Below are 57,671 nucleotides of genomic sequence, written 5' to 3'. Positions count from 1 at the left end.
GGTTGAGCCGGGCGGTGGACCGGGTGGCCGCGTACGACGACCTGCTCACCTCGATCGTCCAGTCCCGGCTGGCGCAGCTCGCCGTGGAGCAGAACAACGACATGCGCAAGATCGCGGCGTGGGCGGCCATCGCGGCCACCCAGACCGGCATCGCCGGCGTGTACGGGATGAACTTCTCGCACATGCCGGAGCTGGGCTGGCGCTACGGCTACGCCGGCGCGCTCACCCTGATGGCGGTGGCCGCCCTCGCCCTGTACCGCCTGTTCCGCCGCTCGGGCTGGCTGTGACCAGGGCCAAGGGACCGATCATCAACTGTCACTGCGACCGGCCGCCGGTCCGCCGGCGGTGGCGGGCGGCTAACCTCGCGCGGTGATGTGGCAGCGGTACGTGGCGATCGGCGACAGCACCACCGAGGGGCTCGACGACCCGGACGGCGCTGGCGGCTACCGGGGCTGGGCCGACCGGTTCGCCCTGGCGGTGGCCCGCTCCCAGGGCGGCCTGGAGTACGCGAACCTGGCGATCCGTGGCCGGACCACCGCGCGGATCCGCGCCGAGCAGCTCCAGCCCGCCCTCGACCTGGCCCCCGACCTGGCCACCGTGGTCGCCGGCATGAACGACGTGCTGCGCCCCTCCTTCGACGCCGACCAGGTCGCCGAGGATGTCGCGGCGATGCAGCGGGCACTGGTCGGGCAGGGCGCCACCGTGCTGACGTTCACGATGCCCGATCCGGCGCCGGTGATGCCGCTGGCCCGGCCACTGCGGGGTCGGATGCTGGCACTCAACGAGGCGCTGCGGGCGGCCACCGCGCGGACCGGGGCCACTCTGCTCGACCTGGGAGCCCACCCGGTCTCCTCCGATCCCCGGCTGTGGAGCGACGACCGGCTGCACGCCAACAGCGCCGGGCACGAGCGGATCGCCGCCGCCCTGGCGCACACGGCGGGCCTGCCCGGGTTCGACGACTCCTGGACGCGGCCGCTGCCGCCGACGCCACGGCGTCGCCGGGGCGAGGTGTTCGGCGCCGAGCTGGCCTGGACCCGACGGCACCTGCTGCCCTGGCTGGCCCGACACCTGCGCGGCCAGTCGTCGGGCGACGACCGGGTCGCGAAGCGGCCGGTGCCGCTGCCGGTGCAGGTGGACTAGCTTGATCTTCAACCGTCGGAGGGTTCAGATCGGCCCTGGCTGGCCATGGGCGCAAGCCCGGTGGGCCCCGGTCTGACACCAACGACCTACCGGCTACCTCGCCGGCTGCTGCGCATGGCACGGGTCACGGTGACGGGCCGTCCGTCCGGTGCGCGGCCACCGGCCAGCTGCGCGTACCCGGTCGAGCCCAGGGGCACCAGCGCGACCCGGCCGGCGGAGTCCGCGTGGATGCCCCAGCCGTACCGCTTGCCGAGGTCGCTCGCACGCAGGCACGGCTGACCCTTGGCGAAGAACTCCTCCCTCGCGGCCGCACGCTCGGCCTCTGGTATCCCACGCCGGTCGGCCCAGACAGTGAAGACCACGTCGTCCGACGTGTAGCGGTAGGGCGCTTCGGCGATCATCCGGAACGTGAGTTCCGCGATACCGGGCGTGGTCCGCGCCGGCGGAACGGCGGCGCTCGACGCCGTGCTGTCCTCCGCGACCTGGATGAAGGTGTCCACGTAGTTGGTGCTGTGCATGGACGCCATCCTCTCCGCAATGGCACGGAGGGTCTTGGAGAAATGCGACACGGGCTGTCAGCCTGGCGCCCTGACGAACACGCCGCGGCCGGTCGGGCAGACCGACCGGTCGGGTGTCCTGCACCCGAAGAACCTCGCGCACCACACACCCCAGCTCCGGTCGGTGCCCGGGCCCGTCAGGTGATGCGGCAGGATGGCGGCGTGGGCAAGGGTGCGGGGCGCCGGCGGGCGGACGCGACGACGGGACGGGCCTGCCCGTGCGGCTCCGGTCAGGCGTACGCCGACTGCTGCGCGCCGGTGCACGGCGGTGTGGCGCAGGCGCCGACCGCCGAGGCGCTGATGCGCTCCCGGTTCAGCGCCTTCGCCCTCGGCGAGACCGGCCACCTGCTGCGCAGCTGGCACTCCTCGACCCGGCCGGCCCGGCTGGAGCTGGACCCGGGGCAGCGGTGGACCCGGCTGGAGATCGTCGAGACCGACCGGGGCGGCCTGCTCGACACCGCCGGCACCGTCACCTTCCACGCCCACTACCGGGAGGCTGGGCGCCCGGGCACGCTGACCGAACGCAGCCGGTTCGTACGCGAGGACGGCCGGTGGGCCTACCTCGACGGCGAACAGCCCTGACCGCCGCCCCGACGGCCGGTTCGGTCGTAGGATGACGGTGGCGTAGTCCTGCACCGCACCGTCGTACGAGCGGGCCCGTGGTCTGCGGAGGCCCGGTCGGCGGCGCGGCGGCGGCTTCTCCGCTGGAATCGGACGGAGACCACGGATGACCATGACGTTCATCAATCTTCCGGTGCGTGACCTGACCACCGCCGCCGAGTTCTACCGGGCGCTCGGCTTCACCAGCGAGCAGGCCGAGCTGGACGGGGACAGCCTGGCGCTCACCATCTCCGACAGCACCCGGCTGATGTTGCACCTCCGCTCGGCCTTCGAGGAGTACACCGGGGTCGCCGTGACGGACACGGAGAGCAACCGGGAGGTCATCGTGGGGCTGACGGCGGAGAGCCGGGAGCAGGTCGACGAGCTGGTCGACCGGGCAGCGGTGGCGGGCGGGGAGTCACTCGGGCCGGGGACCACCAACGGCCGGCTGTACATGCGCGGCTTCCGGGACCTGGACGGCCACCAGTGGTCGTTCCTGCACATGCACGGTTGAGCCCGGGGTCCGGCGGCGGTCGGTGCGACCGCCGCCGGGCTCGTACCGCACTCCCCTGGTCACCTCGGGCCGCGGGCGCCGACCGCCGCGACGCCGCCGCGTGCGCCCGCGCGACGCCGGCGGCGGGCCACCAGCACCAGCGCCACGACGAGGTACGGCCCGGCCGCCACCGCGAACGCCACCGCGTTGCCGGCCGCCGTGTCGACGAGGCCGTAGCCGATGTAGGTCACGATGATCAGCACGTCGGTGGCCATCCCGGCGAGCGACGTGACCGTGGCGCGACTGCTCCCGGTGATCCGCGCCTGGAGCCGCGCGTCGGCCAGCACGGTGGCCAGTTGTGCGGCCCCGAACGCCACCGCGAGCAGCACGAACCCGGCCGGGTGCGCGATGAGCGCTCCCCCGGCCAGCGCACCGGCGACGACGAACAGCAGGGCGGCATAGCCGAGCCCGCTCAGCCGCTCCCCCGCCGGGGCGAGCAGCCCGCCCGTGGTCACCCCGGCCCAGAGCAGCAGTAGCAGCAGCGGCACAACCTGCGCCCCGACGCCGGTGTCCAGGGCCAGCAGCGGGGTGTACTCGTCCAGGGCGCCCCAGTCGGCGGCCACCACCGCGACCAGCAGCACGGTGGCGCGTACCGGCGGATGCGTACGGACCTGCGTCACCCCCGCCCGCAGCGTGTCCCACCAACCCGGGTCGGCGTCGTCCCCACCGGACGGTGGCTCCGGGTCGCGCTCCCCGGCCACGACCGGCGCGGTCGGCGGTGGGCGGTGCTCCGGGAAGCGGGCGGCGACAGCGGCGGCGAGCAGACAGGCGAACACGCTCGCCACCCCGACCGCCGGGTAGCCCCCAGCGGCGAGCACCGGGCCGGCGAGCACTCCGGAGACCAGCACACCCAGCACACCGGCCGTCCGGGCGCGGCCGAGCACCCGGGGAAACCGGCCGACCGCGCCGAGCTGGTCCAGTTCGGTCCAGACCAACGCCTCCAGGGCGCCGGAGACCAACGCGCCGCCGGCGCCCCAGAGCAGGAACCCGACCGCGAACGCCGGGTACGACGGGACCACGACCCAGAGGGCGTACGCGGCGGCGGTCACCAGCGGAGCGAGGCGCAGCAGCAGCCGGCGGGACACCGCGTCGGCCCAGGCGCCGGAGGGCACCTCGAAGAGGATGCCGGCGGCCGACCAGATGACGAAGAGCGAGGAGATCTGCCCCACCGACAGCCCGGTGTCGGCGAAGAGCAGCGCATACACCGGGTAGAGCAGGACGAGGTCGCTGAGGAACGCGTACCCGTAGAGGGTGGCCGTCAGCCGGCGGACCGGCGGGTCGGGCACGCGTGTGGCGATGCGGGTCATGAGGCCTTCCCGTGGGAGTGGAGACGGACACCGGACGAGCGGTGCCCGCGGTGGCCCACGGGATCGGCCTACGGCGTTGGATCAATGTCGCCAGGTCATGTCGGAGATGCTAGAACCCGCCTCGCGGCGCGGGCCAGCGCTTTCGGCGCGCCGGTCGACGCGAAGCGGGGCGGGACCCTCGCGGATCCCGCCCCGCCGCCTCGCTCGGCGTCAGCGACGATTCGGGTCGACCGGCGGAATGACCGTGGTGGCCTCGCTGTCGTCGCTGGCGCGCTGGTCGGGCACCACGCGGTCAGTGCCGGTGCTCACCACCTGGGTGGCTTCGGCGTCGGCGCCGCGGCTCACCACCTGGGTGGCGTCCGGGTCCACCGGGCGGGTGACCACCTGGGTGGCCTCCGGGTCGGTGCCGGCGGCCGACCGCCGGGCCAGTTCGGCCTCGGTGTCCCGGCGGCCGGCCCGGTAGGCGCGGGCGTGCGTGGCGATCAGCTGCGACTCCTGCTCCGCGCGGCTCAGCCACGTCTCCCAGCGGCTCTGCATCGGACGGATCAGGCCGCCGCCGACCCCGACGACGAGGATGCCGCCGACCGTGGCCAGCACGGCGATCAGCACGGGCGTGGTGACCGCGGTGGCCACGCCGATCTGGTTCAGCGCGGCGATGACACCGAGGCCGAGGATGAACACCGAGGCGATGCCGGCCAGCACCCGGCCGTACGACAACCCGCCGAGCGCGCCACTGATGATGTCCTTGACGGCGTTGGCGATGGCGGCGGCGACCACGACGATGACGATCGCGACGAAGGCGCGGGGCAACCACGAGATCACGGCGGCGATCAGGTCGGAGATCGGGTTCGGGCCCCAGATGCCGAAGGCGAGCTGGAGGGTGAGCAGCAGCACCGCGTAGTAGACGAGCTTCGCCACGATGTCGCTGGCGTCGTACCGGGAGCGGCTCAGCGCCCGGCGGACGCCGCCGCGTTCGACGGCGCGGTCGAAGCCCACCCGTTCCAGCACCTTCTCGACGATCTTCAGCACGGCCTTGGCGATCAGCCATCCCGCCACCAGGATCGCCAGGAAGGCGACAGCCTTGGGCAGGAAGAGCATCACCGAGCGGAGGGCGTCGCCCACCGCGTCGCTGACGTTGTCACTCATCGGGTTTTCCTCCATGCGGGGCAGTCGGGACGGTCGGCCCCGACCTACCCGCGCCGACACGCGCGGAAACGCCGGCCGCTCAGCGCCCCGGGGCCCCCGGGTCGTCGCCCTGCTCGGCGGCGGTGGCCACCTGCTCCGTCACCGGCCCCAGATCGGGCGCGGCGGATGTCGTCGGCCGGCCCGGACCGGCGGCATGCGGGGCCAACTGGTCGAAGAAGCGCAGCAGCTCGACGGGGAACGGCATGACCAGCGTGCTGTTCTTCTCCGCCGCCACGTCCACCACCGTCTGCAACAGACGCAGCTGGTACGCGCCGGGAGTGGCCTCCATCGCCCGGGACGCGTCGGCGAGCCGACGCGATGCCTGGAACTCGCCGTCCGCGGCGATCACCCGGGCCCGGCGTTCCCGCTCGGCCTCGGCCTGCCGGGACATCGACCGCTTCATCCCTTCCGGCAGTGAGACGTCCTTGACCTCCACCCGCTCGATGAGCAGGCCCCACGGCTTTTCGGTGGGCGCGTCGATGACGGACTTCAGCTCGGCGTTGACCCGTTCCCGGTCGCCCAGCACGGTGTCCAGGTCGGCCCGCCCGATCACCGAGCGCAGCGCGGTCTGGGCGACCTGGAGCACGGCCGAGGGATAGTCGTGCACGTTCACCAGCGCCTTCACCGGGTCCACCACCCGGTAGTAGACCACCGCGTCGACGGTGAGCGTGACGTTGTCCCGGGTGATCGCGCCCTGCGGCGGCACGCCGATCACGGTGGTCTGCATGCTGACCCGCACCATCCGGTCGGCGACCGGGACGATCAGTTGCAGGCCCGGCTGGCGGACCCGCTCCAGCACCCGGCCGAACCGGAAAACGATGCCGCGCTGGTACTGCTGGACAAGCCGGACGCTGAGCGACAACACCAGCACCACGACCACGGCCACGACGACGAGGCCGACGACAGCTCCCATGACATCCGCGCTCCCCCGGAGGCGCCCGCCTCCCGGAGCGCCGGGTACCCGTTCCGCTCCCCGCCATGCCGCCCCGGTCGCTGCGCCTCGGCGCATCACGCGCTCGGCTACACCTTCCGCCGGCACCTGCGACGGATCGGCGGCGCCATCGAGGAGTGAGCGGCGACCGGCGGCGCGAGCCCCACCGGTGCGAGCGGCGCGCCGAGCGGTGACGTGGGGTGGAGAACCTCTAGCGCGCGGGCGAGTCTTGGCAATATCCTCCGGAGAGCGTGCGGCCATTGGAGCTACTTTTCATTCCCCGCCGCCGGGCCGCAGGAGGAGAAACCATGCACGTCGACCATTCCGAAGTGGACCGCCGGACGCTGCTGCGAGCCGGTCTCGGCGCGGCCACGGTCGCCGTGGTCGGGAGCGAACTCGCCTTCCCGGGCGCTGCCCACGCCGCCCCCGGCGCCGACCTGGACTGGATCATCAGCTGCGACGAGTGGGCGGCCCGGCCGCCCAAGGACCCGCTGTCGGTCAGCGCCATCGCGACCAACAAGATCATCGTGCACCACATGGCGTTCCCGAACGTCACCGACTACTCCCAGGAGCAGGCGGTCAAGCTGGCCCACGACTGCCAGGACCTGCACATGGACGGCAACGGCTGGTCGGACACCGGCCAGCACTTCACGGTGAGCCGGGGCGGCTACGTGCTGGAGGGCCGGCGGGGCAGCCTGGAGCGGCTGGAGGCCGGCGACCGGCAGATGATCTCGGCGCACTGCCCGGGCGAGAACGGCCGGGCCATCGGGATCGAGAACGAGGGCACCTACGTCACCGAGACCCCGCCGAAGGCGCTGACCGACTCGCTGGTCAAGCTCTGCGTCGCCGTCTGCCGCCAGTACGGGCTGCACGCGCACGACATCTTCGGCCACTGGGACTTCCGCACCACGCAGTGCCCCGGCGCCGCCTTCTACCGCGAGTTCCCGGCGCTGCGCCGGCGGGTGTTCACCGCCCTCGGCACCGACCTGGCCGACGTCCCGGCGCGCCGCTGGCCGGACCTGTGGCGCTTCGTCAACTCCCCGTCGGTCCGGGTGGTGCAGTACCTGCTCGCCTTCCGCGGCTACCCGGTGACGGTCAGCGGCACCTTCGACGCCGCGACCGTGACCGCCGTGCAGGACTGGCAGGCGCGCAACGGCATCCCGGTGGACGTGGACGCCACGCTCACCACGCCGACCTGGGAGACCCTGGCGCCCGAGCTGGACCAGCACGCCGGCGGCCTGCCGGTGACCGCGGTGCAGGAGATCCTCGCCACCAAGGGGTACGCCGTCACCGTCACCGGGGCGTACGACTCCGCCACCCGGGCGGCCGTGAAGGACCTGCAGGCGCTGCACGGGCTCCCGCGCAACGGCAAGATCAGCACGAGCACGTGGTGCACGATCGTCGGCGGGACGGTCCGCCAGTCGTTCCGGCACCGCTGATCCTGCGGAGCACCGGCGGCGGCACGGGCGCGCACCCGTGCCGCCGCCAGGCCCGGCAACCAGCGCAAACGCGGGCGCGCCTCATTGGCCGCCCTCCACCGGTCTGCGACGATGACGCTGACCAGGACCAAGGAGGGCGCTGTGCAGACGCGACTCAACCCGTACCTCAACTTCCCCGGCACCGCCCGGGAGGCGATGGAGTTCTACCACCGCGTGTTCGGCGGTGATCTGACGATGAACACCTTCGGCGAGTTCGGCAGCACGGAGCCGGGCCTGTCCGACCAGATCATGCACGCGCGGCTGGAGTCCCCCAACGGGTTCACCCTGATGGCATCGGATATCGCGCCCGGGATGAACTACGTGCCCGGCACCACCATCGCGATCAGTCTCAGCGGCGACGACGCCGACCAGCTGCGCGGCTACTGGGAGCAGCTCTCCGCGAGCGGGTCGGTGACCATCCCGCTGGAGAAGCAGATGTGGGGCGACGAGTACGGCCAGTGCGTCGACCCGTACGGCGTCAATTGGATGGTCGACATCATTCAGCCCCAGGCCTGACCAGCGCGCCGTCGTCGGTGTGCCGGTTTGGCCGACGGCGCGGGCGGAAAGAGTGCCGGGCATGAGATGGGCCCGTCGAGCCGTACCCGCCGTCGCCGCCGCCGTCGCCGCGCTGGCCGCGCGGGACCTGATCCAGCGCGACCACGCGCTGCTGCGCAACTTCCCGGTGCTCGGACGCGCCAGGTACCTGCTGGAGGCGGTCGGGCCGGAGCTTCGGCAGTACATCGTGGCCGGCAACAACGAGGAGCGGCCGTTCACCCGGGACCAGCGCCGCTGGGTGTACGCGTCGGCGAAGCAGCAGAACAACTACTTCGGCTTCGGCACGGACAACGACATCGAGTACACCCCCGGCTATCCGATCATCAAGCACCGCACCTTCGGCCGGGCCGTGCCGCCGTCGACGCCGACCGCCGGGCACGACGTGCGGCTGCCCTGCGCCAAGGTGCTCGGCGCGGCGCGGGGGCGGGCCCGCGCGTTCCGCCCGGAGTCGGTGGTCAACATCTCCGGGATGAGCTTCGGATCGCTCTCCGGCAACGCCGTGGCGGCACTGAACAGGGGTGCGGCGCTCGCCGGCTGCCTGCAGAACACCGGCGAGGGTGGCCTGTCGCCGTACCACCGCAACGGTGGTGAGCTGATCTTCCAGCTCGGGACGGCGTATTTCGGCTGCCGGGACGAGCACGGCCGGTTCAGCCTGGACCGGCTGCGGGACCTGGTCACCGGCGCGCCGGTGAAAGCGCTGGAAATCAAGCTGAGCCAGGGCGCCAAGCCCAGTCTCGGCGGGCTTCTGCCCGGTGCGAAGGTGTCCGCCGAGATCGCCGCCACCCGCGGCATTCCGGCCGGGCAGGACTGCGTCAGCCCCTCCCGGCACGCCGAGTTCTCCGACTGCGACAGCCTTCTCGACTGGGTGGAGCTGCTGGCCGCCGAGACCGGCCTGCCGGTCGGCATCAAGTCGGCGGTCGGCGATCTGGGCTTCTGGCAGGATCTGGCCACCCTGATGCGGGACACCGGCCGGGGTGTCGACTTCGTGACGATCGACGGCGGCGAGGGCGGCACCGGCGCCGCTCCGCTGATCTTCACCGACTCGGTGTCGCTCCCGTTCCAGCAGGGCTTCTCCCGGGTGTACAAGGTCTTCGCCGAGCACGGCCTGCACGAGCGGGTGGTCTTCGTCGGCGGCGGCAAGCTCGGCCTGCCGGACAACGCCATCGTGGCCTTCGCGCTCGGCTGCGACCTGGTCAACGTGGGTCGGGAGGCGATGTTGTCGATCGGCTGCATCCAGGCGCAGAAGTGCCACACCGACACCTGCCCCACCGGAGTGGCGACCCAGAACGCCTGGCTGGCCCGGGGGCTGGACCCGACGCTGAAGTCGGTGCGCGCGGCCAACTACCTGCGGACGCTGCGCCGCGACCTGGTGAAGGTGGCCGAGGCGTGCGGCGTGGAGCACCCCGGCCTGATCGGCACCGACGCGGTGGAGATCCTGGACGGCCGCACCGGCTCCACCCCACTGAGCGAGGTGTACGGCTACCGGCCGGAGTGGGGCCTGCCCTCGCCGGCCGACCGAGAGGAGATCATCCGGCTGATGGCACCGGAGGCGCCGCAGGGCGGCAGCGCCACGCCCTCCCCCACCGCGGTCGGCTGAGCCTTGCCGGGCTCGGCCTGGCCTCGGACCGGATCCCGAGGCCATGTTTCCCGATGAGCCTTATACCTGTGAGTCATAGATATGACTCACAGGTATAACCCTTTTGCCCAACGTGCCTGCCGGACTGCTGCCTGTCCGGCATTCGACGCGCGATAAACGCGTGGAGCCGCTGCCGGGGGGCACCGTATCGTGGCGCGGTGCTGATCAGACGCGAGACGCCCGCCGATGTCGACGCCATCCGCGCGGTGCACGCCGCCGCCTTCACCGCGCCGGACGACGGCGTACCGATCGAGGCGACGCTGGTCGACGCGCTGCGCGCCGACGAGGGCTGGCTGCCCGCGTACTCCCTGGTGGCGACCGACCCCGACGGCCAGGTGGTGGGGCACGTGGTGGCCACCCGCGGTCAGGTGGCCGGCCAGCCGGTCGCGCTCGGCCTGGGGCCGCTCGGCGTGCTCCCCGACTGGCAGCGGCGCGGGGTCGGCTCGGCGCTGATGCACGCGGTGCTCGGTGCGGCCGACGCCCGGGACGAGCCGCTGGTGGTGCTGCTCGGCCACCCCGACTACTACCCGCGATTCGGGTTCCGACCGGCCGTCGAGCTGGGCGTCACCCCGCCGCAGCCCTGGGGCCCGCAGTACTTCCAGGCCCGCCCGCTGAGCGCCTGGCGGGAATCGATCCGGGGCGAGTTCCGGTACGCGGCCCCGTTCGACGAGCTGTGACCGCACCGCGTATCCGGCGGCGGCGCGCCACCGACCTCGACGGATGCGTCGCGGCCCTCGCCCTCGTCCACCGGGCCGACCGGTACCCGCTGAACTGGCCCGCCGACCCGCACCGCTGGCTGCGCGAGCCCCGTCCGGCGCGCGCGTGGGTCGCGGTCGACGCCGACTCGGCGATCGTCGGGCATGTGGCGGTGCACCGGCTGCCCGACCCGGCGGACGCGCCGCTGACCCGGCCGACCGCCGAGGTGGCTCGCCTGTTCGTGTCGCCGTCCGCCCGCGGGGCCGGGCTGGGCGGCGCGCTGCTGACCCGGGCCTGGCGGTGGGCGAGCGAGCGCGGGACGGACCTGGCGCTCGAGGTGGCCGCCAGCGACACCGCGGCCGCCGCGCTCTACGAGCGCACCGGGTGGCGGTGCGCCGGCACCAGCACGGCGCAGTGGAACGCCCCCGACGGTGGCGCGGTGTCGCTGCGCCGTTACACCCTGGCAGCAGATGCTGCGCCGAAGCGCTGACGCCATGCGAACATATGTACGTGTCAACCGGGGCCAGCATCCTGCACGCCGACCTGGACGCTTTCTACGCGTCGGTTGAGCAGCGCGACGATCCACGCCTGCGGGGGCGGCCGGTGATCGTCGGCGGCGGTGTGGTGCTGGCGGCCAGCTACGAGGCGAAGGCCCGGGGCGTGCGCAGTGCGATGGGCGGCCAGCAGGCGCGCCGGCTCTGCCCGGACGCGATAGTGGTGCCGCCCCGGATGTCGGCGTACACGGAGGCCAGCCGGGCGGTGTTCGAGATCTTCCGGCAGACCACCCCGCTGGTCGAGGGGCTCTCCATCGACGAGGCGTTCCTGGACGTGGGCGGCCTGCGCCGGCTGGCCGGGCCGCCGGCCGGCATCGCCGAGCGGCTGCGCCGGGAGGTCCGCGAACGGGTCCGCCTGCCGATCACGGTGGGCGTGGCCCGGACGAAGTTCCTGGCGAAGGTGGCCAGCGGGGTGGCGAAGCCGGACGGGCTGCTGGTCGTCGCGCCCGACGCCGAGCTGGCGTTCCTGCACCCGCTGCCGGTGGAACGGCTCTGGGGCGTCGGCCCGGTCACCGCCGCGAAGCTGCGGGAACGACGGATCCGCACCGTCGGCGAGGTGGCCCGGCTCGGCGAGGCCGCGCTGGTGTCACTGCTCGGCGCCGGCGCCGGCCGGCACCTGCACGCCCTGGCGCACAACCGCGACCCGCGGGCGGTGCAGGTCGGTCGCCGGCGGGGCTCGATGGGCGCGCAGCACGCGCTGAGCCGGACGCCACACGCGCCGGCGGAGCTGGACGCCGTCCTGGCCGGCCTGGTCGACCGGGTGACCCGGCGGATGCGGGCGGCCGGGCGGTCCGGACGCACGGTGATGCTGCGGCTGCGCTTCGGCGACTACACCCGCGCCACCCGCTCACACACCATCCGCAAGGCGACCGCGGACACCACGCCGCTGCTGGGCGCCGCGCGGGCGCTGCTGCGGGTCGCCCTGCCCGAGATCGGCCGGCGGGGCGTCACACTGATCGCCGTCTCGGTCGGCAACCTGGACGACAACCCGGTCCAGCCGGAGCTGCCGTTCCACCACGATCCGGGGGCCGAGCTGGACGCCGCGGTGGACGCGGTCCGCGACCGGTTCGGATCGTCGGCGGTCACGCGTGCGGTGCTGCTCGGCCGGGATCCAGGCGTCGAGATGCCGCTGCTGCCGGATTGACCGCACCGGGTGGCGCGGGCGGCCTGCGCCGGACATCACAGCCGGCGCGGGGTTTAGCGACGACCTGAGCGGTGACGTAGTGAAGATTCAGCCTTACCAGGGGGGACCATCATGTCCGACGACACCAGCAACCGTCCGAGCCGGCGCGAGCAGCGTCCCGGCGACGTGACCGACCCGCTGCTCTGGCAGCTCGCGATCGACGTGCTCAGCGCGCACGAGCCGGACGAGGACGGCACCTGCCGCAACCTGCTCTGCGCCGGCCAGCCGTGGCCGTGCGCGGCCCGCAGCTCCGCTGAACAGTCACTGCGGCTGGCCCGTGGTGCGGCCGACACACCGTCCACAGTCGCTCCGGAGCGAGGCGAGGCCGCGACCACGCGCAGTGAACGTCCCGCTGACGGCGTTCCGGCCGCGCGCCGGGCCTGGTCGGTGCCGGCGCGGCCCGAGGCTGCCGCGTCGGCCGCCTGACGCCCCCTCCTCGACACGCCCGCGGGCGCCCGACGGGAATCCGGTCGGGCGCCTGCGTGCCGTGTGTCAGATGGCGAGCCGCTGACCCGGGAAGATCAGACCGGGGTCGGCGCCGATCAGCTGACGGTTGCGCTCGTACAGGGCCTGCCAGCCGCCGGCCACGTGGTGGGCCTGGGCGATCTCCGACAGGGTGTCGCCCGGCTTGACCAGGTACGTCCCGGTGCCCGTTGACGGCGCGGTGCGCTCGTGGTTGCGGGTCGCCGGCTGCTGGCCGCGCGACGACCGCTCCCGGGGCTTGGACGTCGAGTCGGACTTCGAGGTGGACTTCGTCGAGGACTTCGCGGCGGAGCCGCCCGACGAGCCGCCCTTCTTGCCGCAGGTCGGCCAGGCGCCGATGCCCTGCCCGTCGAGCACCTTCTCGGCGATCGCGATCTGCTCGCCGCGGCTGGCCAGGTCCGCGCGGGCGGCGTACTTCTTGCCGCCGTAGCCGGCCCAGGTGCTCTGCGAGAACTGCAGACCGCCGTAGTAGCCGTTGCCGGTGTTGATGTGCCAGTTGCCGCTGGACTCGCACTGGGCGATCGCGTCCCAGTTGACCGCGGCCTGGGCCGGGGCGGCCGGGCCGAAGAGGGCGACGGCGCCGGTGACCGCGCCGACGGCGAGAGTGCCGACGGCGACGCGGCGGGTGGTGACCCGTCGATGACGGGGCGTGTGTGCAGATGACATGTGAGTTTCCTCCACGCCGGCGAGGTGAGCTGTCGGGTTCGGGCCGAGGAGCCCGGCCGCGCGGTGGCGGCTTCACCCCGAGGTGACATGCACCGAGGAACGTTGGGTCCCCCGCTCCTGCCCGGGTGACTGGGTTCCGACGACCGGGGGGCAGGATTTGGCGTTGCCGGTCGCGGTGTCCGCATTGGCGAACCCGACCGACGTTAGGCACGGTCGGTGACGGTCGCCCACCCCCTGTGAACTTCTTCACCGGCGCACGCGGGGCGGCCCGCGCAGCGGTTGCGGGTGTCCCGGGACTGTGCAGTGACCACGATGGACCGGTTCCGATCGGGTCGGGTCTCAGGCGTCGCGCCGGAGCCAGGCCACGAGCAACTCCACAGAGGCCGGCGGGTCGGACGATCGAACGGCCCGGCCGGCGGGGCCCGCTGAGCGGGCGGCCCGCCGGCCGGAGGGGTCCGTCGGTCAGAGGGTGCGCGCCAGCCGGTCGGCCAGCGCCCGGGTGAACCGGGCCGGGTCGGCCAGCTCGCCACCCTCGGCGAGCACCGCCAGGCCGTACAGCAGCTCGGCCGTCTCGGTCAGAGCCTCGGAGCCGGCGCTCTGCTCGTGCGCCTTGCGGAGCCCGGCGACCAGCGGGTGACCGGGATTGATCTCCAGGATCCGCTTCGCCGACGGCACCTCGTGCCCCATCGCCCGGTACATCTTCTCCAGCGTCGGGGTGAGATCGTGCGCGTCGCCGACGACGCAGGCCGGTGAGGTGGTCAGGCGCGACGACAGGCGGACCTCGCGGACGCTGTCGGCCAGGGTGGTGCCGAGCCAGTCGAGCAGCGCGGCGAATTCCTGTCGCTGCTGCTCGCGCTCGGCCTCGGCCTGCTGCTTCTCCTCGTCGGTGTCCAGGTCGACCTCGCCCTTGGCGATCGAGCGCAGCGGGCGGCCGTCGTACTGGCCGACCCGCTCGACCCACACCTCGTCGACCGGGTCGGTGAGCAGCAGCACCTCGTGGCCCCTGGCCCGGAACGCCTCCAGGTGCGGGGAGTTCTCGATGGTGGCCCGGGAGTCGCCGGTGGCGTACCAGATGTCGCTCTGGCCGTCCTTCATCCGTGCCACGTAGCCGGCCAGGTCGGTGGGCTCGGCCGGGTCGTGGGTGGAGGCCACCGACAGGATCTCCAGCAGGGTGTCGCGGTTGTCGGTGTCGTCGATCAGCCCCTCCTTGACCACCGCGCCGAACTCGGTCCAGAAGGTGCGGTAGCGCTCGGGGTGGTTGGCCTTGAGGTCCCGGACCGTGGCGAGGACCTTCTTCACCAGGCGGCGGCGGACGATCTGGATCTGCCGGTCCTGCTGGAGGATCTCCCGGGAGATGTTCAGCGACAGGTCGTGCGCGTCGACAACACCCTTGACGAAGCGCAGGTAGGTGGGGACCAGCGCCTCGCAGTCATCCATGATGAACACGCGCTTGACGTAGAGCTGGACGCCACGGCGGCCCTGCGGGGCGAACATGTCCAGCGGGGCGTGGCTGGGCAGGAACAGCAGCGCCTCGTACTCGAAGGTGCCCTCGCCCTTCATGTGCACGACCTCGAGCGGGTCGGCCCAGTCGTGGCTGACGTGCTTGTAGAACTCGTGGTACTCGGTGGCGTCGACCTCGTCGCGGGGCCGCGCCCAGAGTGCCTTCATCGAGTTGAGCGTCTGCACCTCGCTGGTGGCGTCAGCGCCGTCGGCGCCGGGGCGCTCGACGCGCATCCGGATCGGCCAGGCGATGAAGTCGGAGTACCGCTTGACGATCTCGCGGACGGTCCACTCGGCGGTGTAGTCGTGCAGGTTGTCCTCGGTGTCGGCCGGCTTCAGGTGCAGGGTCACCGTGGTGCCCTGCGGCGCCTCGTCGACGGTCTCGATCGAGTACGTGCCCTCGCCGGTGGACTCCCAGCGGGTGCCGCCGGTCTCGCCGGCCTTTCGGGTCAGCAGGGTGGCCCGGTCGGCGACCATGAACGCGGCGTAGAAGCCGACACCGAACTGGCCGATCAGCTCCTGCGAGGCACGCGCGTCGGCGGACTCGCGCAGCTTACTCAGCAGCTCGGCGGTGCCCGACTTGGCGATCGTGCCGATCAGCTGGATCACCTCGTCGCGGGTCATGCCGATGCCGTTGTCCCGCACGGTCAGGGTGCGGGCGTCCCGGTCGACCTCGATGGCGACGTGCAGGTCGTCGGTGTCGGCGATGAGGTCCTTGTCGACCAGGGTCGCCAGCCGCAGCTTGTCCAGCGCGTCGGACGCGTTCGAGATGAGTTCCCGCAGGAAGACGTCCTTGTTCGAATAGATCGAGTGGACGACCAACTGGAGGAGCTGACGCGCCTCGGCCTGAAATTCCAACGTCTCGGCCTGGTTGCTCACACCGTCTCCCTTCTCGGCTCGTGCGGAGGTTCGCGGAAAGGATACGAGCCGTCGCCGGCCGGGCCGTGCCCGCATCCGGGTCGTATTCCCGATCCGGGCGTGGCGCCGCCGTGAGGTAGCTGACTTTGGTGATCGTTAGTCAGCCCGATAGCCTGACTCCCATGAAGATCGCTGGAAGCACCGCCCTCGTCACCGGCGCCAACCGTGGCTTCGGCCGGCACCTGGCCGCCGAACTCCTCTCCCGCGGCGCGACCGTCTACGCCGGCGCCCGCAACCCGGACACCGTCGACCTGCCCGGCGTGACGCCGGTGCGGCTGGACATCACCGACCCCGCCTCGGTGGCCGCCGCCGCCGAACTGGCCGGCGGCGTGAACCTGCTGGTCAACAACGCCGGCATCGACACCGCAACGGACCTGATGGAGGGTGACCTGAACCTCGTCCGGCTCGAGCTGGAGACCCACTACATCGGCAACCTGTCGATGATCCGGGCGTTCGCCCCGGTCATCGCGGGCAACGGGGGCGGGACGATCCTCAACGTGCTCTCCGCCCTGTCCTGGGTGAACTTCCCGAGGCACGGGGCGTACGGCGCCGCGAAGTCGGCCGAGTGGGCGATGACCAACGCGCTGCGCCTCCAGCTCGCCGAGCGGGGCATCCGGGTCGCCGGCCTGCACGTCGGCTACATGGACACCGACATGGCCGCCGCGGTCACCGCCCCGAAGTCCGACCCGGCGGCGATCGCCCGGCTCGGGGTGGACGGCATCGAGGCCGACGCGTACGAGATCGTGACCGACGACACCAGCCGGCAGGTGCAGGCGGGCCTGGCCGGCGGGGTGGCCGCGCTCTACCCGCAGCTTCCCTGAGCTGCGACACCACGGCCTTGATCGGGCCGCCGCCGGCTTCCCGGCGGCGGCCCGTCCTCGGGTACGCGGTCAGCTCCGTCCGCGTACCCGCCTCAGCAGCCGGTCAGCATCCGCCGCAGCTGTAGAAGAGGATGTCCCAGTGACTGCCCTCCTTGGTGTAGAGGTTGCCCGAGGGGGCCCGGTACTGGTAGCCGAAGCCGGCGATGTAGCCGACGTAGGTGTAGTTCGCGGAGATGTAGTTCTGGATGCAGGTGCTCAGCGCGATGTCGAGCTTGTAGCCGTTCCAGTGGCTGTACGTGCCGCCGGCATGCCCGACCTCGGTGCCGGCGGTGATGGTGACCGCGCAGCCGCTGGCCCGCTTGAAGGTGATGATGCCGTTGATGGTGGCCTGCCGGACCCCGGTGAACGAGGTGCAGGTGGGCACGTTGCGGTCGCTGCAGTTGCCGCTGGAGGTCCAGGAGATGTTGGCGGCGCGCAGCTGCGAGGTGGCGCTGGAGTGGCTGATGGCGAAGGCCGGGGCGGCGAGACCGAGCGCGGCGCCGACCGTTGCGAGGGTGGCCACCAGCAGCGTGAGCACGCGGCGGCGCAGGGTGGATCGGGTGGCGTACATGGCACTCCCGTTCGCAGGAGGGGTGGAATTTTGCGAACCAGGGGCCGGCCTTGAAGGATTTCTACCAGAGATAGACGTGCGTGACTAGGTATCGGGTGGAGGTGGTCGCCCACCTCCACCCGACGACCCAGATCAGCTCGCCTGAAGCGTCACGTCGTCGATCACGAAGCTGGTCTGCAACGAGGAGTCCTCGGTGCCGGTGAACTTCAGCGTCACCGTCTGCCCGGCGTACGCCGCCACGTTGACGGTGCGCTGGGCGTAGCCGGCGGCGGCGTTGAGGTTCGAGTACGTCGCCAGCGTCGTCGAGCCCACCTGGACGGTGAGCCTGTCGTACGCGGTGGAGGCGGTGGTCTCGGCGGTGTCGATGTGCAGCCAGAACGACAGCGTGTAGCTGGCACAGCCGGCCGGCACGGTCACCGACTGGGACAGGGTGTCGGTGTGGGTGCTGCCGTACCCGTCGAGCCACGCCTTGTACGACCCGGTCCGGGCCGGCTGGCTGCTGGAGTTGGTGATCACGCCGGAGGACGCGCTCCATGGCGTGCTGCCGCTCTCGAAGCCACCGTTGCCGATCACCTGGCCGCCGGCGCAGCCTCCGGCGCCGGTCACCGTGAGCGTGAGGCTGGCGCCGCGGGTGACCGAGCCGGTGCCGGTGACCGTGATGGTGAAGGTGCCGGTCGCCGCGCCGGCCGACGCGGCCAGCGTCATCGTGGCCGAGCCTCCCGAGGTCACCGAGGACGGGCTGAAGGAGACGCTCACCCCGCTGGGCGCGCCGGAGGCCGAGAGACTGACCGACTGCGCCGAGCCGGCGGTGGTGGCGGTGACGACCGTGACGGTGGTGCTGGCACCCCGTGCGACCGAGCGCGCGGTGGGGTTGACGGCCACCGAGAAGTCGTTGGTCGGGGTGCCGCCACCCACGGCGAGCTGCCACAGCGCGTACGCGACGCCGTCCGCGGACCGGTTCAGCACGGTGGCGCTGACGTTGGCGGTGCTGTCGCAGGCCCGGTGGTAGCACGGGTCGTAGGCGGAGTTGGCGGTGCCACCCCACTTGGCCGCCTGGGCGCTGGTCTTGCGGGCGCTGGCGCCCGCGGCGTAGCCGGAGGTGGGGATGCCGGCCTGCTGGAAGTAGTAGTCGTCGGAGCGACCCTGGCCCTCGACGTTCTCCTCCGGTCGCAGGCCCAACGAGTCCCAGTACGCCTTCAGCGGTGCCGCCGTGGTCGAGGTGACCCGGTTGATGAAGTAGCCGCCGTTGGTCGAGCCGACCATGTCGAAGTTGTAGTAGCCCTTGATGTAGCCGCGCTGCGTGGCGTTGAGCGAGTTGACGTAGAACCGGGAGCCGTTCAGCCCCTGCTCCTCGTCGGTCCACCAGGCGAACCGGGCCCGCTTGGTCATGGTCGGGTTCTGCGCGGCCAGGACGAGCGCGTTCTCCAGCAGGGTCGCCGAACCGGTGCCGTTGTCGTTGATGCCCGGCCCGGCCGAGACGCCGTCGAGGTGGGCGCCGAACATGACCACCTGGTCGGCCGGGCCGCCGGGCCACTCCGCGATCAGGTTGTTCGAGGGGTACGTGCAGCTCGAGCAGTACTGCTCGCTCACCGTGTAACCGGCTGCCTGGAGCCTGGTCTTGACGTAGGTGAGCGAGGCCGTGTAACCGGCCGAGCCGGCCCGTCGGTTGCCGCCGTTGCTGCTGGCGATGGAGTTGAACTGGGTCAGGTGCGCCTGGACGTTGCTGACGGAGATGTCCGGCGCGGCCAGGACGGCGGTGGGCGCGGCGATCGGCCGGGCCACTGCCGTTCCGGCGATGGGTGACGCGGTCACCGGCTGGGCGGCCAGCGTCACCGTCATCCCGGTGAACACGGCGAGCGCGATGCCCGCGCTCAGCGTTCTGCCTCTCATGGGGGCTCCTCGGGGGGTTGGAGAGATAACCGAGACACTTACAGACCTCGATATGTTGGGCATCGGTCGTTCGTCCGGAACCCCCACCGGTTCGGTGGCGGCCTCCGCTCTCCCAGCGGCCCGTCGAACGGACAGGACGGGGACGGAACGTCCTGTTTCGCCGCCGCCGCTCCGTACGCCGAGCGCACGCGGACCCGGGCGGTCGGATCGGCGGGTGCCGGCGTCGGCACAGGTGAGTGAAGGTGCCAGGATGGGTAGGTAACGCCAGCAGGGGTCGTCGGGCCCGGAACGGGGGGCTTGCGATGGGGCCGGGTCGAGCGTGAGACGACCCAGCACGGACCTGTTCACCGGCGGCGGTGACACCGGCCGGTTGATGGCGGAGCTGGACTGGACCGCCACCCCGCTCGGCCCGGTGACCGGCTGGCCGCAGAGCCTGCGCGCCGCGGTGCGGATGGTGCTCTCCTCCCGCTACCCCATGCTGCTGCTCTGGGGCGACCGCTTCTCCCAGCTCTACAACGACGCCTACTCCGCGCTGATCGGCGACAAACACCCGGCCGCGCTCGGCGACGACGTGCGGGTGACCCTCGCCGAGGGTTGGGACGTGCTCGCCCCGCTGATCCAGCAGGCGATGGCGACCGGGGTGGCCAGCTGGGTGCCCGCCCTGCAACTGCTGCTGGAGCGGGCCGGCTACCGCGAGGAGGCGTACTTCAGCGTCTCGCACGCCCCGGCCCGCGACGACGAGGGCCGCACCGTCGGCGTACTGACGGTGTGCAGCGAGGTCACCCAGCAGGTGGTTGGCGAACGGCGGCTACGGCTGCTGCGCGACCTGTCCGTACGCGGCGACGGACGCACCATCGACGTGGACGCCACCTGCGCCCGGCTGATCGACGCCATCGACGCCCACCCGCTGGACGTGCCGTTCGCCGCGATCTACCTACGCGACGGCACGGTGCTGCGCCGGGTCGCCTGGGCCGGCGGCGACCCCGGTGACGCCACCGTGGCGGAGGCCCTGCCGGAGGCCATCGAGCTGACCGACCCCGGCACGGCCGCCCGCGCCTGGGGTCTGCCGGCCGCCACCGAGGGCCGACCGACCCGGGTGACCGGCGTCGCCGACCGGCTGCCACTGCCGGCCGGCCCGTGGAAGGACCCGGTCGACACCGCGCTGGCGCTGCCGCTGCCCTCGGCCGCCGAGGACCAGCCGCTGGGCGTCCTGCTGGTCGGGGTCAGCCCCAGCCGAGGGCTGGACGAGGCGTACCGCTCCTTCTACCAGCTACTGGCCCAGCAGGTCTCGGTGGCACTGCGCAACGCGCAGGCGTACGAGGAGGAGCGGCGCCGGGCCGAGGCGCTGGCCGAACTGGACCGGGTGAAGACCGGCTTCTTCACCAACGTCAGCCACGAGTTCCGCACGCCCCTCACCCTCATGCTCGGTCCGTTGTCGGACGCGCTCTCCGATGCCGCCGCGCCACTCGCACCCGTGCAGCGCGAGCGGGTGGAAACCGCCTGGCGCAACGCCACCCGACTGTTGACCCTGGTCAACAGTCTGCTCACCTTCTCCAGCCTGGAGGCTGGGCGGGCCCGCAGCGACGCCCGGCTGGTCGATCTCGCCACGCTCACGACCGAGCTGGCCGGCGTCTTCCGGGCCGCCGTCGAGCGCGCCGGGCTGACCCTGGAGGTCGACTGCCCGCCGCTGCCCCGGCCGGTCACGGTCGACCCGGTCAACTGGGAACGCATCGTCACCAACCTGCTGTCCAACGCCCTGAAGTACACGTTCATCGGCCGGATCCGGGTCGGCCTGGAGGCCGACGACGAAGAGGTGCGGCTCACCGTCACGGACACCGGCATCGGCATCGCCGAGCAGGAGCTGCCAAAGCTCTTCGAACGCTTCCACCGAGTGCAGGGCGCGCTCTCGCGCAGTCACGAGGGCACCGGCATCGGCCTGGCCCTGCTCCACGAGCTGGCCCGGCTCGAGGGTGGCGAGGTCCGGGTGACCAGCCGGGTCGGCGTCGGCAGCACCTTCACCGTGGCGCTGCCGTGGTCGGCGGCGCGCCGCACCGCGGCGACCGGATCAGCGGCCAACGGGCGGGGCGACGTGGCCCGTGCCGCCGTCCAGGAGGCGGCGACCTGGCTGGTCGACCCCGGCGGTGGCGTCGCGGAGCCCGATCCGGCGTCCGGCTCCGCCGTGGATGACCTGACCGGGGCACGGATCCTGGTCGCCGACGACAACAGCGACATGCGGACGTACCTGAGCCGGCTGCTCACCGGGCAGGGCTGGCGGGTGCGGGTCGTCACCGACGGCCGGCAGGCCCTCGACGCGGTCCATCGCGACCCACCGGACCTGGTCCTCACCGACGTGATGATGCCGGTGCTGGACGGCTTCGAGCTGGTCCGCCGGCTGCGCGCGGACCCGGCGACCCGGGCGCTGCCGGTGCTGGTGCTCTCCGCCCGTGCTGGCGGAGAGGCCAGCGTGGTGGGCCTGAGCCTGGGCGCCGACGACTACGTGGTGAAGCCGTTCGCCGCGGCCGAGCTGATCGCGCGGATCCGGGCCGCCATCCGCCGGTCCCGCGCCACCATGGCGCCCCGGTCCGACGCGGCGTCGGCCCGGGCCGACGGCATTCCACCGGCGATCGCCACCACCCCGGCGGCGGCGCGGTCTGCCATGGTCACCACCGTCACGCCGGCTCCGACGGCCGTGGAGGCGGCCACGCCCGCCCCGCCGGGCCACCCGGCCGACAGTCCCACCCGGGGCACCGTCGCCGCAGCGGTCGGTGATGCGTTCGCGATCGGCGCGGCTGCGCCCGGCCAGGACGGACCGGCCGGCGATGTCCTCGACGTCGGGTGGACGTACCCCTCCGCACCCACGGCGGCGGCGGCGATGCGCCGCGACGTCCGGCTGGCGCTGAGCGGCCTGGACGTCGACCCGGACGTGCAGGAGGACCTGCTGCTCGCCGCGTCCGAGGCGATGAACAACGCTGTCGAGCACGCCCAGCGACCCAGCCGGCCGGAGGTGCGGGTCCGGCTCCAGGCCGGCGGCGGCCTGGTCCGGATCTCGGTACGCGACTTCGGCACCTGGCGGGACCGCCGGCCGGCGATGGACCGGGGCCGGGGTGCGCTGCTGATGAACGCCTACGGCGACGTGCGGCTGGTCTCCACCGGTGAGGGGACGACGGTGACCATCGAGGGTCGGCTGGCCTGAGCCGCCGGCCGCCGGCACGACGAACCAGCGCGTCACAGCCGGCGGTTGCTGCCGTCGCGCGCGACGATGCCGTCCAGCCGATCCCCCGGCGCCAGATCGGCCGGGTCGAACCAGAAGATCACCACCTGCTTGTCGGCGCTCCACCGGGCCAGCCGGGCAGCGACCTGCCGGCCGTTCACGGTGCCGATGATCCGCTGCGCCGGGCCGACGAAGTAGCCGAACGTGGGCACCGGCGCCGGTGATCCCCCGCTGTCGTAGCCGATCTGGTGGAAACCGGGGCTGCGGTCGGACCCCTCGACGTCGTTGACCAGCAGGTCGGTGGTCAGCGTGCCATGTGGGGCGCGGCGGCCGGCGACCAGCCCGATCTTCACCCGGGGCTGGCCGGGCACCGACACCTGGACGACGTAGTACACCCGCTGGTCGGTGCCGTGCCGGATCCCGCTGTCGATGACCTGGCCCAATGGCGAGGGCGGCGGCTCCGTACGGCCTGCCGTGGTCGCTGGCGTGCGCCCGGGCGTGCCCAGCGGCGTCGGGGTGACGCCGGCCGGCGGCATGGGCGCGACGGCGACCGGCGGCGGACGCTCGATCGTGCGCGGATCGCCCGGTAGTGCGCCGGCCACCACCGCGACGACGGCGGCGACCAGCCCGGTCGCCAGCGTCGCCGCCCCGGCTCCGGCGACCCGGCGACGGGTCCGCAACCGCCGTCCGTCGCGCATGACGGCAGCCAGGTCGAGGGTGGCTCCGGGGCGCTCGGTCACCCGCATGGCGTGGCGGAGCCGGTCCAGCTCGCTCATCGGCACGCCTCCCGGGTGTCGACGGCACGCGGTCCGGTGCCGCGCAGCTTCTCCAGGGCCCGCGAGCTGGTGCTCTTGACCGTGCCCACCGAGATGGTGAGTTCCCGGGCCACCTGCGCCTCCGGCAGGTCGAAGTAGTAGCGCAGCACGACGATGGCCCGCTCGCGAGGGCTCAGCACGCCGAGGATGGCGGTCAACCAGCGCCGGGTGGCCACCTCGTCGGCCACGTCGTCCCGCCGTTGCTCCGGGACCTCCTCGGTCGGATACTCCCGGATCGGGCGCCGCCATCCGTCCACCAGGTGGTTGACCAGGATGCGGCGGGCGTAGCCGTACGCGTCGTCGTCGCGGATCCGGGACCAGGACGCGTAGGTGCGGGCCAGGGCGGTCTGCGCGGCGTCCTCGGCCTGGTGATGGTCTCCGGTCATCAGGAACGCGGCGTGCACCAGCCGTGCGGACGCCGCTCGCGCGAACTCGACGAACTCCGCGTCACCCCGCGCCACGTCGAACCCTTCCCCGTGCCACACCGTTACGGACGGGCGAGGACCACGCCAGGTTGAGTCTCCGCGAGATCAACTTTTCGGCAGGGTCACCCGTCTCCTCCCCTGCGGCGCCGCAGACCGGCGCGCGAGGGGAGAGACATGTCGACGAAGGCTACCCGTCGAGGACCGGCCGCCTCTGCGGCCTTGCTGCTGGTGGTGGCGCTGCTCACCGGCTGCGGCCTGCCGGCGGCCGGGCAGCCCGCCACCGGCCCGACCACGACCGGGCCGGCACACGCCGGGCAACGCGCGGCGGGGCCGGCCACGACCGGTCGACCGGCGGGAGCCGCCGGGAGCGCCGGTGTCGCGCCCGCACCGGCGGTCGCGATCAGCTATCCCGCCACCGGCGGCAACCGCTGGTCGGTGGCCCCTGCCGAGACGGCGTCCGGGCGCGGCAACAGCGGGCGGCTGCTGCGGTACCGCGTCGCCGTGGAGCGCGACATCCGCGGCCTGCCGGTCGCGGAGGTCGCCGCGGAGGTCTCCGCGACGCTCAACGATCCGCGCGGGTGGACGGCCGGTGGCACCTGGCGACTGCGCAGGGTGGGCGCGGGCGCGCCGGCCGACTTCACCGTCTACCTGGCGACCCCCGGCACCCGTGACGAGCTGTGCCAGGACGTTCCGGACGGCTACACCTCGTGCCGGAACGGTCAGCGGGTGGTGCTCAACGTGGCGCGCTGGGTCAAGGCGGTGCCGGGCTACGGCGCGGACCTGTCCACGTACCGGGAGTACATGGTGAACCACGAGGTCGGGCACCGGCTCGGCCTGGGTCACGAGCGGTGCCCGGGGCGGGGCCGGCCGGCGCCGGTGATGCAGCAGCAGACCCTGGGCCTGCACGGCTGCACGGCCAACGCCTGGCCGTACCCGGACGGGGTTCGCTACCGCGGGCCGGTCGGGGCGTACCACGACGAGATCCCGCCGCGCGAGGGCGCTCGGCCGGCTCGCTGAGCCGGGCGGCCGGACCACGCTCGTCAGGACCGGTGGCGGCGCTCCTGCTCGAGCCGCTCGTCCAGCCGGCCCAGCTCGTAGATGGCGTTGAGGTTGGTCGGCAGTCGGCTCACATTGTCCGGCACCGGACCGGGATCCGGCGCAGGGGTCGGTGCGGGCGCCGGCGCGGGGGCACCGGCGGAGCCGGCTGTGCCGACCGCCCGGCGGCGGCGCAGGAGCAGCAACGCCAGCACCGCGAGGACGCCGGCGATCAACAGGTGGTACGCGGGCAGCAGCGGCCAACCGCTCCGGTCCGGGGCGGCGAGCGTCGGTGGGTCGACCGGATCGTTGCCGTTCGGCAGCGGCACGGCCGCCTCACGGGTGTCCCGTCCGCCGGCGGTCCGGTCGGGTGCGGCGGGCACGGCCGGTGGCCGGGAACCGGCCGACGATCCGGCGGGCGTGGGGGTCGGTACGGGCGCCATCGGGGCAGGCGCCACCGGGGCAGGCGCCACCGGGGCAGGCGTCACCGGGGCGGGCGCCACCGGTGCTGACGGCCCGGCGGACGGTGGCCGGGTCTGGGTCGGCGTCGGGATCGGGGAGGCACTCGGGGTGCTGCCACCACCGAGGAGGTCGTCGACGATCTGGCCGACGCCGCCGATGAGGTCACCTACCGGGCCCGAGGGGGCGGACGGCGACGGCGTGGGCGACAGTGCGAGGGTCAGCACGAGCGCGACGACGGCAGGCATGAGACCACCTCGGATCGGTCGGTGTGCCAGGCACGCTACCTCAGCGCGGTGACGCGTGGGTGACCCGGCGACGCGAGGCGGGCACGCGTGTCGCGCGTACCCGCCCGGCGTCCGAAGTGATCAGACGGGCAGGCCACCGACCTGGGTGGAGATCCAGGACCGGATGGACGGCAGATCGACGTAGATGGACGGGCCGGTGGCGCACGTGGAGTTGTTGTTGCCGGCTCGGCTGGTCGCACCGATCAGGTTCCACACCCCGTTGGCCCGCCGCACCTGCGGGCCACCCGAGTCGCCGTAGCAGGCGCCGGAGGTGCCGTTGGTGTTGTTGGTGCAGATCTCGTACCGGCCGTTGATGCCGGAGCACCGGCTGTCGGCCACGATGGACGTGTCCAACTCGTTGGCCACGGCGGGGGCCGAGCCGCAGCCCGGGCGGGGACAGGTCTGACCCCAGCCGATGATCCGGGTGGCGGTGCCGACCGCGCCGGACGTCGTCGGGACCGGGGCCGGGGCGTAGCTGACCGAGCTGGCCAGTTGCAGCAGCTTGACGTCGACGCTCGGGTGATTGACCGCGCGGGTCACCCGGACCACGGTGCCGCCGCTGGTGCGGTTGACGCTGCCCACCCGGACCGAGGACGGCGTCGAGCAGTGCCTGGCGGTGACCGCCCAGTTGGCCTTGATCAGCGTTCCCGTGCAGCCGGAGACGTACACCATGAACGGGTAGTTCTCGGAGGCCGGCCGGCCGCCGACCACCGTCGGCCCGATGTCCCCGGCGCCGTCCCAGGTGTACGTCGCGCCGCTCGCCGGCGCGGCGAGCGTACCGGCGAACAGCGAGTTCACCCGGGACGCCTCGGCCGAGCTGGGGTACGCGTTGCGGCAGGAGACCGGGGCGCTGCTGCCGGACATCAGGTCGGAGCAGAGGCCGGTGCGCCGGTCGGGCAGGCCCAGGATGTGGCCGAGCTCGTGGGCGGCGATCCGGTTGCGGTCGTAGCCCTGGTTCACGGCCGTGCGGCCCATCCAGATCCGGCCCGAACCGAGCCCGGTCGGTTGCGCCCGGGGCCAGCCGTCGTCGACGTAGATGGTGATGCTGGCGGGGGTGCCGGGTTGCAGCCGGACGGTGCTGACCCGGCTGTTCCAGATCTGCGCCGCCTGGTCGAAGTTGGTGCGGAACTCGCCGGTCCGGCTCGCGTCGTAGTAGACGGTCCGTACGGCGGCGGCCGGAGCGCCGGTGGCGAGCTGCACCCCGGCCGCCGCCAGAACGGCCACCAGTACGGCCTGCGCCGCACGCAGCACTTGTCGTCGGAACATCACGCACTCCCCTGCGGTAGTCCGGCGACCACCGGCCGCCGGTCATCGATGTAGGTGAATGTTAATGTGACGGCGGTCGATTACCGGCATAGCGGAACCGTCATACCGGCGACCGTGCCGGCGCCCCGGTGCAGGGCCGCTCTCTCGAAACGGCCACCGGTGTCAGGCGGTGGCCGCACCGCTGGCGTTGACCACCGCCTCGCCCGCGGTCGTGCGGGCGTAGAGCACGAAGCGTCCGGCACGGTGGGCGCCCACCAGGCCGGCGTCGCGCAGCGCGCCGAGGTGCTGTGACACGGTGCCCGGGGTGAGCCCGCAGCGCCCGGCCAGCTCCAGGGTCGAGGTCGGCACCGCCAGCTCGTGCAGGAGGGTGGCGCGGGTTCGACCCAGCACCCGGGCCAGGCCCTGCCCACGCGGCGCCGGGTCCCGTTCCCACAGGGTCGCCACCGCCCGCGCCGGGTAGCGCAGCACCGGTTGCCCCGGGGAGCCGAAGTTGGACCAGACCCGCGGGCCGCCGAAGACCGACGGAACGAGCAGCAGGCCGCGCCCGTCGAGTCGCACCGTACCGGCCAGGACGATGTGATCCACCCGAAGCGTGTCGGCCTCCAGCCGGACGTACGGGTCGAGGTGGTTGAGCAGGCCGTGCACCCCGTCGCTCGCCATCCGCTGTGCGCCGAGCAGCACCTCCCGCTCCAACAGCGTGCGCATCCGGGGCCAGTAGGGCCCGATGGCCGCGTCGGCGTACGCCCGGATCGTCTCCGCCAGCCGGGCCAGCTCGGCGACCGGCTCGGTGTGCATCGCGGTCAGCCGTGACGAACGGGGGCCGGGCAGGATGTCGAGACTTGCCCGCACCGCCTCGGGTGGGGTGGTGACGAGGGTCGCCAGCTCCACGTCGAGGGTGGGTTGAGAAGTGGCCGGAGGCGTGCAGACGAAGGTCGGAATGACCAGGGTCGGTATCTGCACCAGGTCGGCGAGAAGCCGCCAGTCCACGCCGGCCAGGCGGGGACGGGCGCGCTCATACCAGGGCAGATGCTCCGGAAACAGCTGCGGCTGATTGATGATCCGAACGCTCGCGATCACCTCCCACAGCGGAGAGATGGCGAACCGGGTCATCGCCAGATCGCGTGCTTCCAGCCCGACCAGCATCATTGGCGCCCCCGACAGATTTGACGAGGGCCAAATCTATCGGTCTCGCGCCGCGGGGCCGGCACCGTGGGCGGCATGACCGCCGCACCGACCGCAACCGTTCCCGACCACCGGGCAGGCCGCTGGCCCCGCTCCTTCCGGCTGCTCTACGCCGCCGCCCTCGTCGACAGCGTCGGCTTCCACGTCAGCCAGCTCGCCGTACCGGTGCTCGCCGTGACCCTGCTCGCGGCAAGTCCCGGTCAGGTGGGGCTGCTCGGCGCGCTGAGCACGGCGGCCTTCCTGTTGATCGGCCTGCCGGCCGGGGTCTGGGTCGACCGGTTGCCGCACCGCGCGGTGCTGATCACCGCGGACCTGACCCGGGCGGCTCTGGTCGCGTCCGTGCCGGTGGCGTGGTGGGCCGGTTGGCTGAGCATCCCGCAGCTCTACCTCGTGGTGCTGCTGACCGGCGTCGGCACCGTCTTCGCCGACGTGGCCGCACAGAGCTACCTACCGGAACTGGTCGGCCGGAGCCGCCTGGTCGCGGCCAACTCGCTAATGATGAGTACCAACGCGACGATGCAGATCGCCGGACGTGGGCTCGGCGGCCTGGTCGTACAGACGCTCACCGCGCCCGTCGCGATCGTGCTGGACGCGGTGACGTTCGCGGTCTCCGGGGCGATCCTCGCCCGGATCCGCACCGGCGCACCCCGCCCGCTCCCGTCTCCGGCGGCGGGCGGGTTCGTCCGACAGCTCAGCGCCGGCGTCCGGCACGTCTCCGACAACCCGCTGCTCCGCCCGCTCGCCCTCTCCACCGCGAGCATCAACCTGACCATGCAGCTCACCACCACCATGCTGCCGGTGGTCTTCCTCCGCGAGCTGGGACTCGGGGCCGCCACCCTCGGCCTCTTCCTGGGCGTGGGTGGAGTCGGCGCCCTGCTCGGCGCGCTGAGCGCGCGCCCGCTCGCCGAGCGGATCGGTCATGGTCGCGCGCTCTGGCTGCCCGGCCTGCTCGTCGCCCCGCTCGGTGGGCTGGTCGCGCTCATCGACACCGGACCGATGCTCTGGCTGGCCGCGTTCGGCTGGCTGGCACTCGCGTGGCGGACCGGGGTCGGCAACGTCATCGGGGTGAGCCTGCGCCAGGGCGCCACCCCGGACGCCCTGCTCGGCCGGATGAACGCCACCTTCCGGTTCCTGCTCACCGGGGCGCTCACCATCGGCGCGGTCGCCGCCGGCCTGCTCGGCCAGTACGCGGACGTCCGCACCGCGCTGGTGGTCGGCGCGGCCGCCAACGCGCTGACCTGGCTTCCGGTGTTCTGCTCACCGCTGCGCACGCTGCGCCGGCCACCCGTGACCGGCTGACCGGCACCGTCCACGTCGCCACCATCGACCGCCGTTACGCGCCTGTTACGCCGCGGCGAAGTGGCCGTGCCGGGGCGGGCCCACGGTCACGGCAGAGGGTCACCGGCAACGCCGCCGCGGCGTGGCCCTCGACACCGGACGGAGGCACCACGATGAGGATCAGAAGCGCACTGACGGCGCTGGCGGTCGTGCTCGCCGGGCTGGTCGCCGGCGCGGGCAACAGCGCCGCGGCGGGCACCACCATGGCGACGACCGCGTCGCCGTACTGCGGTATCACCTGGGGCAGCGCGGATAAGTCGGCCGGCGCGCTGAGCAGTGCCCCGCTGGTCGACGTGCGGACCGGCCGACACGACTGCTACGACCGGGTGGTGTTCGAGTTCGCCGGCCCGGTGGACGGCTACGCGGTCGGCTACGGCGAGACGTGGACCGAGGGCGAGGGGCTGGCGCTGTCGCCGTACACCGCCGGGGGCGCCCTGCTGCGGGTCTCGCTGCGGGCCCCCGCATACGACGACTCCCACGTGGGCACCGTGCCCTACCGGGTCGGTGAGCACGCCGCGAACCTGCTGCGTTACCCGACGCTGCGCGACGTCGTCTTCGGCGGCAGCTTCGAGGGCTACAGCACCTTCGCGGTCGGCGTGCGTGCCCGGCTGCCGTTCCGCACGTTCGTGCTGGCCGGCCCCGCCGGCCACAGCCGGATCGTCCTCGACGTGGCCCACCGGTGGTGACCGAAGGAAGGGCCCCTTCTTATCGCCTGACGATAAGAAGGGGCCCTTCCTTCGCGGGCCGGCCGGGCCACCGACACCGACCGTTTCGCCAGGGCTGCCCACCGTCGCGGCGGGTCTACCCTCAGGTCATGGAGGGCCGCGTGCTGGTGGTCGAGGACGATGCCTCCATCCGGGAGGTCACCGCCCTCGGTCTGCGCCGCGCCGGCTTCCGGGTCGACACCGCCGTCGACGGGCGACAGGCCCTGGCGGCGTGGCGGGCCCGCCCGGTCGATCTGATCGTGCTCGACGTCATGCTGCCCGGTCTGGACGGCCTGGAGGTCTGCCGGGAGATCCGGCGTACCAGCCAGGTGCCGATCCTGATGCTGACCGCGCGCACCGACACGCTCGACGTGGTTGTCGGGCTGGAGTGCGGCGCGGACGACTACCTGCGCAAGCCCTTCGACCTGCCCGAGCTGGTGGCCCGGGTTCGCTCGGTGCTGCGCCGGGCGAGCGCGCCGGTCGCGTCGAGCACCATCGAGGTCGGCCGCCTGGAGATCGACCCGAGCAGCTTCGTGGTACGCCGGGACGGCCGGGAGGTGGCGCTGACCGCCACCGAGTTCCGCCTGCTGCTGGAGCTGGCCCGCCGACCCGGGCAGGTCTTCACCCGGGAACTGCTGCTGGACCTGGTCTGGAACCACAGCTTCCTGGGCGACTCGCGGCTCGTCGACGTGGCGGTGCAGCGACTACGCGCCAAGGTCGAGGACGACCCGGCGCACCCCCTGCTGGTGCGCACCGTTCGCGGCGCCGGCTACAAGCTGTCCACGGGCTGACGGGAGGTCGGCGATGGCCGGACGCGCGGTGCCCCCGGGCCGCCTGCGGCGCCGGCTGACAATCGCGTTCGTGCTGGTCGCCGGGGTCTCCGCCGGCCTGCTCGCCGGGGGCACCGGGCTGCTGCTGCGGCAGTCCTGGTTGGACGCCTCACTGCACCAGGCCGCCGCCGACGCCCGCTACCAACTCGTCCTCGCCGGACAGTTCCTGCCGCTGACCGACCAGCGCAGCACCGAGCTGCTCACCAGCTTCGAGGGCAGCGGCCGGCACGTCGTGCTCGTCGACGGGCCGGCCCGCCCCTCGCACCCGTCGTACGCCCCCACGCTCGGCACCCGGCTGCGGGCCACGGTCGCGGACGGGCAGCTCGGCTACCAGCGGTCCGCACCGGCGGCGCGCCCCCGGCTGCTGGTGGTCGGCGGCCGCATCCCCGGTTCGACCGCCGAGCTGTACGTGATCACCGTCGAGGACGACATCGCCGCGGACCTGGGTCAGCTGCGCACCGCGCTGCTGGCCGGCTGGGTGCTGGTGGTGCTGCTCGCCGCCGGGGTGGGGCACCTGCTGGCCCGCCGCACGCTGGAGCCGGTGGGCCGGGCCAGCCGGGCTGCCCGGGCGCTCACCGAGGGTCTGCTCGCCACCCGCCTGCCGGTACGCGGGCGGGACGAGTTCAGCGTCTGGGCGGCGTCGTTCAACGAGATGGCCGAGGCGCTCGAGTCGAAGATCGCCGCGCTCTCCGCGGCGCAGGCGCGGGAGCGGCGGTTCACCGCCGACGTCGCGCACGAGCTGCGTACCCCGGTGACGGCCCTGGTGGCCGCGGCCTCGTTGCTGCGGGAGCACCTCGACCAGCTGCCCGACGATGCCCGGCCGGCGGCGCGGCTGCTGGTCGGTGACGTGGTCCGGCTGCGCCGGCTGGTCGAGGACCTGATGGAGATCTCCCGGCTGGACGCCGGCCGGGAGCGGCCGACCGTCGAGCCGGTCGACGCGCCGGCGCTGCTGCGCGGGATCGTCGCGGCGCGAGGGTGGTCGGAGCGGGTGCTGGTCACGGGTGATCCGGTCGCGCTGCGCACCGACCCGCGCCGGCTGGAGCGGGTGCTGGCCAATCTGGTCGCGAACGCGGTCGAGCACGGCGGCGGCGAGATCCGGGCCACCGTGGCGGGGGTGGGTCCGCTGGTCGTGTTCGAGGTCACCGACGAGGGGCCGGGCATTCCGGCCGAGCATCTGCCGCGCCTGTTCGACCGGTTTCACAAGGTCGATCCGTCCCGCTCGGGGCCGGGCAGCGGGCTCGGGCTGGCCATCGCCCGGGAACACGCCGCCCTGCTCGGTGGCGTGCTGACCGCGCACAGCGAGCCGGGCGCGGGTAGCCGGTTCCGGCTGGAGCTGCCCGCCCTCGGACCCACCCGCCCGCACGACGACGCCCCGGCACGGCCGCCCGGCGGCGGGCGCGCGGCCCGCACCGCGCCGTCGGGCGGTGCGGTGTGAGCCCGCGGGGTGCGGCCCGGCTGGCGGCACCGGTGCTCATCGCCGCGGTGCTCGTCGCCGGGTGCGGCACCCCACGATCCGGCGTTCTCGGCCCGGCGCCCACCGCGGCGCCGTCGAGCGCCACCGCACCCACCGCGCGTCCGGACCCGACGCCCGCCCCGTCGACGGAACCGCGACCGTCGCCCACCGCCACCCCGAGCCTCCCGCCGGCACCGTCCGGCACCGGTACGCGACGGCCGGACACGGTGACCATCGAGCTGTGGTACGTCCGTTCCGGGCAGCTCGTTCCGACCCACCGGACCCGGCCGGCCACCGTGGCGACGTCCCGGCTGGCGTTGACCGAGCTGGCCGCCGGGCCCACGCCGGCGGAGGCCGCCACCGGGCTGGCCACCCTGCTGCCGACGGGCGTCGAGGTCACCCGGATCGCCGACGGCGTGGCGACGCTCGGGCCCGTCCCTCCCGCCGACGACGTGCCGGAGCGCCGGCGGCTGCGCGAGGCACAGGTGGTGTGGACGCTCACCCAGTTCCCCACCGTGCGGCAGGTCCGCTTCGGCGGCGGCGCCCCGGTCGGCCGGGCCGCCTACGCGGACCTGCTGCCTCCGATCGTGGTCACCGGCCCGGGTGTCGGCGAACGCGTCACCGCACCGCTCACCGTCACCGGCACCGCCGACGTGTTCGAGGCCACCGTGAGCGTCCGGGTTCTGGACGCCGCCGGCCGGGAGATGGCCACCGGCTTCGGCACCGCGAGCTGCGGTAGCGGCTGCCGGGGCGGGTATCGGGTGGTGGTCGGCTGGCGCACGGCCCGCGAGCAGCGCGGGACCATCGAGGTGTACGAGGTGTCCGCCCGTGACGGCTCCCGGATCAACACGGTGACCGTCCCGGTGCTCCTCGCGCCCTCCGGAGGCTGAGCACGGGCTGTGCACCGGGTTCACCTGCCGGACATCGGACAGAAACGTAATCGTTTCGTCTACCCGGTGCGACGCAACTCATAAAAGCCTGCACGTTCACCAGAACGCGAACTAGGGTCAGTACGACATCGTTTCGCGGGGGGGTCGGGATGCTGGGCGGTCAACAGGTGGGCATGGGCACCGGGGTGCCGGCTGCCCGGGGCGCTCGGTGCACCGACGCCGACCTCTTCGCCGTGGTCATCGACCTGCTGCGCGAGGTCGGCTACGACCGGACGACCATCGACGCCATCGCCGCCCGGGCCCACGTCAGCAAGGCCACCATCTACCGGCGCTGGGACGGCAAGGCCGAACTGGTCGTCGACGCGCTGCGCGACCGGCACGTGGGCGTGCACAACCCGCCGGACACCGGCTCCCTGCGCGGCGACCTGATCGAGTTGCTGCGCGCCACGGCCGCCATCTGCAGGGCCGACAGTGACCTGATGCAGGCGTTGACCTTCGCCATGCGGACCAACCCCGAGCTGGAACGCCTGGTGCGCCACCAGGTGCTGCCAGCCGGGCGGGTGGCCAGCACCGCCATCCTGGTCCGCGCCGCCGCCCGCGGCGAGATCCCGCCGGAGGCCGGCGAACGGGAACTGTTCCACGACCTGGCGCCCGCGCTCACCATGTCCCGCATCGTCGCGCACGGCCTACCCGCCGATGACGCGTTCCTCACCCAGGTCGTCGACCAGGTGCTGATCCCGGTGCTCCGCTACCAGCCCGACCGCCCGTCTCAGCCCTGACTCGACCGGCTCCGACCTGACCTATCGAAACACGGAAGGCTTCACCATGCCCGGAACTACCTCGACCGCTCCCGGCGCGCCCGGCGCCGGGACGTCGACGAACGCGCCGCACCCGCGGCGCTGGATCGCGCTGGCGGTCATCGCGGTCTCACAGCTCATGGTGGTCCTGGACGCCACGATCGTGAACATCGCACTCCCCCAGGCCCAGGCGGACCTGGGAATCACCGACGCGAACCGGCAGTGGGTGATCACCGCCTACACGCTCGCCTTCGGCGGCCTGCTGCTGCTCGGCGGCCGGATCGCCGACTTCTGGGGCCGCAAGCGCACCTTCCTGGTCGGGATGACCGGCTTCGCGCTGGCCTCCGCGCTGGGCGGTCTGGCCACCACCGGCGGGACGCTCTTCGCCGCCCGCGCGTTGCAGGGCGCCTTCGGCGCTCTGCTCGCCCCGGCCGCGCTGGCACTGCTCACCGTCCTGTTCACCGAGGCCACGGAGCGGGCCAAGGCGTTCGCCGTGTACGGCGCCATCGCCGGCGGCGGTTCCGCGGTCGGCCTGCTGCTCGGCGGGGTGCTCACCGAGTACGCCGACTGGCGCTGGTGCCTGCTGGTCAACATCCCGGTCGCCGCCGTCGCGATCGCCTTCGCCCTCCCGTTGGTGCCGGAGAGCCGGGCGCACGGCAACACGCGCTACGACGTGCCCGGCGCGGTCGTCGTCACCGCCGGTCTGGTCTCCCTGGTGTACGGCTTCACCAAGGCCGCCGAGGACGGCTGGGACGCCACCGCGACGCTCGGTTTCATCGCCGCCGGCGTGGTGCTGCTCGCCGCCTTCGTGATGATCGAACTGCGCTCCAACCACCCGCTGCTGCCGCTGCGGATCATCCTGGACCGCAACCGGGGCGGGGCGTACCTCGCGTCGACGCTGATCGGCGCCGGCCTGTTCGGTGCGTTCCTCTTCCTGACCTTCTACTTCCAGGTGGTGCTGCAGTACAAGCCGCTGGAAGCCGGGCTCGCCTCGCTGCCGGTCACCGCCGGCGTGCTGATCGCGGCGGGTGGCGCCAGCCAGTTGATGCCCCGGGTGGGCGCCAAGCCGCTGATGGTCGGCGGTGCCGTGCTCGCCGCCGTGGCCATGCTGGTACTGACCCAGATCGACGTGGACACCTCGTTCCTCACCCTTCTGCTGCCCGCCCAGGTCATCCTCGGCATGGGTCTCGGCTTCACCTTCGTGCCGCTGTCCAGCCTCGCCCTGGTCGGGGTGCCGGAGCACGACGCCGGCGCGGCCAGCGCGACGCTCAACGCCACCCAGCAGATCGGCGGCTCGCTGGGCACCGCGCTGCTGAACACCATGTACACCAGCGCGGTGACCGCGTACCTGGTCTCGCACGTGCCGAATCCGGCCAACCAGATCGAGGCGCTGGTGCACGGCTACCGCGTGGCGTTCGCCTGGGGCGCGGCCCTGATCGTGCTCGCCGGGCTGGCCACCCTGATCCTGGTGAAGGTGCGCAAGGAGGACATCCCGGCCGGCAACGCCGTGCACATGGGCTGAGTCGACCGACGCGTCCGGTAACGTCCCGACCACCGTCGAAAATCCGTTGAGGAGACATATGTCCACGGCTGCCGACCAGATCATCAACGCTCTGCGCGCGGGCCACGAGGAGCTCGCCACGCTCGTCCGGGACCTCAAGGAGGACGATCTCCTTCTGCCGTCGGGGGCCAGCGAGTGGCAGGTGTCCCAGGTGCTCAGCCACCTGGGCAGCGGCGCGGAGATCAACCTCGCGGCGCTGACCGCCGCCAGCACCGGCGCGCCCGGCCCGGACGGCGACTTCAACCGCGGCGTCTGGCAACGCTGGGACGCGATGGCGCCGGCCGAGCACGCCGCCGGATTCCTCGAGGCCAACCAGCGGCTCGTCGAGGCGTACGAGGCGCTGGACGCCGAGCGCCGGGCCTCGCTGCGGATCGACCTCGGCTTCCTGCCGGACCCGGTCGACGTGGCCACCGCGGGCCGGTTCCGGCTGAACGAGTTCGCGCTGCACCAGTGGGACGTCGAGGTGGCGTTCAACCGGTTCGCGGCGGTGACACCGGAGGCGGTGTCCCTGCTGCTCGACCAGATCGGCGGCATGCTGGCGTGGACCAGCCGACCGCAGGAGCTGGCCGGCCGGGAGGCCACCCTGCTGGTCCGGCTTCAGGAGCCCGAGCGGACGTACGGGCTGCGGCTGGGCGAGCGCGTCGAGCTGACCGACGCGCCGGAGCAGCCGGACGGCGAGCTGACCGCCCCGGCCGAGGCCTGGCTGCGGCTGGCCACCGGGCGGCTGGGCTCTCGGTACACCCCGGACGGGGTGCGGGCGACCGGCCCGGTGAGCCTGGACGACCTGCGCCGGGTCTTCGCCGGCTTCTGAGCGAGGTGCTGCGCGGGCCGGTCAACCCGGCCCGCGCAGCCCCGTCAGCCCTTCACGCAGACCACCTGCTTGAGGTGCGCCACCACCTGCACCAGGTCCTCCTGCTGAGCCATCACCTCGGTGATGTCCTTGTACGCGCCCGGGATCTCGTCGACCACCCCGGCGTCCTTGCGGCACTCCACGCCGGCGGTCTGGGTGGCCAGGTCGGCCGTGCTGAAGGTCCGCTTGGCCTGCGCCCGCGACATCCGCCGGCCGGCCCCGTGCGAGGCCGAGCAGTACGCGTCCGGGTTCCCCCGACCCCGCACGATGTACGACCCGGTGCCCATCGACCCGGGGATGATGCCCAGGTCGCCCCGCCCGGCCCGGATCGCGCCCTTGCGGGTGACCAGCACGTCCACCCCGTCGTAGCTCTCCTCGGCGACGTAGTTGTGGTGGCACGAGATGGGCTCGTCGTAACCGACCTGCGGGAAGTGCTCACGCACCACGCCGCAGAGCAGGGCCAGCATGACGGCCCGGTTGCGCCGCGCGTACTCCTGCGCCCACCACAGGTCACGCCGGTAGGCGTCCATCTCCGGCGTGCCGGCGAGGAACACCGCCAGGTCCCGGTCGGGCAGGTCGGCGTTGTGCGGCAGCTTCCGGGCCACTCCGATGTGCCGCTCGGCCAGCTCCTTGCCGATGTTGCGCGACCCGGAGTGCAGCATCAGCCACACCCGCCCCTCGTCGGCGCCACCCTGCTCCAGGCAGACCTCGATGAAGTGGTTGCCCCCGCCGAGGGTGCCGAGCTGCCGCTGCGCCCGGGTCTCCAGCTGCGCCACCCGCCGGTCCAGCCCGGCGAACCGGCCCCAGAAGTCGTCCCAGCCGGCCTGCTCCAGGCCACGGACCCGACGCGGGTCCACCGCCTTCTCCCGCTGGGCGAAGCCGACCGGAATGGTCGCCTCGATCGCCGAACGCAGCCCGGCCAGGTCGTCCGGCAGGTCGTTGGCGGTCAGCGAGGTACGCACCGCCGACATCCCGCAGCCGATGTCGACACCGACCGCGGCCGGCGAGACCGCCTGCCGCATGGCGATGACCGAGCCGACCGTGGCGCCCTTGCCGAAGTGCACGTCCGGCATCACGGCGACGCCCTGCACCCAGGGCAGCGCCCCGATGTTGCGCAGCTGCCGGGCGGCCTGCGGCTCGATGGCGTACGGGTCGGTCCAGACCCGGACGGGTGCCCGGGTGCCGGCGAGCGGGGTGAATCCCATCGTGGTCTCCTTGTTGTCGTGCCGGTTGCGGAAGCTCGTCGGATATGAAAAAGCCGCCCGACCCTCAGGGGGTGGGCGGCGGCGCCTGACGCGCTGGTGTCAGAGGTGGCGCCGCCCTGGCTGCCGACCCTGACCGGGCCGGCCGAGACACCGGTACCGCACGCCGGAGGGCAACGCGGCACTCGCACCTGGCGTACGCCAGGCGGCTTCGGTGCGATTGCGCTGCGACACGGCGTGCTCCCTGCGGTCTGATCGGTCGACCTTGCGCCGATGACGCTAAGCGGGCCGGGCCGCGTCCGCAATGGATATTGCGGCGGGCCCGGCCGCGCCGGCTACCGACCGCCGACGACCCGGCGGGCGACCGCCAGCAGGTACTCCCTGCGGTCCAGCGGGTTGTGGTCCCACCGTGGCCGGGTGGGGGCCGGGCCGCGCACCGGCCGGTACCGGTCGAACGCGGTCTCGAGCACGCCCTCGCCGCGGGTCAGCGCCGGCAGCCGGCGCTCCAACGCGTGCACCCGACCCGCCGGGATTTCCCCCTCCACCAGGTACGACGTGCCCTGCCCGGTGGTGTCGGCCGGCACCGCGTCCAGCCGCGCGAGCGCGGGCAGCAGGGTGCCGAGGACGTCGCCCGGCACCTCCAGCCGGAACCGGTGCACCGGCTCGTGCACCCGGGTGCCGGCCCGGGTGAGGGCGGTCATCAGCACCAGCGGGGTGAGGTTGCGGAAGTCCCCGGCGGTGCTGGACATGCTCTTGTCGAAGGTGCCGTGGGAGTGGCTCTGCCGGGCCCAGTAGCCGGCGTGGGTCATCGTCACCTCGCAGTCGGGGACCTGCCAGCCGTGCGGACCCTGGCGCAGCGTCCGGTGCACGGTCTCCTCGACGGCGACGAAGAACGCCGGCGGCATCGAGCCCAGCTCGACACCGAGCCGGAAGCTCACGCCGGCCCCGGTGGGTGCCGGGGCCACCCGCAGCCCGACGGTGGCCAGGAACGGGTTGGGCGCCACGGCGATCACCTCGACCGCCGCGCCGATGCCGCACACCCGCTCCACGTGCACCGTGCTCGTTTCCCGGAAGGTCACCGCCACCCCGAAGTCGTCGGCCAGGGTGGCCTGGATGACCTCTTTCTGCACCTCGCCGTAGAGCGAGACGCTGATCTCGTGTCGCCGGTCGTCCTGCCGGAGGTTGATCAGCGGATCCTGCTCGGCGAGCTGGGTCAGGGCGGCGTGCATCGTGACCCGGTCCGCGGGGCGGGCCGGGACCACGACGGTCTCCAGGGTGGGCGGCGCGAACTGGCGGTCCATGCCGGCACGCTCCGGGGCCACGCCCACCGGGTCGCCGATCCGCGCGTCCGTGAGGCCCCACAGCCGGACGATGTGGCCCGCGCCGACCGACGACGCCACGACGTCGGCGCCGTCGGCGACGACGCGTACCGCGGTGACGAGGGCGGCGCCGGTCGCGCCGACGCGGATCCGGTCTCGGACCCGGATGGTGCCGGCGAAGAGCCGGACCAGCGCGATCTTCTCCCCCGCCGGGCCGCGTTCGATGGCGAACACGGTGCCGGAGACCGGAGCGCCGGCGTCGCCCTGGACCGTGGGCAGCAGTTCGGTGATCCCGGCGATCAGCGCGTCCACTCCGGCGCCGGTGATGGCCGAGCCGGCGAACACCGGCTGGACCAGCGCCCGGCCGGTCCGGTTCGCGAGCGCGCGGCGCAGCCGGGGGTACGGCACCGTCGAGGGGTCCGCCACCCAGTCGGCGAGCAGCGCCTCGTCGTGGCCGGCGAGCAGGTCGAGCAGCCGGTCGGTGAAGTCGACGTCGGCCGGGCCGTACGGCGTGCAGAGAGCGTCGCGCGTGCCGGGCCCCGCAACCGACCCCATCGCCAGCACTGCCGGGCTCGGCTTCTCCGCGACGGCCCGCACCACCCGCTCGGGATCCGCCCCGGCCCGGTCGACCTTGTTAACGAAGATCAGCGTCGGGATGCGCAGCCGGCGCAGCGTACGCATCAGCACCCGGGTCTGCGGTTGGACGCCCTCCACCGCGGAGATCACCAGCACCGCACCGTCGAGCACGCCGAGCACCCGCTCGACCTCGGCGATGAAATCCGGGTGACCGGGTGTGTCGATCAGGTTGACGGTCACGTCGTCCAGCACGAAGGAGACGACGGCGGAGCGGATGGTGATCCCGCGTTGGCGCTCCAACGCCAGGGAGTCGGTGCGGGTGCTGCCCGCGTCGACGCTGCCGAGCCGGTCGGTCACGCCGACGGCGTACAGCAGCCGCTCGGTCAGGCTGGTCTTACCGGCATCGACGTGCGCCAGGATGCCGAGGTTGAGGGTCTTCACGAAGCGTCATGTCCTTCAGGTAGGTGACAGGTCCCTTCTGGCCGGACATCGACGCAGCGCGCATTGCTACTCCTGGAGGTTGGTGGCGGTTTCGGAGAGTTCATCAGCCCCTCGTGTAGGCGGGCAACCGATTAACCGGGGCATCGGAACGGCCACCGGTTGTCGCGCCGGTCGCGCAGCTCACTGATTCGGCGTGGCGCCGCGCCGGGCGTCCTTGCGGCTGTGAGCGTTATACCGGTGGGTCATACATATGACTCAGAGGTATAACGCTCGATCGGGTGATGCCCGCCGCCCGATCTGACGGACCTTGCCGCCTCGCAGGCGACCGGGGTCGGAACTGGCCTCCGGCACACTGGCCAGCATGATGGAGACCTCTGTGCGGCTGCTGCGCCTGCTCGCCCTGTTGCAGGGCCACCGCGACTGGTCGGGCGCGGAGCTGGCCGACCGGCTGGCGGTCAGCACCCGCACCGTGCGCACCGACATCGAGCGGCTGCGGGTGCTCGGCTACCGGATCGAGTCACGCCCGGGGGTGCCGGTGGCTACCGGCTCGGCGCCGGCTCCGCCCTGCCGCCACTGCTGCTCGACGACGACGAGGCGGTGGCGGTGGCCGTCGGCCTGCGGGCGGCGGCGTCCGGCTCGGTACGCGGCATCGAGGAGACCTCGCTCCGCGCCCTGGCCAAGCTGGAGCAGGCGCTGCCGTCGCGGCTGCGACACCGGGTGGACGCGCTGCGCACGGCGACCGTCTCCGCCGCGGCCGGTGGGCCGACCGTGGACGCCGACACGCTCACCGCCGTCTCCACCGCCGTGCACCGCCGGGAGCGGCTGCGCTTCGACTACGCCGGGCACGACGGCACGGCCAGCGTGCGGGACGTCGAGCCGTACCGGCTGGTCTACACCGGGCGGCGGTGGTACCTGCTGGGCTGGGACACCGAGCGGGCCGACTGGCGGACGTTCCGCGCCGACCGGATCCGGCCCCGGGTGCCGACCGGTCCGCGCTTCGAACCCCGGGAGCCGCCGGGTGGCGACGCCGTCACGCACGTGCTGCGCGGTGTCGGCTCCACGGCGTGGCCACAACCGGCCCGGGTACGCCTGCACGAGTCGGCCGACCGGATGGCGCAGCGCATCCCCACCACAGCCGGCCTGCTGGAGGCGATCGACGAGCACACCTGCATGCTGCACACCGGCGGGGAATCGCTGGGCAACCTGGCCGCCTTCCTCGGCACCCTGGAGGTGGACTTCGACGTGCTCGACCCACCGGAGCTGCGCGCCGTACTCCGCATGTCGCCGCCCGCTTCGATCGCGCTGCTCAGGTGTCGTAGCGACCGGCAGGATCCTGCGACGGGTCTACGGCTGCGGTACCAGCGCGAGCTGCGCGGATGGTTCTTCGCCGAACTGGCCGCGCGGGTGCCGGCGTGCCGGATCCTCTACTGGACGTGAGCCGCCCGGCGTCAGCCGACCGAGGAGCGGGCGACCGGCGCGGCGAAGTAGGTGTCCGGGTACGGCTCGTCGCGGTAGCGGTAGTGCCACCACTCACCGTCGTAGTTGACGAACCCGGCGTCGGTCATCAGCCGCTGTAACAGCCGCCGGTTGTCCCGGGCCGTGCCGGTGATGCGGGGGTCGGCGGTGTGCGACCGGGCGTCGAAGCAGTCGAAGCCGGTGCCCATGTCGATGCTGTTGTCGGCGAAGCGCTGCCCGCGCGGGGCGGTGCAGGCGACCAGCGGCCGCCCGGGATCGTACGGGGGCTGGCTGGCGGCGGGCTCGTCGACCAGGGTCAGGTCCAGGGTGCTGCCCCGGCTGTGCGCGGTGGGCGCCCCGATGTAGCCGTCGGCGAAGAGCCGGCTCTTGGCCACGTCCGGATAGAACTCGGCCTTGGTCTGCTGCTCGCCGGGGCGCTTCGCCCAGGCCACGAAGTCGTCCACCGCCGGCTGCGGGCGGTAGCAGTCGTACACCTTGAGGCTGTGCCCGCCGGCCAGTGCGGCGTCCTGGACCCGGCGCAGCGCCTCGGCCGCCGGCCGGGTGAGCAGGCAGAGCGGTTCCCGGTAGGCGGTGATCGGCCGGCCAACGAAGTTGTGCGCGGTGGCGTACCGGATGTCGCTCTGGATACGGGGGTCGACGTCGGACAGCACGACGAACCCCGGCAGCCGGACGACAGCGGACGGCGCAGGGCTCGCCGACGCCGACCCCGCAGCGGTCGGCGCCGGAACGGTCGGCCCCGGAACGGTCGGCGCCGGGCGCGGTTCGGGCCGCGAGCAGCCGCCGAGCAGCGCGACGAGCGCCAGCACGGCGACGCCGCCCACCCGTCCTGACCTGCGCACCCGTCCTGTCTATCAGGAGTGGCCGAGGCTCCGCGCCGGATCAGCGTCCGACCGCCGGCTGAGCGGACCGTCGCCCTCGACCAGGTGCTCGCCGAGAAAATGCAGCGCCGCCTCGTCATCGTCGATGCCGCCGGCCTCGTGGCCGTTGTACCGCCACACCGACAGCTCGGTCGGGCCGGCGTGGGCGTTGACGGCGGCGTAGACCGTCGATGGCGGCACGATGTCGTCCATCAACGCCACCGAGTAGCGCGCCGGCCGGCGGCAGCGCCGGGCGAAGTTCACCCCGTCGACGTACGCGAGGGTGGTCAGCACCCGCTCCTCGGCGTCCCGGTGGATCGCCAGGTAGTCGCGGATCTCCCGGTACGGGCGGGCGTCGGTGGCGACCACCGCACGCGGGATGTCACAGAGGAACGGCACGAACGCCACCACCGCCCGCAGGCCGGGTGCCAGCGCGCCGGCCGCGAGCGCCAGCCCGCCGCCCTGGCTGTGCCCGAGCACCGCCACGCGGGTCGGATCCACCACCGGCAGGGTCCGGACGGCGTCCACCGCCCGGACCGCGTCGGTGATCAGCCGCCGGTAGTAGTACGTGCGCGGGTCGGCGATGCCCCGGGTGGCCACCCCGGGCGCCTCCGGTCCGGCGGCGCCCGGGTCCGGGGTGTCGCCCCGGCTCCAGCCCGAACCCTGCCCCCGGGTGTCCATCTGCAGGTGCACGAACCCGGCCGACGCCCAGAGCAGGTTCTCCAGCGGGTGCCCCCGCCCGCCGCCGTAACCGGCGTACTGGACCACGGTCGGCAGCGCCGTGCCGGCCCCACGGGGCACCCGTAGCCAGGCCCGCACGGGCTGGCCGGCGAAGCCCGCGAAGGTCACGTCGAGCACGTCGATGCCGGCCAGCCCGCTCGCCACGGGTTCGGCCCGGACCGGCCAGCCGGCGTCCCGGGCCTCCGCCAGGGTGTCGGCCCAGAACCGGTCGAAGTCCGCGGGCTCCCGCACCGCGCTGCGGTAGCCGCGCAGCTGCTCCTCGGGCAGGTCGGTGTACACGGCGCGCTCAGGGGGTCGGGTGGACGGTGAACAGCGGGTGCATCCGCCGGGTGTGGTCCACCTGCCGCGCCGGCCCGGTCAGCGCGACCGCAGCCACCAGCCGGGGTTGGGCGCTGGACGAGGCGAGGCGCAGCTCCAACGCCCCCGGCTCGACCACCCGCCGACCGTCCCGCCCGGTGAACGAGAGCAGGTCGACCGGCACGCTCACCTCGATCCGGCAGCCGGCGCCGGCGTCCAGCGGTACCCGCAGGTAGCCGATCAACCGCTGCACCGGCTGCACCACCGAGGCCACCGGGTCGTGCGCGTAGAGCTGCACCACCTCACTGCCCCACCGGTCGCCGCTGTTGCGCAGCGTGAAGGCCAGCCTCAGCTCGCCATCGGTCTCCGCCGTCGCCTGTTCGACCGCCAGCTCCGACCAGTCGAACCGGGTGTAGCTGAGCCCGTGCCCGAAGCCGTACGCCGGGGTGGGGTCCAGGTTGGAGACGTCGCTCGCGTGCCCCAGCCGGGCGGCGAGGTAGGTGGTGGGCTGGCCGCCGGGGCTGCGCGGCACGCTGACCGGCAGCCGCCCCTGCGGCTCGACCCGCCCGCTGAGCAGCCCGGCGATCGCCGCGGGTCCCTCCTCGCCGGGGAAGAAGGACTGCACGATGGCCGCGGCCTCGTCAACCGCCCGGCCCAGCGCGTACGGCCGCCCGGCGATCAGGGTGACCACCACCGGCGTGCCGGTGTCCAGCAGCGCGTCCAGCAGGTGCTGCTGCGCCCCGGGCAGGGCCAGCGATTCGGCGTCGCAGCCCTCGCCGCTCGTGCCCCGGCCGAACAGTCCCGCCCGGTCACCGAGCGCCACGATCACCACGTCGGCACCCCGCGCCGCCTCGACGGCGGCGGCGACACCGCCGGTGTCCGGGTCGTCGATGCCCACACCGACCTCGACGACCACCTCGCTCGTCGGGAACTCGCCGGCCAGCGCCTGCGCCAGGGTGGGCAGCTCGATGCCGACCGGCAGCTCCGGGTGGCGGGACCCGACGTGCACCGGGAACGAGTAGCAGCCGAGCGCCGCCGTCGGGCTGCCGGCCTGCGGGCCGATCACCGCGATCCGCGCCGGCCCGGCGAGCGGCAGGGTGCCGTCGTTGCGCAGCAGCACGATGGCCTGCTCGGCCACCTCCCGGGCGAGCGCCCGATTCGTGGGCGAGTCCAGGTCGACAGTGCCGCGCACGGCGTCGGGGTCGGAGACGTCGACGCCGTCGAGCGCCGGCGGCACCGGGTTCCAGTCCGGGTCCAGGAGCCCGAGCTGCGCCTTCTGCAGCAGCACGCGGCGCACCGCCCGGTCCACCAGCGCCTCGGACACCTGCCCGGCAGCGATCGCCTCCCGCAGCGGCAGGCCGAACGTCTTCACCGTGGGCAGCTCGACGTCCACCCCGGCGGCGAGCGCGGCACCGGCCGCCTCGCCCCAGCTGCCGGCCACGCCGTGCAGGGTGTGCAGGAAGGCGATGCCGAAGTAGTCGGCGACAACCGTGCCGGTGAACCCCCAGGTCTCCCGGAGCAGGCCGGTGAGCAGCTCCTCGTCGGCCGCCGACGGTATCCCGTCGGTGTCGGTGTAGGCGTGCATCACCGATCGCGCGCCGCTCTCGCGGACCGCCATCTCGAAGGGCAGCAGCATCACGTCCGCCCGCTCCCGGGGGCCCATGCCGACCGGCGCGTGGTTGCGCCCGGCCCGGGAGGCCGAGTAGCCGACGAAGTGCTTCAGGGTGGCCACCACACCGACCGTCTCCAGCCCCTGGATGTACGCGGTGGCGACCGTGCCGACAAGGTAGGGGTCCTCGCCCACGGTCTCCTCGACCCGTCCCCAACGGGCGTCGCGGACCACGTCGAGCACGGGCGCGAGCCCCTGGTGCACACCGAGGCGGCGCAGGTCGGCGCCGATCAAGGCGGCCATCCGCCGGATCAGGGCCGGGTCGAAGGTGGCCCCCCAGGACAGCGGCACCGGGTACGCGGTCGCGCCCCAGGTGGCGAAGCCGGCCAGGCACTCCTCGTGGGCCAGCGCGGGGATGCCGAAGCGGTTGGCGGCGGTGATCCGTTGCTGGGTCCGCAGCAACGACAGCGCGCCGAGCGCCGGGTCGACCGGTCCGGTGCCGAACGGCCGGGTGAGCTGGCCGAGCCCGGTGGCGAGCAGATCGTCGAGGTCGACCGGCTCCTCCATCTCGTGCTGGTAGGGCGCGACCTCACCGCCGTCGGCGGAGGCCCCGACCCACACGCCGTAGAGCTGCGAAACCTTCTCCGCCAGGGTCATGGCGGCGACCAGGGCGTCGACACGGGTGGTCAACTCCTGGGTCGGGTCGTTCCAGATCGCGGTGCTTCGTTCAATGTCCAGCGTCACGTTGTCGGTCACTTTCCTCCGACGCCCATCGGCCCCTGTACGAGGGCCCGCCGGGCGAACAGGTAGACGGTTATGCGGTGTTTCGGCTCTCTGCGCGTACCGGTGCTGCTCAGCCCTTCACCGCACCCTGCAGGCCACCGACGATCTGCTTCTCGGCGAAGGTGAAGAAGAGAAGTGCTGGCAGCATCGCCAGCGAGGTGAACGCGAGGATTCCTGCGGTGTCGGAGGTGTACTGGCTGGAGAAGTTCTGCACGCCCAGCGGCAGGGTGTGCAGGTCGGCGTCGCCGAGCACGAGCAGCGGCAGGAGGAAGGCGTTCCAGCTCGCCACGAACGCGAGGACCCCGACGGTCACCAGCGCGGGCCGCGACAGCGGCAGCATGACGCGCCAGAGGAAACCGAGCCGACCCGCGCCGTCGATCGCCGCGGCGTCCTCCAGCTCGCGGGGTACGGCGGCCAGGAAGGGACGCAGGATCACGATCGTGAGCGGCAGCGAGAAGGCGACCTGCGGGAGGATCACCGCGTAGTAGGAGTTGATCAGGTTGAGGTCACGCAGCATCAGATAGAGCGGCAGGATCGCCGCCCCGGAGGGGAAGAGCAGACCGAGGGTGAAGAAGGTGTAGAGCGCCTCCCGGCCGCGGAAGCTGTAGCGAGCGAGCACGAACGCGGCACAGACGCCGAGCAGCACGACGGCGAGCGTCGTGCCCAGGGCGATCACCGCGCTGTTGAGCGCCTGCTGCCAGAAGTCGCTCCGCGTCAGCACCCTGGCGTAGTTGTCCCACACCCACGGGTCGGGCAGCCCGGCCGGGTCCGCGATGATCTGCGGGGTGGTGCGGAAGCCGCCGACGATCACGTAGACCACCGGGGCGATGGAGACGGCGGCGACCGCGAGGGCCAGCCCGTAGGTCAGCGGACTGCCCCAGGAGAACGGTCGGCGCGAGGTGGGCGGTGGGCGGACGGCGTCGGCGGTCACGGTCAGCTCCTCCTTCCGGTGACGGCGCCCTCGATGTCGCGACGCAGGAGGAACCGCTGGAACAGCAGCGCCGCGATGAACGAGATGGCGAACAGGATCACGGCGACCGCGTTGCCGTAGCCCCAGAGCCGGGCGAAGAAGCCGTTGTCCACCATGTAGGTGGCCATGGTGGCCGAGGCTCCGAGCGACCGGACCGCGGGCACCGAGGTCACCCAGATCACCTCGAAGGCCTGCAGCGAGCCGATCATCGACAGGAACATCCAGATCCGGATCGTCGGGCCCAGCAGCGGAAACATCACGTGGCGCTGGGTCTGCCACCAGCTCGCGCCGTCGATCGCGGCGGCCTCGGTCAGCTCGGGCGGCACGTTCGACAGGCCGGCGAGCAGGAGGATGATCGCGAAGCCGACGTACTTCCAGGTGAGGACGAACAGCATCGTCCAGATCACGACGTCGAGGTCGGCGAGCCACGCCTGCACGAAGCTGCCCAGGCCGATCTGCTTCAGCAGGGCGTCCACGGTGCCGCCGCCGGTGAGCAGCAGCTTCCACATGATGCCGACGGTGACTTCGGCGAGGACGTACGGCACGAACACCAGGAGCCGGAACACGGTTCGGCCGCGGAAGCGACGGTTGAGCAGCAGGGCCACGGCCAGGGCGATGGGGCCCTGGAGCAGCAGCGACCCGAACACGATGATGGCGTTGTTGCGCAGAGCGTCCAGGAAGATCGGGTCCTGGAAGGCGAGGATGTAGTTGTTGAATCCGACGAACTCGGTGGGCGGCCCGACCCCGCGCCAGCGGAAGAGGCTGTAGTAGACGGCGAAGCCCATCGGCACCAGCACGAACATCACGTAGACGGCGACCGCCGGCGTGGTGAGCCCGATGATCTCGTACCACTTGCGTCTGGTCTCGGCAGCGCGGGACGACCGGCGTCGGGCGGCCGGGGGGCCCGCCGGCGGCACGGACGTGCCGCCGGCGGGGCTGAGGGTCGGGTTGATGGAGGTCACTTCTTCGCGGCCGCCTTCATCGCCTCGACGACCTTCTCCGGGCTGCCGTTGCCGGCGAAGATGGCGATGACCGCGTCGTTCATGGCGTTGCCGACGGTGCTGCCGAAGGCCGTGTCCAGCCAGAGCTGCACATACGTCGCACCGGAGGTGGCCTCCAGGATGGACTTCAGGGCGGGGTCGGCCACGCCGGCCTCCGCACCCTTGGCCACGGGCAGGCCGGTGCCGGTCTCGGCAAAGCCCTTCTGCACCTCGGGGCTCACGATGTACTTGAGGAACTCGACGCACTCGGCCGGGGCGTTCTTGGCGCAGGCGAACCCGTCGCCGCCGCCGAGGGCCGCCTTCGGGTCACCGGCGGAGCCGGCGATCGCCGGTACGGGGAACCAGCCGAGGAACTTCGTGAGCGCTTTCGGGTCCTCGGCGACGGTCTCCAGGGTGCCCCTGTTCCAGTCGCCCATCAGCTCCATCGCGGCCTTGCCGTTGGCGACCAGCCCGTTGGCGCTGGTCGGGTCGTTCTGGCCCGGCGTCGCGATGAAGTTCGGCTGGAACGGGTTGGTGCCGATGAAGGTCTTCAGGTCCTGGCCCGCCTTGACGAAGCACGGGTCGTCGAAGACCAGGTCGACGGACGCCTTCTTGAGTGTGTCGACCGAGCAGGCACGCAGCGCGAAGTTGTACCACCAGTGCGCGGCGGGCCACTTGTCACCGGCGCCCAGCGCGATCGGGATGACGTTGATGGCCTTGAGCTTCGTGACCGCCTGGTTGAGCTCCTCGAAAGTGGTCGGAGGAGCGGTGATGCCCGCCTTTGCGAACATGTCCTTGTTGTACCAGATGCCCTCGATCCCCATCCGGTACGGCAGGCCGTACTGCTTGCCGTCCACCTGCCAGATCTCGGTCGCGCTGCCGATGTTGGCGGCCTCGTCCTTGACCTGATCGGTGATGTCCTTGAGGTAGTCGGCCTCCACCTGCTCACGCATCTCGCCGCCGCCCCACGCCTGGAAGATGTCCGGCGGGTCGCTGCTCAGCAGCGCGGCGGGGAGCCGGGTGCGCTGGAGTTGGTTGGTCTCGATCGCCTCGATCTGGATCGTGACGGTCGGGTGCAGTGCGGAGAAGTCCTTCGCGACCTTCTCCCAGTAGGTCTTGCCAGGCCCGTCCTGGGAGGCGTTGTGCCACCAGGTCATGGTCACCGGGTTCTTGTAGAGCTCGTTCTCGGCGGGTGCCTCGCTGTCGCCGCCGTTACACCCGGCGACGAGCAGTGCGGTGGTCACGAACAGCGCCAGGGTGGCGCCCGCGCGGTGCTTCATCGCCATCGACACGTCTCCTCGACTAGCAGTGGCGGTACTAGGTGCGGCGAGTTTTACAGTCCCGTAACGGGGTGTCAACCGTTGTCGATAACGTTTTCGACTCCCCCGCAACGAGTCCCAGGTGGCCCTCTATCATCGTCGGCGTGACCTTCCCCGAGCGTGTCAAGATGTCGGACGTGGCCCGTACGGCCGGCGTCTCGGTGGCGACCGTGTCGAAGGTCGTCAACGGTCGCTACGGCGTGGCGCAGGCGACCGTGGAGCGCGTCCGGGAGGTCATCCACCAGCTCGGCTACGAGGCCAGCCTGGGAGCGCAGAGCCTGCGCAGCCACCGGACGAACGTCCTGGGCATCCTGGTCGCCGAGTTCGAGCCGTTCTCGACCGAGCTGCTCAAGGGCGCGTCGAAGGAGGTCGCCGGCACCGGCTACCAGCTGCTCGCCTACTCCGGCGGCGACGCCGACGGCACGGCCGTCGGCTGGGAGCGGCGCTCGCTGGCCCGCCTGTCCGGGACGCTCATCGACGGGGCCGTGATCGTCACGCCGACGGTGGTCGAGACCAAGCAGGGCTTCCATGTCGTGGCCGTCGACCCCCACACCGGCCCGTCGGGGCTGCCCACCGTCGACTCCGACAACTTCGCCGGCGCGGTGCTCGCGACCAACTACCTCCTGTCGCTCGGTCACCACCGCATCGGCCACATCAGCGGTCGCCCCGACCTCGAGTCGGCGCGCCTTCGCGAGGCCGGCTTCCGCCGAGCCATGGCCGACGCGGGCGTCGCGGTCGACGAACGACTCGTCCGCGTCGGCGGTTTCCGGGTCGAGAGCGCCGCCGCCACGGCCGCGGAACTGTTGGCACTGCCCGACCGGCCGACCGCCGTCTTCGCCGGCAACGACCTCTCCGCGATCTCCACGATGGATGTCGCCCGGACCGTGGGCCTCACGGTGCCCGACGACCTGTCCGTGATCGGCTTCGACAACATCCCTGAGTCGGCGCTGGCCACCCCGCAGCTCACCACGATCGCGCAACCCCTGCAGCGCATGGGCGCCGAGGCGATGCGGCTGCTCATCGACCTCGTCGGCGGCGTCGAACGCGACCTGCACGTCCGGCTGCCGACCGAACTGGTCGTCCGGTCTTCCTGCGCCCCGCACACGCCCTCCACCGGGCCCGATCGGCCGCCGACGGCCGGTGCGGCGAGCGGCTGAGCGGCGAGGTCACGGGCGCTGCGCCGGGCCCGGCGACACGCCGACCCGTGCCGATCAGCCGGACTTCCGGGAATTCCCCGCAACTTCCCGGAACACGGCGCCGATCCGCCCTGTCGCCAGCCCCCGGTCCGTGCGGCAAGATGACCGATGGGACGGGCACGCTGCTCCGGGGCATCCCGGTGCCGGCGTCCGGCCCGCCCCCGAAAGAACAAAGGAGACGCGGGTGGACGCGGACGACGGACGCAGGGTCACCATCAGCGCCATCGCGCGAGAGGCCGGAGTCTCGGTGCCGACCGTGTCCCGGGTGCTCAACGGCCGCTCGGACGTGGCCCCCGGCACCCGGGAACGGGTCGAGGAGTTGCTGCGCCACCACGGCTACCGGCGTCGCGCCAGCCGCACGGTGCAGCGCGCCGGCCTGGTCGACCTGGTCTTCAACGACCTGGACAGCCCCTGGGCCGTGGAGATCATCCGCGGGGTCGAGGACGTCGGGCACGCCGCCGGCGTGGGCACCGTGGTCTCCGCGATACACCGACAGTCCACCGCCGCCCGGCAGTGGCTGCAGAACCTGCGCGCCCGGGCCACCGACGGCGTCATCTTCGTGACCTCGCACGTCAGCCCGCCGCTCTACGCCCAGCTGCGGCGGCTCAACGTGCCCGTGGTGGTGGTCGACCCGGCCGGCGTGCCCGCCATCGACGTGCCGACCATAGGAGCCACCAACTGGGCCGGCGGGCTCGCCGCGACCGAGCACCTGCTCTCGCTCGGGCACCGGCGGATCGGGTTCGTGGCCGGGCCGACGCACCTGCTGTGCAGCCGAGCCCGGCTGGACGGCTACCGGGCCGGGCTGGAGGCCGCCGGCCTGCCGCTGGAGGAACACCTGCTCCGACCCGGCGACTTCTACCACGCGTCCGGCTTCGCCGCCGGGTCCTCGCTGCTGGACCTCGACGAGCCGCCGACGGCGATCTTCGCGGCGAGCGACCAGATGGCGTTCGGCGTCTACGAGGCGATCCGGCAACGCGGCCTGCTGGTCCCGGGCGACGTCAGCGTGGTCGGCTTCGACGACCTGCCCGAGGCGCGGTGGGCGTCACCGCCACTGACCACTGTGCGGCAACCGCTGGTCGAGATGGGTCGGCTGGCCGCGCGGACCGTCCTGCGGCTCGCCCAGGGCGAGGCCATCGACTCCCCCCGGGTGGAACTCGCCACCGAGTTGGTCGTCCGGGACAGCACCGCCGCCCCGCCGACCGGGTCACCTGGCCCGTCCTGACGGCCCGGACCGAGTCGGAAGCTGGTGTCGCCGGTTCCGGTTCGGCTCCGAAAAGTTCCGGTTTCCGCCGACTCCTGGCGACGCGGCGACCGCGGCCGGCCGGCGGGTACCCCCGGCGGTTCGCCCACGACACGCCGGCGCGGTGAGCGACCCGGGGCCGCCCACCGCGCCGAACGGTCAGTGGTGGTGGTGCGAGCGGACGGCCCGGCGGATGTCCACCGGCAGCGCCGGCGCGCCGTCCACCGGCGCCGGGTCCTCAGCGGTCGGCGCCACTCCCCCGGCGGCGATCCGGTCCAGGGTGGCCAGCCCGGCCGCGTCGACCTCGCCGAAGATCGTGTAGTCGGGGCGCAGCGCGGAGTCGGCGTAGACCAGGAAGAACTGGCTGCCGTTGGTGTCCGGCCCGGCGTTGGCCATGGAGAGCACGCCACGTTCGTAGAGCCGACGCACCCCGGTCGGGTCGGTGGGCGCCGGCGGCAGGCCGGTCGGCAGTTCGTCGCCGTACCGGTAACCCGGGCCACCCTCACCCGTGCCGGACGGGTCACCGCACTGCAGCACGCTCAGCGTGGGGTACGCGGTGAGCCGATGGCACGAGGTGCGGTCGTAGAAGCGCTTGCGGACCAGGTGCAGGAAGCTCTGCACCGTGCACGGCGCCGCCGCCCGGTCCAGGGTCAACCCGATCGGCCCGTGGTTGGTCGCCAGCGTCACCCGGACGGTGCCCCGGTCCGGCGTACGCCGCGGGTCGGGCGGCAGCGGCACCGGCCGGGCAGCCGGCTCGTCGGGCGTCTCGGTGTACGCGCACGGGCCGTGCGTGGTGCGCGGCGGGCGGGTGGCGGCATCGGTGCCGGCCGACGGCGCGGCGGACGCGGTCACCGCGTCGACTGTCGCGCGCGGCGCGGCGACGGCGGCGGCGGACGCGCCGGCGACCAGCGCGCCGGCGAGCACCGTCACCCCCGCGAGGCGGTTCAGCACGCGCACCGACCGGCGGGGTGCCGCCACGCCGGACCGCGGTTCGAGTTCACTCGACAAGGGATCCTCCTGGACTCGTGGTGCCAGAAAGGCCGGAGTCTATGGATGTCGAGGCTGGTTGTCGATCCGTCAGGGCAGCCGCCGGCGGCGGCGCCGCCACAGCAGCCCGCCCAGCAGCAGCACGCCCGCGCCGCTCAGCGCGGTCACCGACCAGAGCCACCCCGACCCGGAGCGCACCGGACCGCTGGCCGCCGCCGGCCGGGGCGTACCGGGCACGGCCAGCTCGGATGGCGCGGCCGACGGCGTGGCCATCAGCTCGCCCGGCTCGACGAGCCGGCCGACGGCGGCGTCGCGGGGCAACGTGAAGCCCCAGTCCAACAGGGCCGCGCCCTGCTCCCAGCCACGCATCGGCGCCGGCTCGGCGCCCAGCAGGGTCACCACCAGCCGCCGCCCGTCACGCTGCGCCGCCCCGACGTAGGTGTGCCGGGCCAGATCGGTGAAGCCCGTCTTGCCGCCGAGCGCGCCCGGGTACCGGTAGATGAGCTGGTTCTCGTTCTGGATCTGGAAACCCTTGGTGCGCTGCGCCGGCTGGGCCGGGATCTGCGCCTGCTCGGTGAGCGCGTACCGGCCGAAGGTCGGCTCGGCGAAGCAGGCCCGGGCGATCAGCGCCAGGTCGTACGCACTGGTGAACTGTCCCCTGCCGTCCAGCCCGGAGGCGGTGACCGCGTGCGTCTGGAGTGCGCCGAGCCGGTGCGCCTGCTCGTTCATGGCGCGTACCCCGCCGGCCACGCCGTCCGCCCCACCGCCCAGCCGGGCCAGCACGTTCGCCGCCTCGTTGCCCGAGTTGAGCAGCAGCCCGAGCCAGACCGTCTCGATGGTGTACCGGCCGTCCTCGACCAGGCCGACGGCGGAGGACCCGGGCTCGATGTCCATGTCCGCCGCGGTGACGGTGACCGTCTGCTTCGGATCCAGCCGGGGCAGCATCGTGGCCGCCAGTAGCAGCTTCTGCACGCTGGCCGGGGTGCCGTACTCGTGCGGGCCGCAACCACCGAGCACCTGGCCGGTGTCCAGGTCGGCGACCAGCCACGAGGTGGCGGTGACGGCCGGTGGCGCCCCGACGCCGGCCGGCACGACCAGGCCGCTGGTGGCCAGACCGGCGCCGCCGACCACCCGTTGCTCGGGCACGGCGGCCGGAGGCGACGGCCGGGGCGGCCGGGACACCGCCGGCGCCGGCGCCCTGGGGCACCGCACGGTCGCCGCGGCGGCGGCGCCGGTGGCGGCGGTGACCGGCGCCGGAGCGAGCAGGACGGCGGACGCCGTGACAGCCAGCAGCGCAGCTCTCATAGGCCCGACCCTAGCCAACAAGATCGCCCGGTGGGACCGGTTGGCCGGCCGACCATGTGGTGGCGCCCCGATCACTCAGGTAGTCGTGCAGCGCGGCGCTGCCCCGCAGCCGCCGCAGGCTGCGCGCGTGCAGCTCCTGCTCACGCCGGCCCAGCTCGGCGCGGACCCGCTGGGCACTGCCGGTGGTGCGCAGCTCACCGAGCACCGCCTCGATGATCTCGAACGGGTAGGCGCCCCGGCGCAGCAGCGCCACGACCTGCGCGGCGCGCAACTCCGCCTCGTCGTACACCCGGTACTTCGTGCCCGGCGTGCGGCCCGGCCGGAGCAGGCCGCGCTGCTCCCACAGCCGTAGCTGCGAGGTCCGGACCCCGACCAGGGCGGCGACCTCGCCGATGCGGGCGCCACGGCGTGGCGCCGGCCGGGTTGCCGGGGGGCTGGCCAGCACGGTCTCGAAGGCGCCGAGCACCCGACGGATCTCGGCGCGCTCCCGATCCAGCTCGGCGTGGCCACCGTCGAGCGCCGCCAGGGCCGCCGGCAGGTCACCCCTGTGCACCGCCGCCATGATCTCCCGGGTACGGCTCCAGCCGTGCCCCTCGGCCAGTCGCCGCGCCACGGTCAGCGCCCGGGCGTGCTCGGTCGTGAAGATCCGGTAGCCGCTCGTGGTGCGCCGCACCGGCGGCAGCACGCCCACCTCGACGTAGTTGCGCACCTGCTGCACCGAGATCCCGACGGTGGCAGCCAGGTCCACCGCCCGCAGGCGGTCCTTCGGTGCGGTGTCCACGCCGGCCACCGTACCGGTTGCCACGTGATTTGAGACTTTGCGGGGCGTTCCGCCGTGGCTCCCAGCCAAATCTTGGCAGAAGGCTCTATGTAGTGATGAATGAGACAATGTAATCCGTCAGCCCGGCGGGGGCCTCCCCCGCCACGATCTCGTGAAGGGTTCGCATGTCGCAGCCAGCATGGTCCGTCGCCGACAGCCACGACATGATCGAGGTACGCGGAGCGCGGGAGAACAACCTCGCCAGCGTCTCGGTCGACATCCCCAAGCGCCGGTTGACCGTCTTCACCGGTGTCTCCGGCTCGGGCAAGTCGTCGCTCGTCTTCGGCACCATCGCCGCCGAGTCCCAGCGCCTGATCAACGAGACCTACAGCGCCTTCCTCCAGTCGTTCATGCCCAACCTCAACCGGCCGGACGTCGACTCGCTGCGCAACCTCGGCGCGGCCATCGTGGTCGACCAGGAGCGGATGGGCGTCAACTCCCGCTCCACCGTGGGCACCGCCACCGACGCGTACGCCATGCTGCGGATCGTCTTCAGCCGGCTCGGCCAACCGTCGGTGGGCGGCGCGGGCGCGTTCAGCTTCAACCTGGCCGAGGGGATGTGCCCGACCTGCGAAGGGCTCGGCCGGGTCTCCGACCTCGACGTCAACGAGCTGGTGGACGTCGAGCGCTCGCTCAACGACGGCGCGATCACGGTGCCCAACTTCGCGGTCGACTCCTGGTACTGGCAGACCATCGTCGGGTCCGGCCTGTTCGACCCGGACGTCAAGCTCCAGGACTTCACCCCCGAGCAGTGGCAGGACTTCCTTTACAAGCCGGCCACGAAAATCAAGATGGGCAGCAACAACTGGACGTACGAGGGCCTGGCGGTCAAGGTCAAGCGGCTCTACCTCGCCAAGGACCGCGAGTCGATGCAGGGGCACATCCGCGCCTTCGTCGACCGGGCGGTCACCTTCACCACCTGCGCGGCCTGCGGTGGCACCCGGCTCAACGCGGCGGCCCTGTCCTCGCAGATCGCCGGCCGCAACATCGCGGACTGCTCGGCCATGCAGATCAGCGATCTGGCCGAGTTCGTCCGGGCCGTCGACGACCCGGCGGTGGCGCCGCTGATCGCCAACCTGCGGGACCTGCTGGACTCGCTGGTCGAGATCGGGCTGGGCTACCTCAGCCTGGACCGCGAGTCGGCCACCCTCTCCGGCGGTGAGGCGCAGCGGGTGAAGATGGTCCGCCACCTCGGCTCCAGCCTCTCCGACGTCACGTACGTCTTCGACGAGCCGACCGTCGGCCTGCACCCGCACGACATCGCCCGGATGAACGACCTGCTGCTGCGGCTGCGGGACAAGGGCAACACCGTGCTGGTGGTCGAGCACAAGCCGGAGACCATCGCCATCGCCGACCACGTGGTCGACCTCGGGCCGGGCGCCGGCGCCGACGGCGGCCGGATCTGCTTCACCGGCGACGTTCCCGGCCTTCGCCGCTCCGGTACGCTCACCGGCCGGCACCTGGATCACCGGGTGACCCTGCGCGACGAGGTACGCCCACCGACCGGACAGCTCGCCATCCGCCACGCCGACCTGCACAACCTGCGCGACGTGGACGTGGACATCCCGCTCGGGGTGCTCACCGTCGTCACCGGCGTGGCCGGCTCCGGCAAGAGCTCACTGATCCACGGGTCGTTGCGCGGCCGGGCCGGGGTGGTGATCGTGGACCAGGCCCCGATCCGCGGGTCGCGACGCAGCAACCCGGCCACCTACAGCGGGCTGCTCGACCCGATCCGTGCCGCCTTCGCCAAGGCCAACGGGGTCAAGGCGGCGCTGTTCAGCGCCAACTCCGAGGGCGCCTGCCCGACCTGCAAGGGGATCGGCCTGATCTACACGGACCTGGCGATGATGGCCGGCGTAGCGAGCGTCTGCGAGCGGTGCGAGGGCCGGCGGTTCACCGACGAGGTGCTCACGTACACGCTGCGCGGCAAGAACATCAGCGAGGTGCTGGCCATGTCGGTCACCGAGGCGCACGCGTTCTTTCCCAGCGGGCCGGCGCACCTCATCCTCGGCCGGCTGGTCGACGTCGGGCTGGGCTACCTCAGCCTCGGCCAGCCGCTGACCACCCTCTCCGGTGGGGAGCGGCAACGGCTCAAGCTCGCCATCCACCTGGCGGAGAAGACCAGCACGTACGTGTTGGACGAGCCGACCACCGGCCTGCACCTGGCCGACGTGGACCAGTTGCTGGCCCTGCTGGACCGGATGGTCGACGCCGGCAACACGGTGATCGTCATCGAGCACCACCAGGCGGTCATGGCGCACGCGGACTGGCTCATCGACCTGGGGCCGGGCGCCGGGCACGACGGCGGGCGGATCGTCTTCACCGGCACACCGGCCGACCTGGTCGCCCGGGGCGACACGCTCACCGCCGACCACCTGCGCGAGTACGTCACCGAGCCGGCGGTGATCACCCGGGGTTAGAGTCGCGGCGGCGAGCCGCAACCTCGGGGGCGCCGGCCCGTCCACCGCTGCATCGTCGGTCGTCATCACTGACGAATCACGTGGGCGGACCGGCCGCGTCCCGGCACCGCTGACCTGCGGTCCGGGCCGGCACACCGTTGATTCGGCTCGCGCGGTGGGCGGGCTGCGAGTGGGCGTGCGTGGCGGCGGTGGTCAGGCAAGGCGGCGCAGCCAGCGCCGCTGCCACGGGGTCTCCACCGCCTTCGGGTGGTAGCCCGCCCGCACCCAGGGCACCGCCCGGTCAGCCGGCAGGCCGTCGAGGATCGCCAGCGCGGCCAACGCCGTACCGGTACGCCCCACCCCGCCCCGGCAGGCCACCTCCACGCGCTCACCGTCGTACGCCCGCCGCAACGTCGCCCGCAGGGCGTCGAGCGCATCCGCCCGATCGAGCGGGACCCAGAAGTCGGGCCACCGGATCCGCCGGTGGGCCCAGGCCGGTTCCGGGCCGGGGGCCAACAGCAGAGCGAAGTCGGCGGGCAATTCGACGGTGGCAGCGATGCGCCGTCCGCGCACCGCCGCCCCGCTGGGCAGGACGAGCACATTCGACTGCTCGGACCATGGTTGAGCGACACTCACCCCAGCATTGTGCCGCCACCGGCACCTGGCCATCGTCCCCGCGCTGATCGCCCGGGAAGCCGGCACAGACAGCGCCGCCCCCGGCCGGTGGGCTGGGGGCGGCGCTGGTGTCGGTGTGCAGGTCGCCTCTCGGCGAGTGGCGCGACGCGGCT

At 72.9% G+C, this 57,671-nt stretch carries 49 protein-coding genes, 2 pseudogenes and 1 riboswitch (1 of these 52 running past the window's edge); of the genes and pseudogenes, 26 read left to right on the top strand and 25 right to left on the bottom strand.

Translation table 11 applies throughout. The features are described 5' to 3' along the window. Together KBX63_RS09850 and KBX63_RS09845 are read left to right on the top strand one after the other, a co-directional pair. Positions 1-287, top strand: partial view of a magnesium and cobalt transport protein CorA gene (locus KBX63_RS09850; RefSeq protein ID WP_210910699.1) — the 3' portion only. Its footprint begins 820 nt before the window's first position; only the last 287 of its 1,107 coding nucleotides appear in the window; its start codon lies beyond the left edge, outside the window; its stop codon occupies positions 285-287. A gap of 85 nt (positions 288-372) precedes the next feature. Further along, on the top strand, positions 373-1,140 hold the full coding sequence (locus KBX63_RS09845) for an SGNH/GDSL hydrolase family protein (RefSeq protein WP_247662082.1): 768 nt from the start codon (positions 373-375) through the stop codon (positions 1,138-1,140). Positions 1,141-1,226: 86 nt separating this feature from the next. Here KBX63_RS09845 and KBX63_RS09840 read toward each other — a convergent pair whose 3' ends face one another. Further along, on the bottom strand, positions 1,227-1,658 hold the full coding sequence (locus KBX63_RS09840) for a DUF6157 family protein (RefSeq protein ID WP_210910697.1): 432 nt from the start codon (positions 1,656-1,658) through the stop codon (positions 1,227-1,229). A gap of 201 nt (positions 1,659-1,859) precedes the next feature. On the opposite strand from KBX63_RS09840, the gene KBX63_RS09835 reads away from it, so the two are divergent. Both KBX63_RS09835 and KBX63_RS09830 read left to right on the top strand, forming a co-directional pair. After that, a complete protein-coding gene (locus tag KBX63_RS09835; RefSeq protein WP_307871672.1) occupies positions 1,860-2,279 on the top strand; it encodes a YchJ family metal-binding protein in 420 nt (139 codons plus the stop codon). Positions 2,280-2,424: 145 nt separating this feature from the next. Further along, complete coding sequence (locus tag KBX63_RS09830) at positions 2,425-2,811, top strand: VOC family protein (RefSeq protein WP_210910695.1); 387 nt, start codon at positions 2,425-2,427, stop codon at positions 2,809-2,811. A gap of 59 nt (positions 2,812-2,870) precedes the next feature. Here KBX63_RS09830 and KBX63_RS09825 read toward each other — a convergent pair whose 3' ends face one another. The 3 genes and pseudogenes from KBX63_RS09825 to KBX63_RS09815 form a co-directional block, all read right to left on the bottom strand. Next, positions 2,871-4,157 carry an MFS transporter gene (locus tag KBX63_RS09825; RefSeq protein WP_210910694.1) on the bottom strand — a complete coding sequence of 429 codons (1,287 nt, stop codon included), beginning with the start codon at positions 4,155-4,157 and terminating at the stop codon, positions 2,871-2,873. A gap of 210 nt (positions 4,158-4,367) precedes the next feature. Continuing rightward, positions 4,368-5,303, bottom strand: coding sequence for a hypothetical protein (locus KBX63_RS09820; RefSeq protein ID WP_210910693.1), 936 nt, complete (start codon positions 5,301-5,303; stop codon positions 4,368-4,370). A gap of 44 nt (positions 5,304-5,347) precedes the next feature. Further along, a pseudogene (locus tag KBX63_RS09815) lies at positions 5,348-6,255 on the bottom strand (SPFH domain-containing protein). Between the two features lie 326 nt (positions 6,256-6,581). On the opposite strand from KBX63_RS09815, the gene KBX63_RS09810 reads away from it, so the two are divergent. The 7 genes from KBX63_RS09810 (at position 6,582) to KBX63_RS09780 (ending at position 12,801) form a co-directional block, all read left to right on the top strand. Continuing rightward, a complete protein-coding gene (locus KBX63_RS09810; protein WP_210910691.1) occupies positions 6,582-7,712 on the top strand; it encodes an N-acetylmuramoyl-L-alanine amidase in 1,131 nt (376 codons plus the stop codon). 141 nt (positions 7,713-7,853) lie between these two features. Beyond that, on the top strand, positions 7,854-8,267 hold the full coding sequence (locus KBX63_RS09805) for a VOC family protein (protein WP_210910690.1): 414 nt from the start codon (positions 7,854-7,856) through the stop codon (positions 8,265-8,267). A 61-nt stretch (positions 8,268-8,328) separates the two neighbouring features. Further along, complete coding sequence (locus KBX63_RS09800; RefSeq protein ID WP_210910689.1) at positions 8,329-9,903, top strand: FMN-binding glutamate synthase family protein; 1,575 nt, start codon at positions 8,329-8,331, stop codon at positions 9,901-9,903. Between the two features lie 197 nt (positions 9,904-10,100). Then, a complete protein-coding gene (locus tag KBX63_RS09795) occupies positions 10,101-10,619 on the top strand; it encodes a GNAT family N-acetyltransferase (protein ID WP_210910688.1) in 519 nt (172 codons plus the stop codon). Further along, complete coding sequence (locus KBX63_RS09790) at positions 10,616-11,128, top strand: GNAT family N-acetyltransferase (RefSeq protein WP_210910687.1); 513 nt, start codon at positions 10,616-10,618, stop codon at positions 11,126-11,128. The genes KBX63_RS09795 and KBX63_RS09790 overlap by 4 nt, the downstream gene beginning before the upstream one ends. 20 nt (positions 11,129-11,148) lie before the next feature. Next, complete coding sequence (gene dinB / locus KBX63_RS09785) at positions 11,149-12,336, top strand: DNA polymerase IV (protein WP_210910686.1); 1,188 nt, start codon at positions 11,149-11,151, stop codon at positions 12,334-12,336. A 111-nt stretch (positions 12,337-12,447) separates the two neighbouring features. After that, positions 12,448-12,801 (top strand): hypothetical protein, encoded by a 354-nt coding sequence (locus tag KBX63_RS09780; RefSeq protein ID WP_210910685.1) that lies wholly within the window; start codon positions 12,448-12,450, stop codon positions 12,799-12,801. A 66-nt stretch (positions 12,802-12,867) separates the two neighbouring features. Here the strand turns inward: KBX63_RS09780 and KBX63_RS09775 are convergent, their stop codons facing one another. Next, complete coding sequence (locus tag KBX63_RS09775) at positions 12,868-13,524, bottom strand: transglycosylase family protein (RefSeq protein WP_210910684.1); 657 nt, start codon at positions 13,522-13,524, stop codon at positions 12,868-12,870. Beyond that, positions 13,524-13,697, bottom strand: a riboswitch (cyclic di-AMP (ydaO/yuaA leader). It overlaps the preceding gene by 1 nt. A 289-nt stretch (positions 13,698-13,986) precedes the next feature. Continuing rightward, complete coding sequence (gene htpG, locus KBX63_RS09770) at positions 13,987-15,903, bottom strand: molecular chaperone HtpG (protein ID WP_210910683.1); 1,917 nt, start codon at positions 15,901-15,903, stop codon at positions 13,987-13,989. A gap of 161 nt (positions 15,904-16,064) precedes the next feature. Between htpG and KBX63_RS09765 the strand changes: the two genes are divergently transcribed. Further along, on the top strand, positions 16,065-16,763 hold the full coding sequence (locus tag KBX63_RS09765; protein WP_210910682.1) for an SDR family oxidoreductase: 699 nt from the start codon (positions 16,065-16,067) through the stop codon (positions 16,761-16,763). A gap of 103 nt (positions 16,764-16,866) precedes the next feature. On the opposite strand, the gene KBX63_RS09760 is transcribed toward KBX63_RS09765, so the two are convergent. Together KBX63_RS09760 and KBX63_RS09755 are read right to left on the bottom strand one after the other, a co-directional pair. Then, the gene (locus KBX63_RS09760) at positions 16,867-17,373 is read right to left on the bottom strand and encodes a hypothetical protein (protein ID WP_210910681.1); all 507 of its coding nucleotides are present in this window, start codon (positions 17,371-17,373) and stop codon (positions 16,867-16,869) included. A gap of 132 nt (positions 17,374-17,505) precedes the next feature. Next, the gene (locus KBX63_RS09755) at positions 17,506-19,263 is read right to left on the bottom strand and encodes a M28 family peptidase (protein ID WP_210910680.1); all 1,758 of its coding nucleotides are present in this window, start codon (positions 19,261-19,263) and stop codon (positions 17,506-17,508) included. A gap of 319 nt (positions 19,264-19,582) precedes the next feature. Between KBX63_RS09755 and KBX63_RS09750 the strand changes: the two genes are divergently transcribed. Continuing rightward, the gene (locus KBX63_RS09750; protein WP_210910679.1) at positions 19,583-22,456 is read left to right on the top strand and encodes an ATP-binding protein; all 2,874 of its coding nucleotides are present in this window, start codon (positions 19,583-19,585) and stop codon (positions 22,454-22,456) included. Positions 22,457-22,488: 32 nt separating this feature from the next. Here KBX63_RS09750 and KBX63_RS09745 read toward each other — a convergent pair whose 3' ends face one another. Together KBX63_RS09745 and KBX63_RS09740 are read right to left on the bottom strand one after the other, a co-directional pair. Then, entirely contained in the window at positions 22,489-23,250 is a 762-nt protein-coding gene (locus KBX63_RS09745) for a hypothetical protein (RefSeq protein ID WP_210910678.1), read from the bottom strand. Then, positions 23,247-23,750 (bottom strand): SigE family RNA polymerase sigma factor, encoded by a 504-nt coding sequence (locus KBX63_RS09740; protein ID WP_210910677.1) that lies wholly within the window; start codon positions 23,748-23,750, stop codon positions 23,247-23,249. Before KBX63_RS09740 ends, KBX63_RS09745 begins: the two co-directional genes overlap by 4 nt. Before the next feature lie 138 nt (positions 23,751-23,888). On the opposite strand from KBX63_RS09740, the gene KBX63_RS09735 reads away from it, so the two are divergent. Next, a complete protein-coding gene (locus tag KBX63_RS09735; RefSeq protein WP_210910676.1) occupies positions 23,889-24,731 on the top strand; it encodes a DUF3152 domain-containing protein in 843 nt (280 codons plus the stop codon). Positions 24,732-24,754: 23 nt separating this feature from the next. Here KBX63_RS09735 and KBX63_RS09730 read toward each other — a convergent pair whose 3' ends face one another. From KBX63_RS09730 to KBX63_RS09720, 3 genes are all read right to left on the bottom strand, one after another. Beyond that, positions 24,755-25,456, bottom strand: coding sequence for a hypothetical protein (locus tag KBX63_RS09730; protein ID WP_210910675.1), 702 nt, complete (start codon positions 25,454-25,456; stop codon positions 24,755-24,757). A 120-nt stretch (positions 25,457-25,576) separates the two neighbouring features. Next, entirely contained in the window at positions 25,577-26,761 is a 1,185-nt protein-coding gene (locus KBX63_RS09725) for a snapalysin family zinc-dependent metalloprotease (protein ID WP_210910674.1), read from the bottom strand. Between the two features lie 162 nt (positions 26,762-26,923). Then, a complete protein-coding gene (locus tag KBX63_RS09720; RefSeq protein ID WP_210910673.1) occupies positions 26,924-27,871 on the bottom strand; it encodes a DUF5937 family protein in 948 nt (315 codons plus the stop codon). Positions 27,872-27,979: 108 nt separating this feature from the next. Between KBX63_RS09720 and KBX63_RS09715 the strand changes: the two genes are divergently transcribed. From KBX63_RS09715 to KBX63_RS09680, 8 genes are all read left to right on the top strand, one after another. Beyond that, positions 27,980-29,242: an MFS transporter gene (locus KBX63_RS09715; RefSeq protein ID WP_210910672.1), complete on the top strand. Its 1,263-nt coding sequence runs from the start codon at positions 27,980-27,982 to the stop codon at positions 29,240-29,242. Between the two features lie 152 nt (positions 29,243-29,394). Continuing rightward, on the top strand, positions 29,395-29,967 hold the full coding sequence (locus tag KBX63_RS09710; RefSeq protein ID WP_210910671.1) for a hypothetical protein: 573 nt from the start codon (positions 29,395-29,397) through the stop codon (positions 29,965-29,967). A gap of 128 nt (positions 29,968-30,095) precedes the next feature. Then, on the top strand, positions 30,096-30,776 hold the full coding sequence (locus KBX63_RS09705) for a response regulator transcription factor (protein ID WP_210910670.1): 681 nt from the start codon (positions 30,096-30,098) through the stop codon (positions 30,774-30,776). A gap of 13 nt (positions 30,777-30,789) precedes the next feature. Continuing rightward, positions 30,790-32,250, top strand: coding sequence for a HAMP domain-containing sensor histidine kinase (locus tag KBX63_RS09700; RefSeq protein ID WP_210910669.1), 1,461 nt, complete (start codon positions 30,790-30,792; stop codon positions 32,248-32,250). After that, the gene (locus tag KBX63_RS09695; RefSeq protein ID WP_307871670.1) at positions 32,247-33,158 is read left to right on the top strand and encodes a Gmad2 immunoglobulin-like domain-containing protein; all 912 of its coding nucleotides are present in this window, start codon (positions 32,247-32,249) and stop codon (positions 33,156-33,158) included. Before KBX63_RS09700 ends, KBX63_RS09695 begins: the two co-directional genes overlap by 4 nt. Positions 33,159-33,307: 149 nt before the next feature. After that, a complete protein-coding gene (locus tag KBX63_RS09690; RefSeq protein ID WP_210910668.1) occupies positions 33,308-33,937 on the top strand; it encodes a TetR/AcrR family transcriptional regulator in 630 nt (209 codons plus the stop codon). A 46-nt stretch (positions 33,938-33,983) separates the two neighbouring features. Beyond that, positions 33,984-35,477: an MFS transporter gene (locus tag KBX63_RS09685; protein ID WP_210910667.1), complete on the top strand. Its 1,494-nt coding sequence runs from the start codon at positions 33,984-33,986 to the stop codon at positions 35,475-35,477. A 58-nt stretch (positions 35,478-35,535) separates the two neighbouring features. Then, positions 35,536-36,327 (top strand): maleylpyruvate isomerase family mycothiol-dependent enzyme, encoded by a 792-nt coding sequence (locus KBX63_RS09680; RefSeq protein ID WP_210910666.1) that lies wholly within the window; start codon positions 35,536-35,538, stop codon positions 36,325-36,327. Positions 36,328-36,371: 44 nt separating this feature from the next. Here the strand turns inward: KBX63_RS09680 and KBX63_RS09675 are convergent, their stop codons facing one another. Continuing rightward, positions 36,372-37,571, bottom strand: a complete 1,200-nt coding sequence (locus KBX63_RS09675; protein ID WP_210910665.1) for an RtcB family protein — start codon at positions 37,569-37,571, stop codon at positions 36,372-36,374. A gap of 332 nt (positions 37,572-37,903) precedes the next feature. Further along, entirely contained in the window at positions 37,904-39,904 is a 2,001-nt protein-coding gene (locus KBX63_RS09670; protein ID WP_210910664.1) for a translation factor GTPase family protein, read from the bottom strand. Between the two features lie 361 nt (positions 39,905-40,265). Between KBX63_RS09670 and KBX63_RS09665 the strand changes: the two are divergent. Beyond that, positions 40,266-41,223 (top strand): annotated as a pseudogene (locus KBX63_RS09665) (helix-turn-helix transcriptional regulator). A gap of 129 nt (positions 41,224-41,352) precedes the next feature. Here KBX63_RS09665 and KBX63_RS09660 read toward each other — a convergent pair. From KBX63_RS09660 to KBX63_RS09635, 6 genes are all read right to left on the bottom strand, one after another. Next, complete coding sequence (locus KBX63_RS09660; protein WP_374102203.1) at positions 41,353-42,219, bottom strand: M15 family metallopeptidase; 867 nt, start codon at positions 42,217-42,219, stop codon at positions 41,353-41,355. Positions 42,220-42,231: 12 nt separating this feature from the next. Continuing rightward, the gene (locus KBX63_RS09655; RefSeq protein WP_210910663.1) at positions 42,232-43,257 is read right to left on the bottom strand and encodes an acetylxylan esterase; all 1,026 of its coding nucleotides are present in this window, start codon (positions 43,255-43,257) and stop codon (positions 42,232-42,234) included. 7 nt (positions 43,258-43,264) lie between these two features. Next, a complete protein-coding gene (locus tag KBX63_RS09650) occupies positions 43,265-45,640 on the bottom strand; it encodes a glycoside hydrolase family 3 N-terminal domain-containing protein (protein WP_307871669.1) in 2,376 nt (791 codons plus the stop codon). A gap of 97 nt (positions 45,641-45,737) precedes the next feature. Further along, a complete protein-coding gene (locus KBX63_RS09645; protein ID WP_210910662.1) occupies positions 45,738-46,598 on the bottom strand; it encodes a carbohydrate ABC transporter permease in 861 nt (286 codons plus the stop codon). Between the two features lie 2 nt (positions 46,599-46,600). Further along, positions 46,601-47,599, bottom strand: a complete 999-nt coding sequence (locus KBX63_RS09640) for a carbohydrate ABC transporter permease (protein ID WP_210910661.1) — start codon at positions 47,597-47,599, stop codon at positions 46,601-46,603. Further along, on the bottom strand, positions 47,596-48,903 hold the full coding sequence (locus KBX63_RS09635) for an ABC transporter substrate-binding protein (protein WP_210910660.1): 1,308 nt from the start codon (positions 48,901-48,903) through the stop codon (positions 47,596-47,598). The genes KBX63_RS09640 and KBX63_RS09635 overlap by 4 nt, the downstream gene beginning before the upstream one ends. Before the next feature lie 137 nt (positions 48,904-49,040). On the opposite strand from KBX63_RS09635, the gene KBX63_RS09630 reads away from it, so the two are divergent. Together KBX63_RS09630 and KBX63_RS09625 are read left to right on the top strand one after the other, a co-directional pair. Further along, on the top strand, positions 49,041-50,093 hold the full coding sequence (locus tag KBX63_RS09630; RefSeq protein WP_210910659.1) for a LacI family DNA-binding transcriptional regulator: 1,053 nt from the start codon (positions 49,041-49,043) through the stop codon (positions 50,091-50,093). 223 nt (positions 50,094-50,316) lie between these two features. Then, positions 50,317-51,354, top strand: coding sequence for a LacI family DNA-binding transcriptional regulator (locus tag KBX63_RS09625; RefSeq protein WP_210910658.1), 1,038 nt, complete (start codon positions 50,317-50,319; stop codon positions 51,352-51,354). A 177-nt stretch (positions 51,355-51,531) separates the two neighbouring features. On the opposite strand, the gene KBX63_RS09620 is transcribed toward KBX63_RS09625, so the two are convergent. From KBX63_RS09620 to KBX63_RS09610, 3 genes are all read right to left on the bottom strand, one after another. Then, positions 51,532-52,380 (bottom strand): peptidylprolyl isomerase, encoded by an 849-nt coding sequence (locus KBX63_RS09620; RefSeq protein ID WP_247662043.1) that lies wholly within the window; start codon positions 52,378-52,380, stop codon positions 51,532-51,534. A gap of 69 nt (positions 52,381-52,449) precedes the next feature. After that, positions 52,450-53,664, bottom strand: coding sequence for a D-alanyl-D-alanine carboxypeptidase family protein (locus tag KBX63_RS09615; RefSeq protein WP_210910657.1), 1,215 nt, complete (start codon positions 53,662-53,664; stop codon positions 52,450-52,452). A gap of 10 nt (positions 53,665-53,674) precedes the next feature. Then, positions 53,675-54,445: a MerR family transcriptional regulator gene (locus tag KBX63_RS09610; RefSeq protein WP_210910656.1), complete on the bottom strand. Its 771-nt coding sequence runs from the start codon at positions 54,443-54,445 to the stop codon at positions 53,675-53,677. A 164-nt stretch (positions 54,446-54,609) separates the two neighbouring features. Between KBX63_RS09610 and KBX63_RS09605 the strand changes: the two genes are divergently transcribed. After that, positions 54,610-56,904 carry an excinuclease ABC subunit UvrA gene (locus KBX63_RS09605; protein ID WP_210910655.1) on the top strand — a complete coding sequence of 765 codons (2,295 nt, stop codon included), beginning with the start codon at positions 54,610-54,612 and terminating at the stop codon, positions 56,902-56,904. 192 nt (positions 56,905-57,096) lie between these two features. On the opposite strand, the gene KBX63_RS09600 is transcribed toward KBX63_RS09605, so the two are convergent. Continuing rightward, positions 57,097-57,519, bottom strand: a complete 423-nt coding sequence (locus KBX63_RS09600) for a protein-tyrosine phosphatase family protein (protein WP_210910654.1) — start codon at positions 57,517-57,519, stop codon at positions 57,097-57,099. Between the last annotated feature and the right edge of the window lie 152 nt (positions 57,520-57,671).

The organism is Micromonospora sp. U21 (genome assembly GCF_018070045.1).
GTDB lineage: Bacteria > Actinomycetota > Actinomycetes > Mycobacteriales > Micromonosporaceae > Micromonospora.
The sequence above is the reverse complement of the archived record's forward strand: the minus strand, read 5'-3'. Positions and strand labels throughout refer to the sequence as shown.

Excerpts from the sequence above, each read along its gene's own strand:
- KBX63_RS09680 (WP_210910666.1), top strand. The coding sequence starts at position 35,536 with ATGTCCACGGCTGCCGACCAGATCATCAACGCTCTGCGCGCGGGCCAC.
- KBX63_RS09730 (WP_210910675.1), bottom strand. The coding sequence starts at position 25,456 with ATGCCTGCCGTCGTCGCGCTCGTGCTGACCCTCGCACTGTCGCCCACG.
- KBX63_RS09825 (WP_210910694.1), bottom strand. The coding sequence starts at position 4,157 with ATGACCCGCATCGCCACACGCGTGCCCGACCCGCCGGTCCGCCGGCTG.
- KBX63_RS09845 (WP_247662082.1), top strand. The coding sequence starts at position 373 with ATGTGGCAGCGGTACGTGGCGATCGGCGACAGCACCACCGAGGGGCTC.
- KBX63_RS09720 (WP_210910673.1), bottom strand. The coding sequence starts at position 27,871 with ATGACCCGGTTCGCCATCTCTCCGCTGTGGGAGGTGATCGCGAGCGTT.
- KBX63_RS09690 (WP_210910668.1), top strand. The coding sequence starts at position 33,308 with ATGCTGGGCGGTCAACAGGTGGGCATGGGCACCGGGGTGCCGGCTGCC.
- KBX63_RS09745 (WP_210910678.1), bottom strand. The coding sequence starts at position 23,250 with ATGAGCGAGCTGGACCGGCTCCGCCACGCCATGCGGGTGACCGAGCGC.
- KBX63_RS09605 (WP_210910655.1), top strand. The coding sequence starts at position 54,610 with ATGTCGCAGCCAGCATGGTCCGTCGCCGACAGCCACGACATGATCGAG.
- KBX63_RS09725 (WP_210910674.1), bottom strand. The coding sequence starts at position 26,761 with ATGTTCCGACGACAAGTGCTGCGTGCGGCGCAGGCCGTACTGGTGGCC.
- KBX63_RS09820 (WP_210910693.1), bottom strand. The coding sequence starts at position 5,303 with ATGAGTGACAACGTCAGCGACGCGGTGGGCGACGCCCTCCGCTCGGTG.
- KBX63_RS09700 (WP_210910669.1), top strand. The coding sequence starts at position 30,790 with ATGGCCGGACGCGCGGTGCCCCCGGGCCGCCTGCGGCGCCGGCTGACA.
- KBX63_RS09830 (WP_210910695.1), top strand. The coding sequence starts at position 2,425 with ATGACCATGACGTTCATCAATCTTCCGGTGCGTGACCTGACCACCGCC.
- KBX63_RS09755 (WP_210910680.1), bottom strand. The coding sequence starts at position 19,263 with ATGAGAGGCAGAACGCTGAGCGCGGGCATCGCGCTCGCCGTGTTCACC.
- KBX63_RS09635 (WP_210910660.1), bottom strand. The coding sequence starts at position 48,903 with ATGGCGATGAAGCACCGCGCGGGCGCCACCCTGGCGCTGTTCGTGACC.
- KBX63_RS09775 (WP_210910684.1), bottom strand. The coding sequence starts at position 13,524 with ATGTCATCTGCACACACGCCCCGTCATCGACGGGTCACCACCCGCCGC.
- KBX63_RS09715 (WP_210910672.1), top strand. The coding sequence starts at position 27,980 with ATGACCGCCGCACCGACCGCAACCGTTCCCGACCACCGGGCAGGCCGC.
- KBX63_RS09760 (WP_210910681.1), bottom strand. The coding sequence starts at position 17,373 with ATGTACGCCACCCGATCCACCCTGCGCCGCCGCGTGCTCACGCTGCTG.
- KBX63_RS09840 (WP_210910697.1), bottom strand. The coding sequence starts at position 1,658 with ATGCACAGCACCAACTACGTGGACACCTTCATCCAGGTCGCGGAGGAC.
- KBX63_RS09710 (WP_210910671.1), top strand. The coding sequence starts at position 29,395 with ATGAGGATCAGAAGCGCACTGACGGCGCTGGCGGTCGTGCTCGCCGGG.
- KBX63_RS09615 (WP_210910657.1), bottom strand. The coding sequence starts at position 53,664 with ATGAGAGCTGCGCTGCTGGCTGTCACGGCGTCCGCCGTCCTGCTCGCT.
- KBX63_RS09675 (WP_210910665.1), bottom strand. The coding sequence starts at position 37,571 with ATGGGATTCACCCCGCTCGCCGGCACCCGGGCACCCGTCCGGGTCTGG.
- KBX63_RS09765 (WP_210910682.1), top strand. The coding sequence starts at position 16,065 with ATGAAGATCGCTGGAAGCACCGCCCTCGTCACCGGCGCCAACCGTGGC.
- KBX63_RS09735 (WP_210910676.1), top strand. The coding sequence starts at position 23,889 with ATGTCGACGAAGGCTACCCGTCGAGGACCGGCCGCCTCTGCGGCCTTG.
- KBX63_RS09810 (WP_210910691.1), top strand. The coding sequence starts at position 6,582 with ATGCACGTCGACCATTCCGAAGTGGACCGCCGGACGCTGCTGCGAGCC.
- KBX63_RS09685 (WP_210910667.1), top strand. The coding sequence starts at position 33,984 with ATGCCCGGAACTACCTCGACCGCTCCCGGCGCGCCCGGCGCCGGGACG.
- KBX63_RS09780 (WP_210910685.1), top strand. The coding sequence starts at position 12,448 with ATGTCCGACGACACCAGCAACCGTCCGAGCCGGCGCGAGCAGCGTCCC.
- KBX63_RS09800 (WP_210910689.1), top strand. The coding sequence starts at position 8,329 with ATGAGATGGGCCCGTCGAGCCGTACCCGCCGTCGCCGCCGCCGTCGCC.
- KBX63_RS09705 (WP_210910670.1), top strand. The coding sequence starts at position 30,096 with ATGGAGGGCCGCGTGCTGGTGGTCGAGGACGATGCCTCCATCCGGGAG.